The following is a 57,671-nucleotide window of genomic DNA, read 5'->3' as shown; positions in this document are numbered from 1 at the left end:
GAAGCAAATGCTATAACATATTTTAACATGTACCCTGTGGTAAGCAAAAATAAAACAAAACCATCGCCATTTTCAATAATATTAGTGTAATTTAAAATTTGTGATTGAACAAATAGAGGATAAAAGATATTGGCAAATCTTCTTGGACCAAGAATAGCCATTCCACCTATCATAGAAAATAGATTTACTGATATTACTATTGCAAGAGCAATGAAAATATATTTTTTGGAGTTTTCTTTACTTTCTATGTTTTTGAATATGGGTAAAAGTATAGAAAAAGAACTTAATGAACCTAGTTGCAATAATAATGATTTGTAAAACCCAGGTCTTGCATAGTTGGTATAAAATACTGGCTTTAAATAAGCAAGACTTCTGTAAGGTTGAAGTAATATAGTTAATAGAATAAAAGCAGATATTAAAAAAAAGGTTGAAATCACCACAAACACATTAAGAGATCCTTGTTTTCTAGTAATGATATAAAAAGCGCTTCCTAAAAAAAACATCAATATAAATGGTGTAGGAGTATTTACAAAAACATTAGTACTTATAGCATTAGAAGAAATTGCAGCACTTCCAACTAAGCTGATAAATATCATAATACCAAAAATAAAAATATATATAGAACCTAGAAATTTTCCTAAGGAATCATATACAACTGCTTTAAAATCTCTATTTGGTAGCTTGATGTATATGGTGCTTATGAAAAAAAACGTAAGTAAGAATATAGCTGAAGCAATAATGCTTCCTATCCAGCTGTCCATTCCCCCCTCTTTAACAAATATAGAAGGGTAAACTAGTAATGATATTGAGCAAGTACTCACTACAAAAAATATAAAGTGTTTTGAGGTCATTGTTGTAGTTTTATACATTTTTTCACCATCCTTCAGATTAAATTATGAGTATATTATTCTCAAAAAATATGAATATTAAACTATATGAGAGAAATAATATTTTAAGGTGATGATGTATGAATAATAATTTAGAAAATTTAAAAAACAGATTAAAAGATAGTTTCGATGTCAAGTATCGTGAGGTGCAGACACCATTAGGACCGGCTACTGTAGCATTTACAGATGATCTTTGTTCAACAGATATAATGAGTCAATACATAATAGCTCCACTTATAGAAAAAAATCCAGACATAAAAACACTAGATGACATAATAAAGAAAAGTCTTAAGATAAATAACGTAGGTTATAGTAAGGATTTAGAAGATTCTATTTTTCATGTCTTGTCTGGAGATGTTGCTATTTTCTTTGATAACTTTTCGGAAGTAATATATTGTGAGGCAAAAGGTTTCGTAAAAAGAGGTGTCGGTGAACCAAGCGTAGAGTCAGTATTAAAGGGCCCCAGAGAAGGTTTCACAGAATCCATAGTTGATAATGTAGCTTTAATTAGAAAAAAGGCTAAAAACAGTGAGCTAAAATTTGAAGTTGTTAAGTCTGGAGAAGAATCTCAAACAGCTTTATGTATGAGCTATATTCAAGGAACTGCACCAAAGAAGTTAGTGGATTCAATTAGAAAAAAGCTTAATGATATGGATTATAGGTTTATCTTGGATACTAATTATGTTGAAGATAAGATTAAAAATACTAGTAGCTTATTTGATACTGTAGGATATTCAGAGAAGCCAGATGAAGTAGTATCGAAGCTTATGGAAGGAAGAATAGCAATTATAGTAGATGGAACGCCATCTGTATTAACTGTACCTCATTTTTTTATGGAGACTTTTCAAGCTCCAGATGATTATTATTTAAATAGGAGATTTGCTAATTTTAGCAGGATTTTAAGATGGATAGGACTATTTTTAGCAATATTTTTACCGGCAGCTTATGTTGCTTTTATAACTTATCATTTTTCACTAATACCGTCATTATTTGTATTTAGACTTGCGGTTGCAAGAGCAGGAGTTCCGTTTCCAACATATATAGAAGTTATTTTAGTAATGCTTTTCTTTCAATTGATTAAAGAGGCAGGATTAAGGTTGCCCAAACCTATAGGCGCAGCTATGAGTATAGTATCAGGCTTGATATTAGGAGATACAGCTGTTAAGGCAGGAATAGCATCAACCATAACAATACTTGTAGTTGCAATAAGTACTTTAAGCTATTTCTTGATTCCTAAAATATATGGAGCAATCTCATATTGGTCAATGATAATGGTGGTTTTCTCAACAGCCCTAGGATTACCAGGGTTCTTCATGGGACAGATGGTTTTTTTAGCCCATATAGCTTCTTTGGAAACAGCAGAATATAATTACTTATATCCATTGGGAACCGTAGAGGAGCATAAGTTTAATGACATAATTTTCAGGGGTAAGTTAGATGAAATCTCATCCCCTATAATAAAAAGTCAGGGGGACAATAAATGAAAAGTAATAAATTCATAAAATCAGTATCATTGATAATAATTTTAAGCATATCTCTATCAGGATGTTTTAATTATAGGGATATAAACAAGGTTGTCTTTGCAACAGCGGCTTTGTTTGATGTGAATGAAAAAGGAAATATTGTGATATATTTAGATTGTATAACCCCTTATAGAAGTAAAAATGAAAGTTCTGAGAAGGGAAAGAGAGAATTATTTAAAGGTGAAGGAAGTTCAGTTTTGGAAGCAGCTCAGAAAATAAATATGGCTAGTAGCTATGAAGTTAATTTATCACAATGTAGATCGTATATTTTTACAGATAATGCTGCAAGACGAGGAATTAAGAATTATGTTGATGTAATGAATAGATCTCAGCAATACATAGTAAGACCTTATTTATTAGTTTATAAAGGTCAAGTACAGGATTTGTTTAGTAAGGCTTATGGTGAAGAAGAAAACATAGGCTTTTATATTGATGATATAGTTACCAAAACTAAGAACAATCCATCAGCTATAGGAACAACAATTAACGAGTATATAAGTAAATCAACTATGAATTATAAAGATATAGTTGTGGGTGAATTAGGAGTGAAAAGTGATCTAAATAAATCAAGGTTAGAACTTAATGGTGCAGCAGTATTTAGAGATGATACAATGGTGGCAGAGATGAATCCTGATGATATTGCAAATTATAAATATTTAAATGGAGTATCTAGTACAGGGGTTATAAAAGTTAAAAATCCTATGGATGAAAATAAAACTATAAGTCTTCAAATTATAAGTTCAAAAGCAGTTACAAACTTAAAGTACATTGATGGAAAATTTGAACTAAATAAAGATATTTGGATTAAGTGTAATGTTGGTGAAGTACAAGGAACATTTAATTCACTTGCAGAGATGAGTGATAAATTGAAATTAGAAGCAGAAACTTATCTAAATAAACAAGTATATGATACCTTTGAAAAGTATAAACTTAAAGGTGTAGATATTTTTGAGATAGATAAATTAGTAAAAGAAAAATATAAGTATGAAAAGTTTCCTAAAGACCCTATAATGATGACTCAACTTAAATGTAAGATCAATATTGAATTGGTGGGTACTGGAATAATTGAAGCTACATATTAGAAAAAACATCTGAATTTTTGTAATATAACTTGAATGAAAATATATTGTTAATTACAATTGGTTGGTGGTATAATTAAAACAAATGGTATAGAAATAGAAGAAGTTCTAATTATAGGAATTTATTGTAGTGAGATTAATAGAATGTTTAGTTTTATGCTTCATAAATTTGCAAATTTTGTGGTATAAAAATTTTTATGCAAGGTATAGCATTAGCATGGGGAGTTGTATATGGAAGATTACAAATTGCTTTACGAAGAAATGTTGCGCAAATTTACTCAATATAAAATTTCTGTGGAAAAAGAAATACAAAAGTTAAAACTTCAAAATTTGGAAGTGGAGCAAAAATTAAATAATATAAGCAATATAGTTGAAATTGGAAAGTATATTAACTCAAGTATATCTAGTGATAATCTAACATCTAGGATAAATGATATGATAGTTGGGATTTTTGGGGCTACATATTCCACAATATATCTTAATAAGGATGGGGAGATGGCTGTTAAAGTCACAAATTCTAATATATGCGAAAAACCTAGTAAGGAAATAGAATTATATATTAGATCTGGGCGAGAGTTTGTAATCAACTATGAGAGTGGAATTTACCCAAATGAAAGTGTAAAGAGTAACATACATTCTATAATGGGGACTCCTATATGCATTAGGAATGAATTAGTAGGGTATATAGTGGTTGAACATACTTTAATGGATTTTTTTGAAAAAGAAAACCTTAAGTTTATGGCGGGGATAGCTTCTCAAACAGCTATAGCTATAGAAAATGCAAACTTGTACGGAAAACTGCAGGAAGTAGCCATAAAGGATCCACTTTTATCTATTTACAATAGAAGGTATTTTTATAATTTTATTGAGTGTAGAATGAACTTAAATAAAAAGAGAAGATTTTCAATTGTTATGATAGATATTGATGATTTTAAAGTAGTAAACGATACTTATGGGCATCAATGTGGAGATGAAGTTTTAAGATTTGCAACAGAGATTATTAAGCAACATCTAAGTGAAACAGATATCTTAGCAAGATATGGTGGAGAAGAGATAATAATATATATAGAAGAATTTGAAAATGAAGACAGAGTGTTTGAGAGGATTGAGGGAATAAGACAGCACTTGTGTAGCGAGAGAGCAGGAAATTCGCAGGTTCCTATATATATAACTGCAAGTTTTGGAATAAGTTTCTATCCCAATGATGGAGACGAATTGGATGACGTTGTAGAAGTAGCAGATAAAATGTTATACAAGGTAAAGCAGAATAATAAAAATGGAGTTTTAAGTTCTGCAAAAGAGTGCGTTTTTTAAGAAATTTTGTTGCGTATAGAATTTCTTATGTTTGTCTAAATTTTACTATAATCTTGATAATATTTTGTTTTGCTTATATACTATAAGTATATTATGTGATTTTGTTACAACTTTATTTTGAAAAATCTTTTAGGTAAGAAATCAAAATACGATAGATTACATTTTAATTTATCGTATTTTGTTATAATAAATGAAGGGGTAATTTAAAAAAAATTTGGAGGGATTTTATATGGCTAACATATTAGATGAGCTTTTAGAACGTGGATACATAAAGCAGTTTACTCATGAAGACGAAACAAGAGAATTACTTGAGAAAGAAAAGGTTACATTTTATATAGGATTTGACCCTACTGCAGATTCTCTACATGTAGGGCATTTTATTGCAATGATGTTTATGGCACATATGCAAAAAGCAGGGCACAGACCAATCGCCTTACTTGGAGGCGGTACGGCTATGGTTGGTGATCCGAGCGGTAAAACTGATATGAGACAAATGTTAACAAAAGAACAAATTGAACATAATGTTTCTTGTATAAAGAAACAAATGGAAAGATTTATAGACTTTTCAGATGGCAAGGCATTATTATTAAATAATGCAGATTGGTTAATGAATCTTAATTATGTAGATTTTCTAAGAGATGTTGGAACTCATTTCTCTGTAAATAGAATGTTAACAGCTGAATGCTTCAAACAAAGACTTGAAAAAGGATTAAGCTTTTTAGAGTTTAATTATATGCTAATGCAAGGGTATGATTTCTATCATCTAAATCAAGAATTTAATTGTAAGATGGAGTTAGGTGGAGATGATCAGTGGTCAAACATGATAGCTGGTGTAGAACTTATAAGAAGAAAGGCTCAACAACCTGCCTTTGCCATGACTTGTACTTTGCTTACTAATAGTGAAGGTAAGAAAATGGGTAAGACAGTTAATGGAGCTCTTTGGCTAGATCCGGAGAAGACATCACCATATGAATTTTATCAGTATTGGAGAAACATAGCAGATGCAGATGTAGAAAAATGTTTAGCATTATTGACATTTTTACCAATGGATGAAGTAAGAAGACTTGGTTCATTAAAAGATGCTGCAATAAATGAAGCTAAAACTGTTCTTGCTTATGAAATTACTAAGCTTGTACATGGTGAAGAAGAAGCTACAAAGGCAAAATCAGCTGCAGAAGCATTATTTTCAGCAGGTAGTGATATGAGTAATGTGCCAACAGTAACAGTATCTAAAGATATGCTTAATAAGGCTATAGTAGATATTTTAGTAGAAACTAATATAATGACATCAAAGGCTGAAGCAAAGAGATTAGTTCAGCAAGGGGGATTGTCCATAAATGGAAATAAGGTGGATGATTTCAAGAGAGAATTAGTTGAAAGTGATTTTGAAGATGGAGTAGCACTTGTTAAAAGAGGCAAGAAGAACTATAACAAAATTGTTCTTGAATAGAAATTAACTAAGTTAACTTGAGAATTAAGAAGTTTCTTTGTAAGATTTTTTACAAATAATCATAATAAAAAAGTAGAAGTTTTTTAATTTCTACTTTTTTGCTATACTAAAGATAGTTAATTATAGTGGTGCAAATATATAAACATATAATTTTTGTAATGAAATATCAGCATTAATTACATATTTAAAGTTATTGGTTTATTATTAAGATTTTTATTAATAATTACGATAAATATAGTATGTTTAAAGTTCAAATAGACGTTATTATGAAAGGGGGGAGTATAATATGCCATCAATTTTGAATGTTAATAATTATAGTAATAATAATGATAGGAAGTTATCAAGTAAGCTAAGCTTTGATGTAGGTGAGAAATTCACTGGCAAAATAGTAAATATTGATGAAAAGGCTAAAGAAGTAACAGTTAGATTGTCAGATGGTTGGCAATTTACAGCAGAAATAAGTGAAGATATATCTAGATTGTCTGACTTGGTAGCTAAATTTCAAGTAGATGGTTTTCAAGATGGAAAACTGAAGCTTAAATTAGTGAGAAATGATGGAGAAGGTAAGAATCAAGGAGATGTATTTGAGGATTTCCTTAAAAGTCAGGGATTATCTAAAGATGATGTTGATATATTAAAAGAAATGCTTAGCCACGGTATGCAAGCCTCAAAAGAGGATATAGCTAAATTGAAAGGGATACTTAATTTTAAAGAAGACTTAACACAGAATCCCGAAACAGCTAATAAGTTTATTGAAAAGTATATTTCAAGTAAGCAGATTGATTCAAGTTCTCCAGAAGCGGTTAATATTAGAAATACCCTTTCGGAATTTTTTGATGAATTCAAGACGTTAACAGATAAAGAAGTATTTTTATTTTTAGAGTGTGATATTGATTTTAATGCTGAAAACATAAATGCTTTTAAAAATATAACTAAAAAAGATGGTGAATTGTTTAATAGCATATCGCAGTTTAAGGATGAGCTTAGTCAGATAGAACCAAAGACTATTGAAATGAATGAAGGGTTAACAAATCAAACAAATGAGTCAGGGAATGTTGAAAAGAATTCAGGAAAAAATGATAATGTTCAAAATGAAATGATAGAATCTTCTAATGAAAACATATCTAGAAGTGGTGAGGTTAATCTATATTCTGATAAAGCTGTTAAAGCTAGAGCATTAACTGATATATATAATGCTAACAAAGAAACTAAAATTAATATGATGGGACTGTTAAAAGCGATTGCAGCTAATGATTCTGATATATTGAAATATGTTGTTAGTGATGTGCTGCTAAATGATAAAACGTCGATGGACAAACCTGCTTTGAGTGATAAAATACAAAATAAGTTAGTTAATTTATCTGATAAGGAAATAATATTAAAGTTTAAACAAGAAGCAGCAGCAACTGGATCTAAAGTACAAGATATTAATAAAGGTAATTTACAGAAAGTATTAAGTGGTATTTTTCAGGAAGATATAAAATTAAATGATAAGCAGGCAGATAAGATTGAAAATGCTTTAAAGTATCTAGTCGATTCTAAGATTTTAGAAGATAAAGATCAAATAGATAGTAAGGCTAATAGTAATAATTCTAATGTGTCTGATAAAGAAAATTTAAATAATAAAAATATAAGCAGTGTAAATAATGATGAAGGTAAATCTTTGAATAATGAAGAAAACTTATTGCCTAACAAAAGCAGTAGTATTAATGATTCAAGACAAGCTACAAAGGATACTGCTAACTTAGAAAAAGAGCCTCAAAATGAGAAACAAGATGTAAATGCTGGCAATGAAAATGAAATTTCACAAGGTAGAGGGAAATCTGACATTGCTAATGATAAAAATGCTGTAAACAACACTAATAGTCAGGAAGGTAAAACTTTAAAGAATGAAGAAAGTTCACCAATGGCTGGAAGTGAAACTGATAAAAGTGATGATAGAACATTAAATAATAGTAATAAGAATATACACGAAGAGAATAATAAAAGTAATAATATTAATGATTCAAGGCAAACTACTAAGGATATTGGTAGTTTACAAAAAGAACTTGGAAGTGAGAAACAAGTGAATTTACAAAAAGCATCAATAATTCATAGCGAAATTACTTCTCAAGAAATAGTAAAGCAAGCAATTACTGATAAATCAGAAGAAATTAAATCAATTATAAAAGATGTAATTAAGAATATAAAAACTGATAATGAGCAGTTGACTAATAAAGTGTTTGAGATGGTGAAAGATAAGATAACTGAGTTTAAAGTTTATAATTCACTTAGTAATGAATATTACTATATGGATATACCAGTAAATTTAACTCAAGGGGACTATCCATGCAAACTTATTATAAAAGATAATAGAAAAGACGGAAAGAAGATTGACTCTACCAACTTGAAATTAGTAGTAAGTGTAAGAACAATCACAATAGGAGTAGTTGATGCTTATATTGGGGTGAAAAATAAACATCTTAATATTGACATGAAGTGTGAAGGCGAATTTGCAAAGATTTTGTCATTAGGAAAACAAAAATTAAGAAAAGATTTAAATGTACTTGGATACAGTGCAGATATTTCTGTATCAGAAAAGATAAAAGAAGCAACATTATCTAACTGCTCAGAATTCTTTAATGATACTACAATAGCTGTGTTGGATACTAAGGTATAATAAATCGTGTAAGGTGATAATATTATGAATCAAAGAAGAAAGGCAGCAGCCTTAAAATATGAAAAGAACTTTGAAGCACCGATTGTTACAGCAGCGGGTATGGGACAAATTGCAGAAAAAATAATTGCAAAAGCGCAGGAAAGTGATGTGCCAATAGTGTATAATAAAGAACTAACTGATTTATTATGCAACATTGATATTGGTGAAGAAATTCCTACAGAGATATATGAAGCTGTTGCCCACATAATAGCTTATGTTACTGATATAGATAAGTTTAATGGTGCTTCCAAATAAATTCATTTTTATTGATTTACACTGAGATATGTATTAAAATTAGGATTTATGGTTTATTTGTTAAAACATATATAGTTTAATAATAAAAATTAATTAGAAAGGTTAAGTAAATAATATGGCATTATATGCAATATCAGATCTTCATCTAGCGTTTAATAGTGATAAGCCTATGGATATATTTGGACAACATTGGTTTAAGCACGATGAGACTATTAGAGCAAATTGGCTTAATAAAATACAAGAGCAGGACACAGTATTGATTGCGGGAGATATTTCTTGGTCAATGAAGCAAGATGAAAGTAAGTTAGATTTAGACTGGATAAATTCTTTGCCAGGCAGAAAAATAATAAGCAAGGGTAATCATGATTACTGGTGGACCAGTATATCTAAACTTAATAGTTTATATGACAATACTAAGTTTATACAAAATAATTATTATAATTATGAGAACTGGGCAATATGTGGAACCAGAGGGTGGATATGCCCTGGGACATCTAATTTTACATCCCATGATGAAAAAGTTTATAAACGAGAATTAATCAGATTAACACTATCATTAGAAGCAGCAAAAAAAGCAGGTTATGAGAAATTTATATGTATGCTTCATTATCCTCCAACGAATGATAAGTTTGAAGAATCTGGATTTACAGAAATATTCAAAGAATTTGGCGTGAAGAAAGTGATCTACGGACATATACATGGTCCAGCATTAAATAAGTTAATGGATAGAGAGAGGGATGGCATACAGTATATTATGACAGCCTGCGACTATATTAAATTTGATCCTATAAAAATAGATTTATAAAATGGTAAATAGATGATATAAGTAAATCCTCAAGATAGATTACTAACAGAGTTAAATAATTAATTACATTTAATTCTATTAGTATAAAATATCTGAGGATCTTTTTCTTTTTATATAACTATTTTGTTTGTAGTACTATTTTAATGAAGCTTTTATTTCTTCAACTGAGTCAGTTAAGTTATCTAAGTATTTAGATTCTTCTTTTAATGTGCTAACTAATTTATCAGTTAAATTATTATGTTTTGTTACATTTTCAGTTGCTCTATCAAATGCTGTACCAAGGAGATTCTTCTTCTCAGAAGATGTCACTAAGTTAGTTATACATACTTCAATTTCATCACTTGCTTCACCAGTTGCTTTCTTTATGTTAACGAAAGTTGTTTTAGTTTCTGATATAGAAGAATGTTGAGAATTAATGGCTTCAGTGCCAGAATTCATAGCTTTTGAAGCATTTAATATATCAACTTTGATTTCATCCAATATTGAAGTTATGCTTTGAACAGCTTGTTTAGAATTTTCAGCTAGTTTTCTAACTTCACCAGCAACAACACTAAAACCTTTTCCAGCTTCACCAGCTCTAGCAGCTTCAATAGCAGCATTAAGTGCAAGTAGATTTGTTTGAGTTGCAATTTGGCTGATAGAGTCTGTTATCATATTTACAGATTCCAATTTTGAAACAAGGTCGTTAACTGTGGATGAAGAAACAGTAAATGCTTCTTTTAAATTTTCAAGAGAAGTGTCTAAAGTTTTTATTGTAGTAATACCGTTGTTAGCCAACTTATCTGTATCAAGAATCATAGAATGTACATTTGTTACATTTTCTGCTAGTAACTCCATTTCAGAATTAAGATCTGAAATGATTGATCCCACACCAGATAACCCGTCTATGCTAGAGTTAAAGTGGCTTGATAAGGTATTAGCTATATCACATGATTCTTTTATACAATCAGTAATTGAATTGGAGTTTGTATGTAAGTTATCTAAAGCTTCTGATACATCATTTGATGAAGAAGCAAAATAATTTACAGGTATCTCTGAATCTATTATAGTATTATCTACTGTTATATCATTTTTATGATTTTTGTTCTTTGCAAATAGTGACATTAAAATTCCCCCTCAATTTAATCATAAATATGATTAAATTATAACATAATATGTCGACGTATTATATATTATCACAAAAAAAATTATTATTTTTGTAAAGGTATATTAGGCGAATTGTGGTTATTGTCAGCAGCTTCTTTAGCCAAGTTTCTCATATTTCTTGCCATTTCTTTCACTCTAGCAGGAGCTATAGTACTTACTATTATGTTTCCTAACCAAAGCATAGATTTCTCATAATCGCCAGTTCTTCTATATAGTTCGCCTATTAGGTACATAAGAGAATGTTGGTCCATTCCGAATATTGGGAATGGTTCTGATTCATATGCTTCTAAAAATCCGTTTAATGCTTTTCCTAAAAATGATATCTCGTTTTTCTCATCTTCTAGTAGACGATACATCCAAGCTATTTTAAGTGAAATCATAGCCATTACACTATTTCTAGATTCAGATACAATTGCATTTACTAATGCCAATTTGTACCTTTGAATAGCTATTTTTTCATCAAATAATTCAGGAAAAGATTGGCCTTTCCAATTTATTGATATGTTTTTTTGAATCAGTTCTTTTTGGAAAGAACGTAATTTTTCAAAATTGCTTTTCATAGCTGCATAACCGCAACATGGGCATATCCAAACATCATAGAAATACGGATCAATTTTTGTATATCTAATAAAGAAATCAGAATCCTTTGATTGTATTCTGGGTCCATGTACCTTAACTACCTTAGTTGAAAAGTCAAATTCACATACAGGACAATGAACTTTTTTATCGTATAGTAAGTCGTTTATATCAACGTTTTTGTCATTTAGCATCACTATCTATGCCTCCTACGATTAAGGTAATATATGATTGAGTAAAATTAATTTATGTAAGTCCATAAATTAAATTATGGTAACTGTCTAATAAAGATGCTTTACTAAATTAATATTACTATATAATTTTGTTACAATAATATATTATATTAATATGAGAGAAAATAATAGGGTTAATTCAATTTTTTTATTGGTAAATATTATTTTTAATTCTATTTAAAATTTGATATAATCTTATTGTTAACTAGTTTATAATTAGTTAAATTATCAGTTGAATTGTATGTATGTTGAAATTTTATTTATAATTAATATCAAGTTTGCTAAATTAGTACTGATATTATTTGTATATATTAAATATTAAATATTAGTGATTGAATAGTATAAATATATAGGGAATAGGGTGATATAGTGGTCGTAGAATGGAAATCTTTTTTAACTCCATATCAACAGGCAGTGGAGGAGTTGAAAATTAAATTAAAGAGTATAAGAAAAGAATATAGAAGAAGAAATGAATACTCACCAATAGAGTTCGTAACAGGAAGAGTTAAAGAAGTATCTAGCATGCTAGAAAAGGCAAATAAATTCGGAATTCCAATAAATAGATTAGAGTATGAATTGGAGGATATTGCAGGGATAAGAGTTATGTGTCAGTTCGTTGATGATATTGAGACAGTTGTGCAACTTTTACGAAAGAGAACTGATATGCAAATTTTATATGAAAAAGATTATGTTACTAATGGAAAACCAAGTGGTTATAGAAGCTATCATATGATTATAAAATATCCTGTTAATATGGCTGAAGGCCAAAAAGAAATTCTAGCAGAATTCCAAATACGTACTCTATCAATGAATTTCTGGGCAACCATTGAGCATTCTTTAAATTATAAGTATAAACAAGAAATACCTAGTGAAATAAAAAATAAGTTAAGGAATGCAGCTGATGCAGCCTTTCAATTGGATGAAGGAATGCTTGAAATAAAAGAAGAAATAAAGGATGCTCAAAAGTTATTTGAAGTAAAGTCTGATGTTATATCAAATATAATGAATAATATCCTAACATTAAGTTCTTTAGGAAAAATAGCTGAAGCCTCTAGGTATCAACTATTATTAAATAAGCTTATTGAAGAGGGGGATGTGTGGGAGTTTAATAATCTTCTTCATTCTATTCAAAGAGATATTGAGAAATATGACAATTAATAATATGTAAATAAAAAATAGGCGGTCAAAATTAATTGACCACCTATTTTTATTGTGGGCTAATGTATCAGTGTTTAATAATTAGCTAAGAATTAATAGCGTAACTATTAATGACAACCACCGTGACAACCTGAACATCCGCCACCTTCAGGTTGAATTACAGGTCTTAATGATAATCCCATACCTTCATTTTCTTCAGTTGATAGGATTATAAAACCGCCGAACTCTTCTATAAGTTCTTTTTTAGCAATAAAATTAACGTCTGCTATAGTTTCAACTGCATCCTCATCAGTAGGGTCCTCAACAGTTATGTTGAATGCAGGACCACTACAACCAAAACCAGCTAAATTTATTCTTATATTAAATTTATCTATATTGTTTTCTGCTAAGAAGCTCTTAAACTCAGTAACAGCTTCTTCACTTATTGTCATAAACTTCATATGATTCACCTTCTTTTCAATTAATAATAGTTATCATTTAGATTATAAATCAATTAAAATAATTTAGCAATGGATATTATTTTACAACTACATTAACAAGTCTGCCTTTAATGACAATAACTTTAACTATATTTTTACCTTCAGTAGCTGCCTTAACATTAGCATCATCTAAAGCTGCAACTTTTATTTCATCTTCACTTAGATTAGATGCTACATTTATTTTAGCTCTTATTTTACCATTAATTTGTACTGCAATCTCAACTTCATCCTTAACTAATGCTGATGGGTTAAATGTTGGCCAAGATTCGTTAAAGATTGAGTAGGAATTTCCAAGTAAGCTCCATTGTTCTTCTGAGAAATGAGGAGCAAATGGTGCTAATAATCTCAAGAAATCATCAACAACTTCCTTTAAGAATGCTGTATTTAGATTTTCCTCTTGTAGATATTTGCTTAGAGCATTTGAGAATTCCATCATTCTTGCAATTGAAGTATTAAATTGCATTTTTTCTGTGTCTTCTGATACGCTCTTAATTGTATTGTGTCTCCAGTAGTTAAGTTCTTTTTCTTCTTTATCTATAGAAGTTTTAGCAGAACTATTAGAAGTAATAGCTTCTCTACAAGAATCTAGTGATCTTTCTATTCTCTCAATAAATCTAGCTACAGATTTAATTCCGTCATCACTCCAAGCTCCACCTTCAGTATAAGCGAAACCAAACATTAAATACATTCTAAACACATCTGAACCGTATTGTTCAATGTATTCATCAGGATTTATAGTATTTCCCTTTGATTTACTCATTTTTAATCCATCAGGTCCAAGAATCAATCCTTGGTGAGTTAATGATTTAAATGGTTCATCAAAGTTTAGATAGCCCATATCTCTTAAAGCCTTAGTTATAAATCTTGCATATAGTAGATGCATACATGCATGCTCTGGTCCACCAACATACTTATCAACTGGTAGCATTTCGTTTACGATAGCAGAATCGAAAGCTTTATCTGAATTTTTGTTATCAGTATATCTTAGGTAGTACCAAGATGAACAAACAAAGGTATCAAGGGTATCAGCTTCTCTTTTTGCTGGAGCACCACAATGAGGACAAGTAGTGTTTATAAAATCATCACATTTAGCAAGTGGAGATTTTCCATCTGGTGCAAACTCTACATCATAAGGTAGCTCTACTGGAAGATCCTTTTCAGGAACTGGAACTATACCACAATGTTCACAATGAACTACTGGAATAGGGGCTCCCCAATATCTTTGTCTTGAAACTAGCCAATCTCTTAATCTATAGTTAACCTTAGCAGTCCCTAATTCTTTGGAAGCAAGTTTCTCAACTATTTTTACCTTAGCATCTTCTGTTGTCAATCCATCAAATTCACCACTATTAACAAGAACTCCATATTCAGTGAATGGAAGAGGTTCTTCAGTACCTTTAGAAGAATTTATAACTCTTTCTATAGGTAAGTTGAATTTAGTAGCAAAAGCAAAATCTCTTTCATCATGAGCAGGAACAGCCATAACAGCACCAGTTCCATAAGTTGCAAGAACATAGTCAGCAACCCAAATAGGAACTTCCTTGCCGTTTATAGGGTTTATAGCATAAGAACCAGTGAAAGTACCGGTCTTTTCTCTTGAAGTTTGTTGTCTTTCTATATCAGATTGCTTTTTAGCTTCATTTTTATATGCTTCAACAGCGGATTTATTTTCAGGTGTTGTTAATTCATCTACCAATTTGTTTTCAGGAGCTAAAACCACATAGGTAACTCCATTTAAAGTATCAACTCTTGTTGTAAATACATCAAAGCTTAAATTTGAATCCTTGACCTTAAAAGTAACTTCAGCTCCAGTTGATTTTCCTATCCAGTGTTTTTGCATTGCTACAGTTTTTTCTGGCCAGTCAAGAGTATCTAACTTTTCAATTAGTTCATCAGCATATTCTGTTATTTTGAAGAACCATTGAGTTAAGTCTTTTTTTGTAACTTCAGAGCTACATCTTTCACAAGTACCATCAACAACTTGTTCATTTGCTAATACTGTATTACAAGAAGGACACCAGTTTACAGGAGCTTTTTTTCTATAAGCTAATCCTTTTTCATATAGCTTTAAGAATAGCCATTGTGTCCATTTGTAGTATTCTGGAGTACAAGTTATAACTTCATTTTCCCAGTTAAACATAGCACCCATAGCTCTTAATTGTTTTTCCATAGTTGCTATATTTTTTTCTGTAGAATCTTTAGGGTGGATACCTGTTTTTATTGCATAATTTTCTGCAGGTAAACCAAAGGCATCAAATCCCATAGGTTGGAATACATTATAGCCTTGCATTCTTTTCATTCTTGCCCAAGAGTCTACAAGTCCAAAGTTAAACCAATGTCCTGCGTGAAGATTTGCCCCTGATGGGTATGAGAACATTTCAAGTGTATATAATTTTTCTTTTGAAGAATTTTTATCAAACTTATAAAGTTCAGTTTCTTCCCATTTCTTTTGCCATTTAGTATCAATAGCTTTACTGTAATTTGACATTTATATTACCTCCTGTTTGTTATAATGCACAAAAAATTATGCATTTATTTTCAGATGCCTTATATAGTTTTGGATCAAGCGTAAAATCAAAAAAAAGCACTTCATCTCTAAATATAAGAGACGAAATGCTTATAATCCGTGGTACCACTCTTGTTAGGATAAATATTATATCCTCACTCAAAAACATAACGGGTTAAACCGTATCTACTTCTAATAGATAAGCTCCTAGGCAAGTTCATATTAATATAACGCTATTTTTCAGCAACCAATAGCTCTCTAAAAGTTACTTTTAATATTACTACTCCTAATCAAAGCAATACACATATTATTGATTTATTAATACTTATTATAATGATTTTGTATGGAAAGTCAACTAATTGAAGTAATGTGAAGAATATAGTATAATTAACTAAAAATTCAGATTAATCAGAATTATGTGCGTGCTTAGATATCGTATATTAATAGTAAGATTATTAAAACCCAAAAGTTCATATGTGGCTGTTCCATTAAAATGTTGGTGGACAACTTCTGAAATTTTGACAAAATTCTACCAACATTTAGATGGAATACTTCTATATCAAGTGAAACTTGATTCAGGTGGGGGGAATCACTGTTTCAATCTTAGATAGAATAGAAGACACTATAAAAATAAAAATTTTTATAAAATCTATTTACAAATAATAATTATTATTATATAATAAGAATTGTCAAGGGAATGACAAACAAATTTAGGAAAAACAAAAGAGTAATAAGATTAGAATATAAATAATTAGAATAAAAATTAAAGTAAATAAGAATTTGGAGGAGAAGAATTATGAAAAAATTTGTATGTACAGTATGTGGTTATATTTATGAAGGAGAGGCAGCACCAGAAGTGTGTCCAGTATGTGGAGTTGGAGCTGATAAGTTCAAAGAACAATCTTCAGAATTAGCATGGGCAGATGAACATGTAATAGGAGTAGCTAACGGAGTTGATCCAGAAGTTGTTGAAGGATTAAGAGCTAACTTTACAGGAGAATGTACTGAAGTTGGAATGTACCTAGCAATGTCAAGACAAGCTGATAGAGAAGGTTTCCCAGAAATAGCTGAAGCATATAAGAGAATAGCTTTTGAAGAAGCAGAGCATGCAGCTAAATTTGCTGAATTACTAGGTGAAGTTGTAGCAGCAGATACAAAGAAGAATTTACAAATGAGAGTTGATGCTGAATATGGTGCTTGTGATGGAAAGAAACAATTAGCAACATTAGCTAAGAAATTAAATTTAGATGCAATACATGACACAGTACATGAAATGTGCAAAGATGAAGCTAGACACGGAAAAGCTTTCAAAGGATTATTAGACAGATACTTTAAATAGGATTTTTCATAAAATACTAGTCTATAGAAATATAGACTAGTATTTTTTATTCTTTAGGAAATTATATATATTATGTTTAGTGAGTGAACTAATGCAGATGTTAAAAGTTCAAATGATTAGAGTGGTAAATTTAGTTTTCCAGTACAAAATATTAAGAATAGTGTAATAAAAAATTAAAAAAATAACCAGTGGTTAAAATTGTCACAGATATGCTATAATTTTAAGGTATATTTAATAAGGAGAAGAAATTTAAATTGAATAGTATGAATGAAAAGTTTCAAAAAGGATTTACTATTTTTGTTAATGTAGTGCTTAAGTATCTGTTTGTATTAATTATAGCTATAGCAGGAGAAAAATTAATTGGAGTAATTAAATACAGAGATAATTCGTTTTCTATTATGATGCTTATAGTAACTGTGATTTTGGGCCTTTTATTAGTCTATGCTATAAAAAAGCAAATTAATAAAAAGATAATATTAATAGCAATAATTATTTTAGGATTAGTTATAAGATTTATTTGGATTTTTTCCATTAATAGTAGACCAGTATCTGATTTTGGTCTTATGTATGAAGCTGGTCCTAAGATATTAGATGGAGATTTCTCTAAATTTAAAGGGATAAATTATTTTAGTAGATTTCCTCATTTGACAATAATGGTTTTATATTTTGCAGGAATGCAAAAAATATTTGGCTTAGGTGCTTTGATACCAATAAAGATTGTGAACGCAATCTGTTCCACTATAGATATATTTATAATGTATAAGATGGGAAGAGAAGTATTTGATGAGAAAAAGGCGATTTTCTTATCATTTCTTACAGCTGTCTATCCACCACTTATTGTTTATACAGCTGTGTTTTGCACAGAAAATATAGCTATAACATTTTTCTTAGGAAGCTTATATATTTTTATCTTGTGTGTGAAAAACAAAGTTGATAAAAAATGGTTTATTGTATCAGCAATATTATTGAGTATAGGTAATTTGTTTAGAATGGTTGGAATTGTTATGGTGATTGCCTATATTATATACATCGTAGTTTATATTAAAGATAAGATTTCTATAAAATTGAGGAATAGTGCATATATTGTTTTAGCATTTTTACTACCATTAATTATAGTAAGTACAAGCCTAAAGGCTATGAATGTAACTGAAAATAATCTATGGAGTGGAGCAGAACCTGGTATAACATCTATACTAAAGGGCACTAATGTACAAAGCAAAGGTGCTTGGAATAGGGGGGATGCATTATTCGTAGATGTTTACTTAGGTAACAAGAAAGCACTTCAACAAGCAACTAAAGAGAGGATTGAAAAACGATTTGCAACTTATCCTTTAAGTAAATGGGTTCAACATTATGTTGATAAATTTGCTTCACAGTGGTCAGTAGGGGATTTTTCAGGAAGTTTTTGGGCTCAATTAAAGGTACCAGCTCAGGAAGTGAAAATAGATATGAATAAAGATGGGGAGTTATATACCCAAGGATTTTTTGTAATATTATTAATTTGTACAATCTTGGGATTGTTTAACAAAAAACAGTATATTAAAAATAAAATTATAAATTTATTCTATATTATCTTTTGTGGATATGGATTGCTCTTTACAATAATAGAATCTCAGGCTAGATATGGTTTTATTATTTCATGGTTATTTATATTATTATCTATGACTGTAGTTATAGATAAAGAAAAAAAGGAAAGCATAGGATAGAGGTTACTTTATTGATATGCATAATAAAGGAAAAGAGGAGAAGGATGAAAAAGAATTTTGAAATTAGTTTTACTAAGTTTGTAATTTATAGCTTGAGATTTATTTTTTTCACTATAGCAATAGTTGCTGCAGGGCAACTAATAAATTACCTTAAGTTTAAGAACAGTATGTTAAGCGTTGCTCTAATAGCATTTTATATAATACTTGGTATAGGAGTTTATTATGGATTAAATAAGAAGGTTAAAACTACCACTATGCTTTTAGTATTAATTATATTAGGATTAATTCTTAGAATAGTTTGGTCATTTAGTGTGAACAGTATACCTGTATCAGATTTTAATACAGCATATAGATCAGCTGGAGATCTTTTGAAAGGTGACTTTTCTATGATGAAAGGAACAGCTTATTTTGGAAGATTTCCTCACCTAATTGGGTTAGTACTCTATTTTGCTTTTATAAGAAACATTTTTGGAGGAAGCTCTTTATTAGTACTGAAGATAATTAACATTTTATTTTCAACATCTACAATATTCTTAGTATATCTAATATGTAAAGAAATATTTAGTGATAAGAAAAGGGTCATTATAGGAACTTTTTTAGCGGCTGTTTTTCCAACTTCAATACTATACACTGCAGTATATTGTACTGAGAATATGGCAATTCCGTTTTATCTAGGGAGCATATACTATTTTTTTTTGGTAGTGAAAAACAAGAAAAAAGAAGAATACTTATTGTTATCAGGTTGTTTGCTATTAATTGGTCATCTTTGGAGATCAGTAGCACAAGTCATGATTGTTGCTTATTTACTTTATATAATAATATACTATCAAAAGAAAAATATATTAAAGTTTAAGGCGTGCATGTATATATGTATTTCCTTTATAATACCATTTGTAATTATAAGTAATACTTTTATTTGGACAGGTATGACTGACAGACCGCTTTGGAGTGGAAGTGAGCCTGGAATTACATCTGTGCTAAAAGGAAGCAATATTCCTACAGGTGGACGTTGGAATGATGAGGATGCTAAATTTATTGAAGCCAACTTAAAGAATGAAAAATTATTAGTAGAAGAATCTAAAAAGAAGATTATAGAAAGATATACTACTACTGCCCCATCAGATTTGGTATATTTTGTTTTTAGAAAAGTCACAATGCAATGGAAAGAAGGAGATTTTGGAGCAGCATTTTGGGCACAACTTCAAGTTCCTCAACAAGATGTAGGAATAGACGTAGCTAACAATGGAGTAGTATGGTATCAATTATTTCATTTAACTTTACTTATTTTAATTATAAGAGGGTTATTCAGAAAACAAGAGTATCTAGAAAAAAAATTAATTAACTTATTTTATATTATTTTTTGTGGATACGGACTTACATTTTTAATTTTAGAGTCACAAGAAAGATATGCATTTATAGTAAATTGGTTATTTATAATTTTACCATTAGCTGCTGTTAAAGGAGATGAAGCAAGTGTTGGAAGTAATTAAATTTGGATTAGTTGGAATATTGAATACAGGTATTACTATGGTAGTTTATAATATACTAATATTTTTTGGAGTAAATTATATAGTGGCTAATGCGATAGGGTATGTTGCCGGAGTAGCTAATAGCTATATATGGAACAAAAATTGGGTATTTAACGCTAAGGATAAAAAAGATAATTCTCTTATTTTTAAGTTTATTGTAGTTAATGTAATATCATTTGCAGTTAATTCTGGAGTTTTAATATTATGTGAAAATTATATTACTAAGAATAAGACTATAGCTCAACTACCAGCTATTATTATGGGAATGGCAGTAAACTATATTTTAAATAAAATATGGACATTTAAAAAATAAATAAGGGAGTTAGAATCTAATGATAAGAAAAATAGACTTAAAATTTAAATTAGCATGGGGTATGATGATTTTAGCATTTTTAAAGGATATACTATTTATATCCTTAATGTATTCCTCAAATGCTGATATACCAAAGGGAGTTACAGAAAGTAATTTTACAACTTTAGTGCAAATATTTATTATTCTAATAATTTTTGCACCAGGGTTATTTTTTAAGGAAAAGGGTAGAGATACATATTCAATAATAATACTTACCGTATTTTCTGCTTTCTTACTAATTGATTTATGGTGCTATAGAGGAACTTGGGACTTATATGGTTTAAAATACATTTTCTTTGACAATTTGTTTAATAAATTTCATAGAAGTTTGGTTAATCCATGTATGATTGATATTTTATTTGTTTTTGATTTGCCAATATTTTATTATATGTTTATTAAAAAGTATAAGTATAAGGGCAATACTATTTTTAGAGGAAGTAGTAGTTATGAAAAGTCAGCTTTAATTAGAATTATTAAAGGATCTGTTACTTTAGTTTTTAGTATTGCATTTATTCTCGTTGCACAATATTTAGTTCAGGTAAAAGACATATCAAAAGGAAAATATACTTTATTCACTGTATATTGGTCTCCACACTCTGCAATTAAGTCACTTGGACCAGTAGGGTACCATATAAATGAAATAAGCAGTACGTTGCAAAAGCTATCAAAAAAGGAAAATGCTACAGATATAGCTAAAGCAAAGCAGTGGATACAAGCTAATGCAGAAAACTTACCTGATAATGAATATTATTCTATGTTCAAAGGAAAAAATGTTGTATTTATTCAATTAGAGTCTTTTGAACAATTTATTTTAAATCAAAAGGTTTATGGACAAGAAATAACCCCTAATTTAAATAGGTTAATGAAGAATAGCTTGAATTTTAATAATATATATGAGCAAAACAATGCAGGAAATAGTATTGATTGTGATTTTTTGGTAAACTCTTCAGTTTTTACACTTGGTACTTCGATAACAGGTCTTACTCATGAAGAAGTTAAATTTGAAGGAGCTTTACCACGTATTTTAGAAAGAGCAGGTTACACTACTGCGACTGGGAAAGTTGAAAGAGGCTTGGATTGGAACTGGGGAGAAGTTCATGGTAATGGCTTTGGAGTTCAAAATCTTTGGGATGAAAAAGATTATATTATTGATGATTATGTAGGTTTTGGTCTTTCTGATAAGAGTGTTCTTAATCAATTTAGGAAAAAGATTGAAACTTTAAAACAACCATTTTCAGCTTTTACTGTAACATTAACAACACATGGTCCTTTTGATATGACTGATAACATGAAAGGATTGAAATTACCAAAGAATCTTGATGATAATATGTTAGGAAAGTATTTTCAAGGGGTGCATTATACTGATGAACAGTTAGGTCAATTTGTTAATGACTTAGACAAGGATGGTTTACTTGAAAACACAGTTATAGTTATGTATGGAGATCATGGTGGTGTTCATAAGTATTATAATGATCAAATTCAATCTATGAACTTAGAAGGAGATTGGTGGAGAAACTATGATCATAAAATTCCTTTTATGATATATTCAAAAGGACTTAAGAGCAAAACATTTGATTCACCAGGTGGACAAGCTGACTTTTATCCTACTCTTGCATATGTTCTAGGTCTTGATAAAAAACAATACCAACAATACGTAATGGGTAGAAGCCTTGTAAATACAAAAAGAACAGCAACTGTAATAGCAGGAAATCAAATAAAAGGAACTCCTAGCACCCAGGAAGAGAAAGAGCATTTATTAAATGCCTATGATGTTGGTAGAATAATTATAGAAAATAATATGTTTAAATAATATTACAGATATTGGAATAAATAGATAAAAATGATATAATTCTCTTGTGCATATTTTTTCACAACAAGGGGGAGGATTATATGTTTAAAGATAATAAAACAATAAAAAATATCCTAATGATGCTTTTATCTTATGGAATAGCGCAATTGCTAGTATTAACTATATATTTATTACTATGCAATGGTGTTGTAAGTGCTGTTGAAAAACAGATTAATATGATAACTGTAATCTCAGGGGTATTTTTTTTGTTTTGGTACTATGTTACATCAATTGATATGGAAGATTCAATTTTAGAAAGATTAAGTTTTAAGTATATAAGCAAAAAAAACATGTTACAAATAATTCTGCTTGCAATATGCCTTTCAACTTTTTTTGGGTCAATATCTAAAATAGTTTTTTATTTTAATGAAAAAGTAAACTATAAGTATATGTTTGGTATTTATAATATGAATAGTATATCTTTATTATCATTAATTATTTTTATTCCCATAATAGAAGAAATAATCTTTAGGGGATTTCTATGTTATGAGTTGAAAGCAAAATTTAACATAGAAGGTGTTTGCATAATTCAAGCTTTAATATTTGCAGTTATGCATGGTGGTACTATTTATTTTATATTCAATTTTGTTTTAGGATTAGTTTTAGGAGTTTTATATCATTGGACAAACTCTTTGCATGGAAATATTTTGTTTTATATCTTTTATGAATTTATGGGTACACTAGTATTACCTAATGTCAATTTTAGTATAGTGGGGATATTTATTTTTAATATTTTATCAGTGATTTTTAGTATTCTATTAGTAATGATACTTTATAAGGATCTTAGAGATAGATTAATAAAAGATTCAGCATGGAAAGTCTATTCATAGTTTGATAAATCAATAAAAATATGCAAAAGAAAAGTGTATTTAATTACGTAAGCCCATTATAAAAATTATATTGTCAGAAAAAATTTTATTTATACTATATAATTGTTAAATTATAAAGTATAATGAAATAAAATAAAAAATAAAGTTTATTAAGGCATATTAATTTATTTATTTTTAATATGTCTAAAGTGGGAGGAATAAAGATGAAAGGTGTAGTAACAGTAGTTGGCAAAGACAGAGTTGGAATTATTTATGAAGTTTCTAAAGTGTTAGCAGGGGAGAAAATTAACGTTTTAGATATAAGTCAAACTATATTAAATGGATATTTCACAATGATTATGATTACAGATTTAAGCTTATGTAATAAGTCTATTGAAGAAATAAGGGAAGAACTAAATAAACTTGGGGAAAGCATAGGAATGGAAGTTAGAATTCAGCATGAGGATATATTCAGTACTATGCATAATATTTAAGGGGGGTACATAAGACATGGCAACACAGAGAGAAATACTTGAAACAATTTCTATGATAAAAGAACAGAATTTAGATGTTAGAACCATAACTATGGGAATAAGCTTAATGGATTGTTCAAGTGATAACATGGATAGATTATGTGAAAAGATATATGATAAAATTACTCTTTCAGCAAAGGATTTAGTTAAGGTAGGAAATGATATACAATCACAGTATGGTATTCCTATAGTTAATAAAAGAATTTCAGTTACACCTATTTCGATAGTTGCTGCAGCGACTAAGGCAGACAATTATGTTAAGATAGCTGAAACCTTGGACAGAGCAGCTAAAAATGTTGGAGTTGATTTTTTAGGTGGTTTTTCTGCACTTGTACAAAAAGGCTTTACTGAGTCAGATTACACATTAATAAAGTCAATTCCAGAAGCATTGAGGGTTACAGATATAGTATGTTCATCAGTTAATGTAGGTTCAACTAAAACAGGAATAAACATGGATGCTGTTAAACTTATGGGGAAAGTGATAAAGGATACAGCTAGCATAACAAATGATGGATTTGGATGTGCAAAACTAGTAATATTCTGTAATTCAGTAGAAGATAATCCGTTTATGGCTGGTGCTTTTCATGGTGTTGGTGAAGCAGAAAAAATTATTAATGTAGGAGTATCAGGACCAGGAGTCGTAAAGAGAGCTCTAGAGAGTGTTAAAGGTGAAAGTTTTGAACAAGTAGCTGAAACAATTAAAAAGACAGCATTTAAAATTACAAGAGTAGGTCAATTAGTTGCAAAAGAAGCGTCAAGTAGATTAAATGTACCATTTGGTATTGTGGACTTATCTTTAGCACCAACTCCAGCAGTAGGAGATAGTGTTGCAAGGATACTAGAAGAAATAGGCCTTGAATCTTGTGGGGCTCCAGGAACAACTGCTGCGCTTGCAATGTTAAATGATGCTGTGAAAAAGGGTGGATTAATGGCTTCTTCATTTGTTGGTGGATTATCCGGAGCTTTCATTCCAGTATCAGAAGATGAAGGAATGATAGAAGCTGCTGCTAACGGAAGTTTAACTTTAGAGAAACTAGAGGCAATGACTTGTGTTTGTTCAGTTGGGCTTGATATGATTGCAGTACCAGGAAAAACAACTGCAGAAACTCTATCAGGAATTATAGCTGATGAAGCAGCTATCGGAATGATAAATCAAAAAACCACAGCAGTTAGAATTATACCAGTACCAAATAAGGATGTGGGTGATTATGTTGAATTTGGTGGATTGCTTGGAAGAGCACCTATAATTCGTGTAAATCAGAAGAGTTGCGTAGATTTCGTAAATAGGGGAGGAAGAATACCAGCTCCAGTTCACAGTATGAAAAACTAAATACTATAGAAATAAAATCCTTTAGTGTAATTTGCTAAAGGATTTTATTTCTATAGTTTGCAATTTAATGTATAATATAGAAAAAAATTAGTTATAATTATAGAGATAATTAGAAAATAAATTATTTAATAAAATGTTATAATTTATTCCATTTAAATGAAGATGGTTTTATAGTATAATGATAGAGTTACTTGTGAAAAGTTAGATGAAATCGTAAAAATTAAGAGGGTTAATCTTAGGAGGGAATAGATGAAAAAAGATAATAAACAAAAAAAACGTAAATTTAGACCAGCAGTTTTTTTTGCAGGACTATTTTATATAATAGTATTTTTATGTATAACAACACCGCTAGTTTTAATATATGGTCCTTATGAAAATACAAAGAAGACAATAGTTTCAACTGTTTTGGCTACAAGACATGCATATTTGATAAAAGATTTTTTATCTCAGTCAACTATAGATAGTATTCTTGGTAACACGAGTGAAGGAACAACTTCTGTAACTCAAGACATGAGTAAAGTAAAAATTAAATTTAATACAGGAAATGAAATTAATAGAATTAATATTAATACAGATAGATTTGACGGATATCTTTTAGAGATTAAAAATCCATTAAAAGTTAAGGTTTCTATGACAAAATACCTTGGTAAGATGGGACAAAAGACTAGTGAGATGGCATCTGATCATGATGCAGTTGCCGCTATTAATGGAGGAGCATTCGTAGATCGTTCTTCTGATGGAACAGAATATGCAGGTACAGGAGCAGTTCCAGGTGGTCTTGTAATATCAAATGGTCAGCTAATATATCCTAAAACAGGCTTAGATGAGAATGAGGTATTTAATGTTGCAGCTTTTAGTAAGGATGGTAAGCTTATTGTGGGTGATCATAGCTATGCTGACTTAAAGGCATTAAATGTTCAAGAAGCTATGTGTTTCAGAAAACCTAATGTAATAATTAATGGAGTTAGACAAATAAGAAACAAAATGGAAGAAGGTCTTAATCCTAGAACAGCTATAGGTCAAAAAGAAGACGGAACTGTTTTGTTTTTAGTTATAGATGGTCGAAAGTTAACCGCACCAGGAGCCAGTTTATATGATGTACAAGAGATATTGATGAGTAGAGGTGCTGTTAATGCAGCTGCTCTTGATGGAGGATACTCAAGCACAATGTATTATAAAGGGGATGTAATTAACTCTCCTAATGCATGGGATGGAGAAAGAAGCGTTGCTACAGCATTTTATGTTGAAGATTAGTTTCTTGCCTTAATTTAAGGATGGTGAAGTAATGAAAAATTTAAAAAGAATAATTGTCTGGTCACTTATAGCGATAATAATACAAAATGCTATTTTCTTATATGTAGAAAATGTATATTTATCTACAGACCTAAAAATTAAAGCTGAAAAAGTTGAAGACAGTAAAGATGTTAATGTGAAAGATATGGAAGTTTCTTTGAAATCAGGAATAGAAAATATACAGGTATCTTACAATGGAAGATTTGCTTCTTATATGAATAATGGAAAGCTTTGTGTACTAGATACTAAAACAAATGAAGAAAAATCACTTACTACATCTGAAAATTCAGATATAGTGTTTTATAAATGGCTGCATAATGATACAAATATGATAGCGATAAAAAAAGTGTTGGAAAATGGAGTGTACCATTTTGAACCTGTAGCTTTTGATGCTAAAAAGGGGCAAGAAAGAGAACTAACAGACTTCGATTTTAATAAATTGAAAATACCACTATACACAAGTAAAGATACAATAGATGACGTGGTTTTTTCTACTGCAACACATAGTATATATATAAAAATTAAGAAGAGTACAGGAAGGTATAATGTATATTATGCTAATGTTATGAATCAATTAAAGTTAGTAAAATCTAATAGAATTATTGGTAAAATAGCTGTACCTACTACAAGTACCAATGCGGTTATGGAAGAGTATGGTGGGGTAAGAATATTAAATCAGGAATATGGTTTGAAAATTCCAGGAGTACAGACACCTAAAATTTTAGGAACAGATAGTAATGACAATGTATACTTTGGAAATTATGTTGATGAAAAAATCACAAAGATATATTATGGAGTTATTTCAAATAAGGTGATTCAATGGAATGAATTAAATTTACCAACAGCTACAGCTGAAAAAAATATTTTAGTTGATTATTCTGGGAAAGTTTATATTAATGATGAATTGAAAGGCCAAGTTACAGAGCTAACTTCAAACAAAACAATTCAATATAAAGGTAAGTTATTACAAACTTATTCAAATGGAATAATTTCTACAGATAATAATAAGCTAATAAAAAATATATTGAAATAGTATATGCTTAATTTATAAAGGCCGTATGCAACTAAATATTTAGTTGCATACGGCCTTTATACATTGATTTCTATTTTCTTATTATATGTTATGTATATATAGTGACTTAAATGTGTGTAGAGCTGTTCCACCTTAATATTGGTAGAAAAATGTATAAAAGTGTCGATTTTTATACAGTTGTCCACCAACATTTTAATGGAATAGTTCTATAGGGGGTAAATCTAGCAATAATCCTATTGATACTAAATTTATGTTGCGAAATTTTTATACTATTTATAAAAATAAAAAATATATATTACTAATATTATTTTTTGGGAGAGATATGCATGGCTAATGGTGCAGAATGGATTGTCATGAAGGATAAGTATATTTGGGATTTTTATATAGACTATGAAGAAAAGTTAGTAGCTAATTTAATTTATCAAGACAACATAATAGAGGAAAAAATAATTGATATAGAAGTAGAAGAATTTAGTCTAGCTGAAGATTTAAATAAAAATATTTGTGGTGTTTATTTAAAAGAAAGTAAACTTTATTACTTTACATTTGATTATAAGAAGATATTTAAAAAAATACTTTATACTAGCAAAAAGTATATTGCAGAGCTAACAGTGGTAATACTAGGAGATGAAATAAATATACTATTTATAGAAAAAGTTAGATTAAGAAGTATATCGGGTAATATCATAAATTGTGTCTATACAAATGATAAAATGCAAGTATCATCAGTAGCTGAAATCAACTTGATATCACAAAACAATACACATTATCAGATAGAGAAATTAGGTGATAATTCTATAATGATGCTTTATCTAAATAAGAAATTGGATCAGATTAAAGTTAATGCGAATGTCTATAAAAAGAGACATTGGGATAATGATATCAATTTATATGAGATAAAAGGTAGCAGAATTGAGATTAGTTGTATGTATATAGATGATAGGATAATAATTTTAAATCTATCTAAATATATGGGCAAAAATATATTAGAATTAGTTGAAATAGAAGATGGAAAGAAAAGTTCATATACAAAAATATTTGAATCTAGTGGAAAAATATTTAATAGCTTTTTGATGAGGGGCAAAGATGAATTATGGATAATTTGGCAAGAGGGAGTTGAATTATTTGGAGCTAAATATGGTGATGATTTTAAATATATTTATGTAAAAGATTTATCTTTAGAATTGCAGGAAAATGAAGAAATTCAATTATACAACTGTATTAACATCAATACTAATCAATGTATGAAAGTTTTGGGTGGAGAAAGAGCGGAGTTTAACTTTATTTCTCCTAATATAATATTTAAAGAAAGTAATAGAATATCTTTAGATTATTCCTCAGAAGAAAAACAAGATAAATTTAATTATCAGCAAATAAAAGGGAAAATTGACAACATTAAAAATGAAAAGATTAAAATAGAACAAGTTCTTAAAAGTTTAGATGCTGATTTTAGAAAGGCAAGCGCTGGAAGTAAAGTTTTCCTAGGAAATAGTGATAAGGATGATGATAATTATAAAGATTTGAAGAAAGAATTGGAGAATGTAAAAAAGATAAATAATGATATTTTGAAAGGGTGGGTGTAACATTGGTACATACAAATGTTACAGTAGGAGCCTGCAGATAGATTTTGTACAATGTAAGCATATATAGATACCATATTAGTGGCAAACATCTAGAGACAGTAGATGGATTTGTGTAAAAGCACATTTATCTACTGTTCACTACCATCTCATAGAGGCTTGAAATATAGTGTTTATCTGATGTTTCTTTCTTTTAATATTTCATATATAGTTTTAGAATTTGTATCTTCCATGGTATAACCTAGTAAGTTTACAACTTCTTTTATCTCATCTTCATTACTAGATTCAATTTCTATATATGGGAAAGGACAAAAACTTTCATCATTTATGTCTATTTCAATTAGAGTATTTTTATATTTATAACTTTCTCTATATTTTTTTACAGATTGTACAAGAACAAGTCCTAAGGATTTAAATAAGTTAATAGCTTCTTTATCATCGCTAACTATAATTTCATTTTCCTCCATAACTTTATATCCATCTTGGCTTAGCATTTTTTTTGTTGTCATATAATATACCATAGTATTTGTAAGTGTATCTTCTACAATTCTTACTCGAGCATATCCTTTATTTTTTAGTAATCTTCCATCTTCAAAATCAAAAATATTGTTTATTTGATTTTCAGCTTTAACCTTAGGGGCATTAATTTTTTTCATTAGGTTTCTGATTTTTTCAACATCAATATCAAGGATCCTAGTTTCTAATTCTTTCATAGCTACACCTCATTTGGCAAAAATATTATTTATAAGTTTTTATAGGATATTAATACATTTAACTTGCTATAATTTTATGATATAATAAAAACGATTCAATTAAAAGGGTAGGAGGGTAATTTATGGACCATTTTTTAGAACAATTAGTAGGACCAAAAAGCAATACATTGTATAAGATAGCGAATATAGGATACGTGGTATTAATAGTATTAGGATTATTTTACGCTATACTTGCACCACTTATTTCCTTGTTTATGGTGTCATTGGGTGGTGTTTTATTCTTTTGTAAAAGATATTTATATGTTGAATATGAATATGTATTTACCAATGGAGATGTGGATATAGATGTTATATATCAACAAAATTCTAGAAAGAAAAAAATTCAATTCCAAGTAAAAGAAGTTATGTTATTTGCACCTTGCGATTCTCAGCAATATAAGGATTTTTCAAATAAACCACAAAAAGTAGTAAATGTAGTACCTAAAGGTAATACTGATAGAGTATATAGTGCTATAGTTAGCCAAGGAGCTAATAAGGTAGAAATTCGTATGGTTCCTTCTCAAGAATTTATGGAAGAAAGTTATAGATACAATCCAAGATCAGTAGTTAAATATTAGATTTTTCTTTTATGCAAACTAAAATTAATAGCTTAATATGCAAATCAATTTTTATCAGGACGGTGAGTAAATGGAATATGTAAATGATATTAATATAACCGAAGCAATTTTACATATACTTGACAATAATGCACAAGAACCAATTTTAAATGAGTATAAACTTGAATTAAATGAAGAAGTTTATAAATTCATTTATAGGCATATAGAAAGAGTATTTAAAGATGAGGAATTAAAATATGCTTACTTCAATCCTGAAAGAAATATTGTAAAAGAAGTTTCTCAAGAATATCTAGGTGGAACAAACAATGATTTTGTTGAAGTTTCAAAAGAAATAGCCAGACAACTGTTTGCAGTAATGAATGGTAATGGTAATATTCCTTCTTGTGATCTGATGGTTGCCTCAATATCAACAGATAAAGGTCCTATGTTGGGCATATTAAAGATGGATTATGTAAAGAATTTTACCCATAAAGTAGATTTTGTGCAGAACAAGATAGGAATTAATATTATAGAACAAGCAGCAGGTCTTCCAGCTTCAAGTCAAAGAATTCAAAAATGTGCTTTTATAAAACCTATAATGGATGGAGAGATTCACCTAATGGTAATGGATAAGCAAAAGAAGTCTCAGGGTGAAGATGAGTATGGCGCAAATTACTTTATAAATAACTTTTTAGGTTGTACTATTGTAAACAACGAAAGGGATATGACAAAGAATTTTGTAAAGGCTACAGAGACATGGACACGAAATAATTTTACTGATGATGCTGATAAGGCAGAAAAAGTTAGAACTGCTATAAAGACAAAATTAAAGAATGATGAAGTTGTTAAGTTAGAAGAGTTATCACAAGAACTTTTTCAAGAACAACCTCAGCATATTGCTGCATTTAATGATTTTATAAAAAGTCAAGGTGTAGAGGATGAGGTAACTGTAGATAAACAATGGATTGAGAAGAAGCTTAAGCGTGTTAGACTCAAGATAGATAAAGATATAGATTTGTATATTAATGAAGAAGCGTATCATGACTCTAATAGATTTGAGGTTCAGAGAAATGGAGACGGCAGTATAAATTTAGTAGTGAAGCATGTAATTAATTATGTAGAAAAATAATAATTATTACATATAAGTTAGCACCACCTAGTATTAATAAGATAGTAGGGGGTGCTAATTTAATTTAAAAAATATTTTTTATTGTAATGTCTTGCAATTCTTTAATGGCATCTGAGGTGTATTTAACTAGATGTACAGAAGCAAGAGACTCTGCATTATCTCTAACTTTTGTATATTGAGTTAGTTTTAATACTTCATTTGACAAGTTATTTATATCTGTATGATTTATGTAAACTGATATGGATAGAGAATGTTTTTCTACATTATCCTTTACATCTACAGCTAAAGAATAAGCCTTATCCCAATCCTTTTGATTTATAGCAGTTTCAATTTGAAGGCATTTTTCATTTATGTCATCACATATATTTATTAACATGTTATGTGAATAGAGTACAAAGATGAACATTAGTGAGAATAGAATTATAGAAGTAATGGTATTTTTCAAAAGGATCCCTCCTTTATATTTCCTTTACGGTTTGTTTCATAATAAAGTTTGCCATTAGAATTTATTAGTGCTATGTATAAATCACTAATTTCTTTTACTCCACTAGATTTTAGATACTTATGTAACCATTTCTCAGTTTGATTCAATTTTTTTAGTCCATTATGATTAATTTTTCCTTCCACCACTAAAATAATAGGAATGGTTTGCTCAGGGCTTGGCTGAAGCTTTAAATCTTTCTTTGTGACAGGAGAGTTAGCATCCTTTGGAAAGATCGATATTTTACCATTGTTTTCAAGTATTGCAAATTGAATATCTTGAACATTAAAATACCCAGATAATCTTATTGATTCCATAAGATCGTCTAAATTAATACGCTGATTTTTAAGAACCTTTGCGTTGATTTTTCCTTCTTCAATAAGTATACAAGGCTTACCATCTATTATTTTTCTGGCAAGAGGACTTTTTAATTGTACTTCAGATACAATTGTTTCTGAGATTAATAAAGTTATTATTGGGATAATGCCTAAAATTAATGGAAGCCTAGTGTCTTGCATTGGCAAAGAAGCAAGATCTGAAAGCATAATTGTAATTGCAAGTTCATAAGGTTGCAATTCTCCAATTTGTCTCTTACCCATTAATCTCATTACAAATACAACTAAGGTATATAAAATAATAGTTCTTATAATTACAATAAACAATGAAATCACCTCAAAAATAGATTTTACAGAAATCATTCAAAATATTCGCTAATATAACCTAAAATATATGAGCATAAAAGGTGTATAATAATACTGAGAACATAATGTAGGAGAGGATTTTATGATCAAAAATATAATAAGGCAAGGGAAAAAGGAAACTAAATTTTATAGTTGTTTAGATATAGAAAAAGATAAAAATGCAAATTCACCTATTTTAGCAAAATATAATAATAAATATTATGAGTTAGGTGAAATAATACCTGAGGATGGGGAAATAGAATTTGTAGGAAGTTCAGATAAGTTTGGTAATAGGGCATATGTTAGAGCTTTACAATTTGTTTTGATTAAAGCAACATTAGATTTATTTCCTCAATCAGCCATAGCTATTGAACACTCAATTAGTAAAGGCATGTTTGGTGAGATATATAAGGTGAAAGCTTTAGATGAAGATGATATAAACAAAATAAGATCTAGAATGCTAGAGATTATTGAAAAAGATATAATAATAAATAAAGTGAAAATAAAGAGGATTGAAGCAATCAACATATTTGAACAATACGGAATGAAAGATAAGGTTGCTCTTTTAAATGAAAGTAAAAAAGAATATGTTAGTTTGTATGAATTAGATGGAAGATATGATTATTTTTATGGGCAAATGGCTCACTCAACAGGAGTATTAAGAACTTTTGATTTAATTTACTATGAGCCAGGTTTTATATTAAGATATCCTGAAATAAAAAAAGAAGCTATGTTGCCAGAATTTGTAGAGCAAAAAAAGTTATTTTCAGTATTTTATGAAACAGGTAGATGGTTAAAAATCTTAGATGTAGCCCATGTATCATCATTAAACAACAAGATTAATTGTGAGGAACGTGGAGATTTAATAAGAGTAGCAGAAGCATTGCATGAGAAAAAAATAGCTAATATTGCAGATATGATTCATGAAAGAAAGGAAGTAAAGTTAGTACTGATAGCAGGACCTTCTTCATCAGGTAAAACAACTTTTGCAAATAGATTAGGAATACAGTTAAGAGTAAATGGATTGATTCCAATAGCAATATCTTTAGATAATTATTTTGTAAACAGGGAACAAACTCCGTTGGATGACGAAGGAAAGCCAGACTTTGAAAGTTTGAATGCCTTAGATTTAAAGTTATTTAACGATAATTTAAATTCGTTGCTTGCTGGAGAAGAAGTTGAAATTCCAACATATAATTTCATTTCTGGTCAAAGAGAATGGGATGGGAAGAAATTAAAACTACCTGCTAATGGGGTTATAGTAATTGAAGGTATACATGGATTAAATGATAAGCTGACTTCAGAAATTGAATCAAAGTTTAAGTTTAAAATATATATATCAGCATTAACTCAATTAAATATAGATAATCATAATAGAATATCTACTACAGATGTAAGAAAGATAAGGAGAATTGTTAGAGATTATCTTTCAAGAGGATATAGTGCAGAAGGTACTTTAGAAATGTGGGATTCTATAAAAAGAGGAGAAGAAAAGAATATTTTTGTGTACCAAGAAGAGGCTGATATAATGTTTAATTCAACCTTAGTGTATGAATTATGTGTATTAAAGAAATATGCATTGCAAGAGCTAAATAAGATAGATGTTAGTAGTGAACTTTATCAAGAAGCACGTAGGTTAATATCATTTTTAAATTTCTTTCAGGAGATAGATAAGGATTCTGTTCCGGAAAATTCTATTCTTAGAGAATTTATTGGTGGTAGCTGTTTTTATAAGTATTAATGTTTATGTTATGGTTTAAAAAATTGTATGAAATTTAGTGATAATTAGAGAAAATAAAAAACTGTTTAATCTCTTGTATTTATGGAATTAAACAGTTTTTTTGTTTGTATATCATATATATTTTTGTGATGTGTATAGAAGTATTCCACTTAAATGTTGGTAGAAAAATGTCGAATTTTTGTGACTTGTCCACCAACATTATTATGGAACAGTTCTATATGGGGTTGCATAATCAATTGTTAGTCTATTAATAGGTGAAGCCTATCTGACTTAATAGTATAATAAAAAGGTACTATGCTTAGGGATTATTTTAACTTAAAACAATCCCTATTTTTATAAAGAACACTAGACATCAATAGAGGCAATATAAAAGTACCTACTACTAAACTAATGTTGCCTGAATAGTTTAGTATACTTATGGTTATATTTGTAATGAATGCACAAACATAAAGTAATATACCTATAGGTCTTTTTAATAACATAAGTATGCAAGATAATATAAATCCCATATTAACTACTAAAGTTATTATTCCCATAGTAGGAGTAAGTAGTTTTAATGCGAGGATTGACAGTATTGTGCCTATAATTCCTGCAGAAAGTTGTAAACCAACAATTACAAAAAATGATATTGTAAGCTTATTTTTATTAAGGTTCTGTTGTGTCATTGAGGTTTCCTCCATCTAATTAGAATGTATGTATTTTTTTATTTATGGTTTATATAAAAATTATAGCATAATAAGTTTTATTCTACATTAATTTGTAAATATTATATATATATATAAACTTCATTTATTAATGTTTTGAAAGTAAATTTATGAAATTAATATTTTGAATGTTGACACTTTCAGTAGGATGGTTAAAATATAACTATTAGTTGTATTTTTATAAGTCATTTTGTAGATAAAAATCAGAAAAAGATTAGGATTTATTATAAAAGTATAGATGAAAAAACTTATTTTATATAATCATATAAAAGGTAGCGGAGGATTTTACAATGAACGAATATGGTATATTTGATATTATTGGTCCAATAATGATAGGACCATCTTCATCACATACTGCAGGAGCAGCAAGATTAGGAAAGGTAGCAAGAACTATAGCAGGCGGTAAAATTAATTCTGTAATATTTTTGTTGCATGGGTCTTTTGCGAAGACTTACAAGGGACATGGTACAGATAGGGCTTTAGTGGCTGGAATTTTAGGCATGGAACCAAGTGATCCAAAGTTAAGATATTCTTTGGAGATTGCTAAAGAAAATGGTCTTGAATTCGAGTTTAAGGCAGCAGACTTAGGAGATGTACATCCTAATACAGTTAAAATTGTTATGAAAACAGAAAAAGGTTATACGCAAATAGTAGGTTCATCAATAGGTGGAGGTAATGTTGAGGTATCAGAAGTAAATGGAGAAAAGGTTAAAATAACAGGAGCATATCCAACTTTAATAATTTCACATAGAGATGTGCCAGGAGCAGTATCTAAAGTTACTTCTATATTATATGCCAATAATATTAATATAGCGTTTATGAGTGTTACAAGAGCTCATAGAGGAAAGAATGCCACTATGGTATTCCAGTGTGATAACAATTTACCGGTACAAGCAATTGAAGCAATAAAAACTGTGGAATCAGTAGAAAATGTAATTTCTATAGATGTTGTTACGGAGGATAATTAATATGTCAGCGAAGAGTGGATTAGAGTTATTAGAGATATGCAATAAGGAAGGCATTTCATTAAGTGAATATGCTATTAGAGAAGAAGTTGAGAGAAGTAACAATTCAAAAGAAGAGATAATAAGCAAAATGAAAAAGACGCTAGATGTTATGAGAGAGTCAGCAAATGAAGGAAGAGAAAAGAAAGTTTATTCAGTAAGTGGTTTAATTGGGGGAGATGCTTACAAACTGAATAAGTACATAGAAGCTGGAAATACATTAACTGGACCTATAGTTAATAAGGCCATGGCAAGAGCTTTATCTTGCTCAGAAATGAATGCAGCTATGGGAAGAATAGTTGCTTGCCCAACTGCAGGTTCTTGTGGAATTCTTCCAGCAGTAATATTAACAGCAGGAGAAGCTCTAAACAAAACAGAGGAAGAGTTAATAAAGGCTCTTTTTGCTTCATCTGCAGTAGGTATGATAATTGCAAAGAATGCTACAGTTTCAGGGGCAGAAGGTGGATGTCAAGCTGAGTGTGGTTCTGCAGCAGCCATGGGAGCTGCAGCAGTTGTTGAAATGATGGGCGGCTCTGTAGAAATGAGTTTAGATGCAGCGGCTATAGTAATAAAAAATATATTAGGATTAGTTTGTGACCCTGTTGCTGGTCTTGTAGAAATTCCTTGCGCAAAAAGAAATTTTGCAGGGGCAGTATCAGCATTAACTACTGCTGATGTAGTTATGGCAGGTATAAAAAGCAAAATTCCATTTGATGATATGGTAGAAGCTATGTATAGAGTGGGCAAACAAATACCATCATGCTTGAGAGAAACTGCAGAAGGTGGAACAGCAACCACAGAAACAGGTTTAAAATTAAAGAAACAAGTTTTTGGAGATTAAGGCATCTGAAAATAAATAACAAGTCCAAATATGCGACGGATATTTGGACTTAGACAAGGAAACAGGTTCCGCAGATAGCAGAACTATCTAAGGGGTCTGTTGACGTAGTATAAGGTCAAATAGACTAGCAGATGGACTTATTTATTTTTTGAAGATGACTAAGAATATAGAAAGTAGGTAGAAACTTCTTATGGAAAAAATTCAACAGTTTTTAGATAAATATTTTGGCATAAGAGTATTGAGAAAAGAGCAAAAAATAATTGTTGATAATATTCTTTCTCATAAGGATGTATTCTGCTTACTACCAACAGGTGGAGGAAAATCTTTATGCTATCAGTTGACTGCATTGCTTATGGATGGTGTAACCATTGTTATTTCTCCTCTTATTTCATTAATGAAAGATCAAGTGGATTATTTAAAGAATATAGGTATTTCAGCAGAATATATAAATAGCACTCAAACTCCAGATGAAATAGATGACATTATGATAAAAGTGAAAAATGGTGATATAAAGCTTCTTTATATAGCACCAGAGAGACTAGATTATAATAAATTTGTAATAAAGTTTAACAATATTCATGTGAGTCAAGTGGCTATAGATGAGGCACACTGTGTATCTCAATGGGGACATGACTTCAGAAAAAGTTATAGAAATATATTACCTTTTATTAATTCCTTAGAAAATAGACCTATAGTAACAGCCTTTACAGCTACAGCTACAGAAGAAGTAAGAATTGATACTATTAAATTATTGGGACTTAATAATCCGTTTATAGTTTTTGGTGGATTTTATAGAAATAATCTGCAAATTAATGTTCATAAAGAAGAAGATAAACTAGAGTTTGTAAAAGATTATATTAGAGCTCATGAGGATGAATCGGGAATAATTTATTGTAGCTTACGAAAAGAAGTAGATATGCTATATGGAGTTCTATCAGATATAGGGTACAGTGTAAGCAAATATCACGGAGGCTTGAATGATGAACACAAAAATATAAACCAAGAAGATTTCTTGTTTGAGAGAAAAAATGTAATGATTGCAACAAATGCTTTTGGTATGGGAATTGATAAATCAAATATTAGGTATATAATACATTTGAGCATGCCTAAAAATATAGAGGAATACTATCAAGAAATAGGCAGGGGAGGAAGAGACGGAGCTTTTTGCAGGTGTCATTTACTATATAGTAGAGATGATATAAGGACAGCTGAATTTCTAATAAATACTTCTACCAAGATGGATAGGAGGGAAATAGAACTTAGAAAACTTCAAGCCATGGTAGAACTATGTGAGACAGAAGGATGTTATAATGAATATATACTAAATTATTTTGGTGACGCAGTTAAGAGAAAATACTGTGGTAATTGTAGTAACTGTGTAAATAGTGAAGGCTTAAAGGATTTAACATTAGAAGCGCAGAAGATTTTATCATGTATTTATAGAACAAAGGCTCAGTTTGGCATAAGTGTGATGACTGATGTACTTAGAGGCTTTAAGGGAACCAAAATACAGCAGTATAGATTAGATGAGATATCAACTTACGGAATCATGCGTGAATATACCAGTAAAGCGATTAAAGATATTATTAATATAATGTTAGAACAAGGTGTGGTTGATAGAAAAGAAGGTACCTATTCTATGCTAGTTTTAAACAAATTATCTTTGAAAGTTTTAAGAGGAGAAGAACAGGTTTTTGGCAAGTTAAGTGATAATACTGTTTGTGAAAATGAAGAATTATTCAAGAAATTGAGAATATATAGGAAGGATATTTCAAGACGAGATAAAGTTAAGCCATATATTGTGTTTAGTGATGCGGTTTTAATAGAAATATCCAACATGAAACCTAAAAACTTTGATGAATTAAGGTCTATAGGTGGAGTTGGAGATAAAAAGATTGAGAGATATGGAAAAGATGTTTTGGAAATAGTTAAGCAATTTGAAGAACAAGAAAAGAATTAGGCATCATCAAAAATATGATTAAGAGAAGTGTTAAGAGATTACACTTCTCTTAATTTGAGTTATATACTAGGTCATATTTTGAAACATTAAAAGAATATTTAAGGTTCCATAGCCCCATTGAGGATTTGGATATATGTCTCCACTTCTTTTTTCAGTCCCCCTTTCGAGGTAAGCTTTTAAAGTTACAGAGTACATAAAAGGATCATTATTGTCTACAATTCCCCATTGGAAAAGCATTGCACATGCTCCAGCAACTATAGCAGCAGCTACACTAGTACCATTAACTACAGCTGTAGTGTTATTAGGGGCTACAGTTAATGCATTTACTCCACCAGCTGCAACATCAATTTTGCTTACTGAATCATCAGCAAATCCCATGCCAGAGTAATTAGCTATATTATTGTTATTTTGATTATATGCTGCTACTGAAACTACATAGTTAGAGGTAGAAGGGTTGGTTATTGTTCCAAATGGGTCAGAAGGACTGAAGCTAGTTCCCCCAACAATTAGACCTTCTGGTGGTAACCAAGCATTATACCTGCCATCCAATATCAAATCACCAGTTAATCTGATTTTCCATACCCCAGGTTGTAAATCGTAAAATCTTAATCTAATTAATTCATCACCTGTGATTCCGTCAGGAACATAAAAATTGACTTTTAATTGAGTTTTCTCAAAAATGAAGGTATAGACTTCTAAGGTATTAATTAAGGCAGAAATAATACCACTACTTTCTCCAGATGGAGATATAACATCAAGTGACATAATATTAGGAGTATCTACCCAAACTTCAAGCCATAAAAAGTGTTGCTCAGGTGATATGTTTAGGTCTATGGAGCTTACATTACCAACAGCAGTTATGTTTCCAGATGTATGTCCACCAACGGAACGTTGATTACCTGTACCAGATACTACAGTAATTCCGCTATTTAAACAAATAAACTCAATAAATTGTTCTAGAAGCCCTATGCCTTTATGGTTACCAAAAGTACTGCCAAGTGGGAAATATATAACCATAGGTTTGGGACTAGATAATGAATACCGATATAGAAATTCGAATGCAGCCATAACTAATGTAATGTTATATACAGGAACTTTAGTATCAAATCTATCTTGATATGAACGATCTACTAATAGCTTTACTATAACAAAATTACAATCAGGAACTACTCCTCTTAAGTTTGGATTTTTACCAGTAGCGCCTATTAGTCCAGCCATATTAGTACCATGTCCTATTTCGTCTCTACTAGGTACTATATCATAGGCAGATTTTCCTTGTTTGGAAGCATTAATTGCTTCATTAATTTGTGCTTTGGTATACACAGTGCCAAAGGGTAGTGAAGTAGTGTGTGTTTCTTTAGGAGTTACGACAGTTTGGTCCCAAATGTAATCAATTCTAGTGTCTCCTTGCTCAGTCATAAATTCTTCACTTAAATAGTCAATTCCAGTATCAATAATTGCCACATCAACACCTCTACCAGTTAAATTTAAAGGAAGATTAAGTTGCAAAGATGTTGCTTGTGAAGCCTCTAAAGGTGAAATAGCTTGAAGAGTATACATTTCTGCAGGTTTTACATACACAATAGTTGAGAAAAATGGAGGAGTTACATTAATCTCAATATTTTTATTTTTATTTACAGAAACTATAGCATATCTGTCATTTATTATTGTTACAAAATAATCAGGATATTTTGATAGTTCTGCTTGTATATCTCCCTGATATTGAACTATATAACTAAAATAATTTATGTCGTTGAAAATATTATCTTGAATTGTATAACGATTATCCATTAGTAATCCTCCATAATGTTTAGTGGGATTCTTATAAATAAGTTATTAATACTATATTCAGTAAAGTTTTTAATATCACCCCTTGTATAGGATCTGCTAATAATATTGAAGGTTTCTAATAAATCTAGAAAACCATATCCAATATCTCTATTAGGAAATTTATAAATTGGGTTTCTAGATGCTCCATATTCTAAGTAGGATATAATCTTTTTCGAGAAAATAGCCTTGTCATTATTGTCAACTATTCCCCATTCTAGCAGAAGTGCACAAGCGCCAGCTACTATTGCAGTGGCTGCTGAACTTCCTGAAATTGTTGTAGGTGTTCCGCCTACAGAGGTTGTTATTATGTTTTGTCCTAAAACAGCTATATTTGGATTCACTATTCCATTTGCATTATATCCCTTCCCTGAATTAGGTAATATAAAGTTATTATCTCCTAGAGCAGTGACAGTGACAACATTAATGGCTGTGCCTGGAATTGTTAGAGTTTCAAAGGGATCAGGTTGAAGGAATTCTGTGTTTTCAGGTAGCGTGATTCTTGGAGAAAGCCAAATATCATATCTTCCAGAAACAATATAGTCTCCAATCAATTTAAATGTCCATATCCCAGGTTTAATTCTATCAAAATGTATGTGTATTAGTTCATGGCCAGTAAAATGTTCGGGGGTATAGTATTTTACAGTCATGGTAGTGTCTACATATACAAATTTTGAAGTATCAACTTTGTTAATTTTAGATTCAATAATCTTTGATTCTTCTCCTGTAGGAGAGACTACATTAAGTGAAGCTCTGTTAGGTCTTCTTAACCATATATTAACAATAAAATGTTCCATTTCAGCAGGAACTTTAAGTTCTATAGAATTAACGTCATGAACATTTCTTATGATTCCTGAAGCATGGCCTTGAGAACTACCCTCATTTCCAGTTCCAGCTACTAAAACTAAGCCTCTATAGCTGCCAAGGGAACTAAAGTATCTAGAGATTAAATTTGTTCCATCATGACTTCCTTCTGTAGTGCCAACACATAGACAGATAACCATTGGTTTTTGATATTTTAAAAAGGCTTGCCTCAAAAATTCTAAACCAGCTAAGATTTCTGAAGTGTTATAAACAGGAACAGGAGGTACTTTATTTTCGCGTAATGTTTTTTGATATGCAGCTGAAGGAAAAAGTTTAACTATTACAAAACTAGCATCTTGAGCAATGCCTTTGAATTTATTTGTAGCACCTCTAGCTCCTATGATGCCAGCTATTTCAGTTCCATGTCCCAATTCATCTTTAGATGGAACAATACTGTAAGGGTCTTGTTTATTTTTTTGAGCAGCAATGGCAGCATTGATTTGTTGGTTTGAATACACACTTCCCATATATACAGATTGATCTTCACTAATTATACTTTGATCCCAAATGCTCAATATTTTTGAAGTACCATCCTCACGAATGAATTCTTGGTTTAAATAATCTATACCAGTATCAACTAAACCTATTATTATATCAGTACCAGTCAAATCAAGATAAGGATTTATTTTGATTTTATTTATATTGTCTACATCAGCAGGCGCAGTATCTTCAAGAACAAACATAGCTCTAAAGTCCACAAAAATAATTGCAGGAACATCTTTTAAAAGTCTATCAAGATCATCTTCTGCTACAGCTATAACAGCAATAGTTTCAGTAATTATATCACCAACAGCATAGGAGACTTTGTCAATTTGCTCTTTTAAATTACCTCTATATTCAACTAGAAAGTTAGGTGTATTTTCACTATAAAATAATTTTCTTTTCTGTAATTGTATATTAATCATATGAAATCTCCTAATATCAGTGATTTATCAAGTGAAACTTGCTTAAGATGTAATGTATCCCTATTTGAAATTTAATATCAGATAAGTTATTACGTGAATTAATTGATTAATATAAAAAGAAGTTACCTAAGGCTATAAATAAGAAAAATATCAATACTATATGTATAATCATGAGATAATATCTGTGTAAGATATTATCTCATGATAAGTAACTATACATTTCAATTAAAATTAATTTTCATAAAAATAATAAGGCAAACTAACCCCTAAAAATTCATCGTATATAGATTCATAGTTGGGAGAAATAGTTGACCTAAGTTCTGCTATTTTTGACACTCCAACATAGACATCTGAAATTTTGTACCAGGTTGCATAATCTACTTGCCCTGTTACTGGTAGAGTAAATATTTGTTGAAATACTTTGACAGATTCTGCAGTCTTAGGCCCATAAGCTCCATCAACTGCTAACTTAGGAATTAATGGATAATTTTGTGATATACGATTTAAATAAGTTTGCATATCTCTTACAGGAATTCCTTTAGAACCTATAGTAAGTGTGTACCCAGGGTAAGATGAAGGAATTCCAGCCACTGATTTAGCAGTAACTAATTCTATGTTGTTGCCATAGTAGTTTGTTATTATTTGATATGGAGTTTTTCCCTCATCTCCTAGATATTTACTACCCCATTGACTTAGCCATCCAGGACAAGTTACAGATTTACCATCGCAATATTGGGTAAATAATGGCTGCTTGTTTCCAGGTCTTTTAACATAAGTTGAGAACATTTCATCAACTAAGGCACTTACATTATCAAAAATATTTCTACCATAGTTAAATGCTTGATCATAAGCAGTTGAATTAGTTATTTGATATGGTTTGCCCTTGCCTCTATACCATTCTGTAAAAACTCTATTGAGAGTAAAGGATACAACGCAAAAGATATTAGCTCTAATAGTATTTGTTGACCAGTTTGGGAATATTTCAGAACTAATTACGTTCTTTATATAATCCTTAAAATCTACAGTATAGTTTGGAGCAGAATCATCATTTGGGGAACCAGCATGTACAACTATTTGACCAGGAACCACTACTTCGCTCAAAACAACTCCACTAGTAGGAGGAGGTAATGGTTTTATGGGGTCTTCAGGGATTTTAGGTGGAAAAGTTCCAACTAATGTATTAGCTGGTATATCAATAACTTCTACCTGTCTAGTAGATTTAGTTTCTGTAAGATTACATACCTGATAAGCAGTGGAATTTGGATATACCTGACAACCATTTATTTTTATTGGACTGAAGCCCTCTCTTTCAACTGTAATATTGCATAGAGAGTATGGTTTTTGATCTGATGGATTTTGCGAATATTCTATTGGTGGTGTGTCTAATTCTATATCGTTAGTTAATCCAGCTGAGTTTGTTGTTAGTGCATAGGTTTTTTCGCCTGTGGTACTTCCATCTGCAGTTGTATTAGATACAGTTATTTTAGTGTTATCTATAGGGATGAAAGTTTTTTCTTTAAAAGTTTGTAGTTTTAACCTCCCTTTAGCCATAAACGTCTCCTTAGAAATTTATCTATTGATATTTTACGAATAAAAAATCACATTTATGAATATTCTTTATGAATATTTTTCTGCATGAAAAGATCTTTAATTATATCAAATTCTGTGTATTACTAAGTTTTATTTTAGTTAAAAAACGGATTTACAAATTCATTTTACATAAGAAGTATATCGAAGAATTCTCTATTGCCAATTTATTAGAATATTATGAACACTAATATAGTATGGGGGATTTATAGCATAATTTATCGCAAACAGAATATATTTTTACAAAGGGGTGAGTGTATGGATTTTAAAAAAGTAATTTTAAGTGATCGTGAAAATTCTAATAACGAAAAATTTCAAGGAACTTTTTTGGATTACCTTGAAGTGGTTAAGAAGAACCCTGATGTAGCTAAACTTGCGCATAAAAGAATGTATGATATTATAATCAATCAAGGCTATGAAATACTAAAACCAGAAGAGAATTATAGGATAAAAAAGATTTATGGTAATGAAACTATAAGAAGATATAATTTTTTCAAAGATAATTTTTTTGGAATTGATAAGATTATTATGAAATTAGTAAATTATCTACATTCTGCAGCTATGAAAGGGGAAGAAGCAAGACAAGTTTTATATTTAGTTGGACCAGTAGGGGCAGGAAAATCCTCCTTAGTTGAAGCATTAAAAAATGCCATAGAAAATGCAGAACCTATTTATACAATAAAGGGATGTCCGATGAATGAAGAACCTTTGCATTTGATTCCAAAGCATTTGAGAAAAGAATTTGAAGATATGCTTGGAGTACAGATTGAAGGAGATTTATGTCCAATTTGTAGATACAGGTTAATGCACGAGTATAATGGCAGGTATGAAGAAGTTCCTATAGAAAGAAAGAATTTTTCTATAAGATCAAGAAAAGGTATAGGAGTTGTTCCACCTGTTGATCCAAACAATCAAGATACTTCAGTGCTTACAGGCTCAATAGATATATCAAAAATGGATATGTATCCAGAGGATGACCCAAGAATATTTTCACTTAATGGAGCATTCAATGTAGGAAATAGAGGGATGGTTGAATTTATAGAGGTATTTAAAAATGATGTTGAATACCTTCACACTATTATTACAGCCACTCAGGAAAAATCAGTTCCATCACCAGGTAAGGGAGCAATGATATATTTTGATGGTATAATTGTTGCCCACTCTAATGAAGCAGAATGGAACAAATTTAAATCAGATCATACCAATGAAGCTATTCTAGATAGAATTGTAAAGATAGAAGTTCCTTATTGTTTAGAGCTAAATGAGGAGGAAAAAATTTATAACAAGATAATAAAGAAGAGTAATTTTAAGGCTCATATTGCTCCTCACACATTGGAAATAGCAGCTATGTTTGCAATAATTTCAAGGCTTTCACCTTCAAATAAGGTAGACTCTATCACAAAATTGAAGATATATAATGGTGAGGATATAGTTGAAAAGGGTACAACTAAGAAGGTAGATATAATGGAATTGAAGGAAGAGGCAGGTCCTTCAGAAGGAATGAAGGGTATATCTACAAGATTTATAATAAAGGCAATTGATAATGCACTATCAAATTCAGAGAATAATTGCATAAACCCATTGAGCGTAATGGAAAGTATTATAAAGTCAATAAAGGATTTAGATATTTCTCAAGAGGAAAAGAAAAAGTATCTTGCTATAGTTCAAGATACAATCAGAAAAGAATACAATAAGACTCTCGAGAAGGAAGTAACAAAGGCCTTTATTCATTCCTTCAGAGAGCAAGCTGAAAGTTTGTTTAATAATTATTTGGATAATGCAGAAGCGTATGTTAATAAGAGAAAATTAAAGGATGCATCAACAGGGGAACAACTAGTTGCTGATGAGGAATTTATGAGAAGTATAGAGGAACATATAGGTATATCAGAAAGCTCTGCAAAGGGATTCAGATCAGATGTAACCTCATATATGTTCTACATTGTTAGAAATGGCGGAAAGGTAGACTATAAGTCTTATGAGCCACTTAAAGAAGCTATTGAGAAGAAGTTAACAACTTCCGTTAAGGATATATCAAGAATTATTACAAAATCACGTATCAGAGATAAGGAGCAGGATGAAAAATACAACGCAATGGTTGAAGAAATGAAGAATAATGGATATTGTGATTATTGCTGTGATGTGATTTTGAAATACGCTGCCAACAACCTATGGAAGGATTGATAGCATGGCAATCTTTAGAAATCACGATGAGAATCAAGTTGAGCATGATAGGTCAATAGAAGATAGAAGAAGGCATAGGCAGTTAGTTGAAAAATCAATTAAAGATAATTTAGGAAATATACTCTCAGAAGAGAGCATAATTGGAGAATCTAAAAATAAAAAGTTTAAAATTCCTATTAGAGGAATTAAAGAATATCAATTTGTCTACGGAGGAGATGGTTCAGGAAATGTAAGTACTGGAACTGGAGAAGAAAAAAGGGGGGATAAGATAGGACAAGAGAAAATGTCCGGAAAAGATTCACAAGGTGCAGGCAATTCAGAAGGGGAGGAAATATATGAAACAGAAGTAACTCTAGAAGAGTTACTGGATTATATAGTTGAAGATTTGGATTTACCAAACCTAGATAGAAAAAAATATTCTGAGATTTTAGTTGAATCAAGCGGAAGAAAGAGGGGATATCAGAAGTACGGAATAAATCCTAGACTAGCAAAAAAGAAAACTGTTATTGCCAAGTTAAAGAGAAAGCAAGGTAGGAAGAGAGCTTTAAGAGAAAGAGGTATTTCAGAAGAAATTAACAGATTTCCATTTAAAGAAGAAGATTTAAGATATTATAGAGTTAAAATGAAGCCTAAAAGGGAGAGTAATGCCGTATTAATTTTTATTATGGATGTTTCAGGATCCATGGATAATAGTAAGAAGTTTTTAGCAAGATCATTTTTCTTTGTATTATCAAAATTTATTAGAAGGAAATATAATAATGTGGCTTTTGAATTTATATCTCACACAACTACAGCTAAAGTTGTAGATGAGTATGAATTTTTCCACAGGGGAGAATCTGGGGGAACCTATATATCTTCAGGTTTTGATAAGGCATTGGAGGTAATAGAGCAGAAGTATCCAAAGGAGATGTGGAACATTTACTCTTTCTACGCTTCAGATGGAGATAACTGGAGTGAGGATAATGAAAAAGCAGTAATAAGTGTACAAGAAATATGTAAAGTAAGTAATTTGGTATCCTATTGTGAGTTATTACCGTCAACCTACTCTACCACTATGTATTATAGATTTGAAAAAGAAATTAAAGAGAAGAACTTTGTGCCAATTAAAGTTAATGAGAAAAAGGATCTTTGGTATGCAATCAAGCACATTTTATCAAAAGAATTAAAGGAGTAAAGCATATGGGGTATAACGTTAGTGACTTAGAAAAATGGAATGAGAAAATTGAAGAGGCAGCAAAGGAGTATGGGTTAGATTATTATACACAGGAATTTGAGATTATAGGCTACAACGAAATGTTAAGCCATGAAGCATACACAGGAATGCCTTCAAGATACCCTCATTGGAGCTTCGGAAAGTCCTATGAAAAGAATAAAACCTTATATTCTTTAAACCTTACTGGCTTGCCTTATGAAATGGTTATTAACTCAGATCCGTGTATTGCATACCTAATGAGAGATAATACTTTATTGCTACAAATATTGACTATGGCACATGTATATGGACACAATGATTTCTTTAAAAATAATAGATTATTTGTTGAAGGAACAAGAGCTAAAAGTACAGTTGAGATGTTTAAGCTTGGCGCAGATACCATAAGAGGTTATATAAATGATCCAAGTATAGGGTACGAGGAAGTTGAAAGGGTAGTGGATGCAGCACATTCTATAAGATATCAGGTTTCTAGAGTGGCTGGAGAAAAAGATATTTCACAGGATGAAATAAGAGATGGATTGTTAAAAGAATATATGGAGAAATTGCAAAAAAGAGATGATTTAAATTTTAATGATCCTATAGAAAAACCAGATTTGACTAAGTTCCCATTGGAACCAGAAGATGACTTGATGAAATTTATTATAAAGTATGGACAGTTAGAAGAATGGGAGAAGAGCATATTAGAAATAGTCAGAAGGGAGATGTTGTATTTTATTCCTCAGATTGAAACTAAAATAATGAATGAGGGGTGGGCAAGTTATTCTCATTATAATATTTTGAAATCTTTAAACCTTAGTCAAGAGTTACATTTTGAATTCTTAAAACGTCATAATGATGTTATAGCCTCAATGCCAGGAAGACTTAATCCATATTATATAGGCTTTAAAATTTTTGAGTATTTAGACAAGAACTATGGAAAGGATAGAATCTTTCAGGTAAGAAAAATGGATAGAGATAATTCATTCTTAAGGAGGTATTTAACAGAAGATTTATGTAGAGAATTGAATTTGTTTGAATATGTAAAGAGTGGCCGTGACTATCTTGTAAGTGAAGTCTCAGATGAAAATGGATGGAAAAAAATAAGAGATTCCCTAGCTGATAGTACAGGTATTGGAACAATACCTTATATAAGAGTAAAAGATTTAAATTTAAAAACTTATACCTTAACACTAGAACATGTTTACAATGGCAGAACTTTAGATAGAATCTATGCCAGAGAAACACTAAAGAAATTATATGATTTATGGAAACACAAGATTAAACTTTTGACCAAGGACAAGGAAGGAAATGAGTTAACCTTTATTTGTGAAGGGAAAGATAAGATTACTATGTAACCAATTAACTTATCAGTAATATATTATATATGGTAATTAAATTAATTGAGAGGTTATAAGATGGAATTTAATAATAGTGAGACTTATAAGAATTTGCTAAAAACCTTTGCTGGGGAAGCAAGAGCCAGAGATATGTATAATTTTTTTGGAGAAATGGCTAGAGGAGAAGGTTATAATTACGTAGGGAAAATTTTTGATGACACAGCAGCAAATGAATACGCTCATGCAAGAGAGGTATTTAAAAGATACTTAAAAATGGTTGGAAGTACTGAAGAAAATTTAAAGTCAGCAGCTGCTGGAGAGGCTAATGAGTATGAAAATTTATATAAGGAATTCGAAGATACAGCTAGAAGTGAAGGCTTTGATAATATTGCAGATTTTTATGCTGACTTAAGAGAAGTTGAAGAATCTCATAATAAGAGATATAAAGCTTTATACAATCAGGTAAAGGAGGGAACTATATTTAAGGGAACTCCAAATAGTATGTGGAGATGTATGAACTGTGGCTATATTTATGAAGGAGCAGAAGCCCCTGAGTTTTGCCCTTTATGTAAGTTCCCAAGAAGTTACTTTGAACCATACACTCCAGAAACTAAGGAGGGAGAGCGATGAATTTAGTATATCCAGAAGAATATATTTACCCAGTAAATATGCGTGAAATCAGTAAATTTGATTTTGTAGATGAGAATGATGCTGAGGGAGATTATAGGTACAGAACATTTAGAAGTAATAGATATATTGATATATTTTCTGAAATAGATGAAGAGTATTCTAATAAGGCATCTGGAAATAAGTAAGGATTTCCGGTATTCTTTCAATATGATTTTACTTATTTTTTAAAGAAGCCTAAAACTCCATAAATTTGTCATTGTCTGATAGGAGGATTTACGTGGAAAGCTATAGAGAGTTGTTTGATGCTTATTTTATAGAAGTAAATAATATAGCAGACTTGCTAAGCAAATATGTAAACTCCTACAGACTTTTAATTGGAACTGCAGGGGAGTTAAATGGTATCGCCTTAGCTAGAAAAAAAGAAGTAAGAGCAGCCATAGATAGAGCGAATCAATTAGGTGAGATAATTGATGTATTATTAGATGCAATACAAAGTATAGAAATCTGTTATCTTAATTATATTATGTTAAAAGCAGATTTAATTGCAGTAAAAACCCAGAAGAATGTTATACTTACAGAGGTTGATAATGAATTGTTATTCCAGAATTCTTCTAAGAGGCCATTAGGAAATAATGATAGACGGGAATCTAGAAGAGAGGATCGAAATGAAGATGACGCTTCAGAAAATGATAATGACGATAATTTAGAGGAGATTGATACTGGATTTGATGATGAAGGTGATGAGACAGAATAAAGTATTTGCAAATAGATGATAAGTTTTAATATTGTGAAATATGATTATATTGATTTCCTGAAGAAGTATGAATTAAAAAAAATAAGAGCTGCTTAAAATAAAAATTAGATTTTATTTTAAGCAGCTTTATTTGTTATATCTTTTTTAAACTTACTTTACTTATCATCAAATAAGAAAATGCTATTATGAAAATTATAGGAATTATAATACTCATATGAGAGTGAGACTCTCTAATAGCTAGTTCTATAAGAGCTAGAACAGTTACAAAGCTACCAGCAATTGTTATTGGTATACCAGTAAATACTCCGTTAAAATCAGTTACATTATATCTAGCCAATCTAAATGCACCACATATAGGGAATAAAAGCACTAAACAATAACCTAATATTCCTACTGGGCCTAAAGTTTGAAAACTAAAAAGAATATATGTTAATATTGAAGGCGCTACTCCAAAAGAAACTAAGTCTGCTAGAGAATCTAATTGTTTCCCTATATCAGAGGAAACATCAAGGTATCTGGCAACTCTACCATCATATCTATCAACCAAAGCTGCTATAATTATAAATATACATGAAATAAGGAATTTTTTTTCAAAGGTACTTAAAATTGCAAGTACACCACAACCTAAGTTTATGAAGGTAAAAATGTTAGGTATACTACTCTTTTTCATTTAATCACTCCTATTATTATAAAATAGATATAAGTCCATACTTATAGGTATACCAAAAAAACAAGTAAAAATAAAGATATTTAAGAAAAACTTAAGGAAAGAATTGTTGGTTAGACAGATTTTTATCTCTGTGATAATATAAATATATATGTAGTGTGGAAAAAATACAAAAAAAGGGGATAAAGATATGAAAACGACATCTAATAATGAAATATTAGAATCTTTCAATAAAATGTTGCCGTATTTATCTGTTATGTTTGATGGAGAAGCATCTTTTGCAATAACAGATAAGAATAAATATTTATTAGTGCAAAACTGTGAAACTTTACAGCTACAGGCTAAGGCAGGGGATGTAGTTCCATCTGAAGGAGCAATTCATGATGCTATTGTAACAGGCAAAACACTTGTTAAAGATGTACCTAAGCAAGTATATGGTGTTCCTTTTAAATCATATGCTATTCCAGTTAAAGATGATAGTAATCAAGTAATTGGATGCATAGCAGTAGGTAAATCTGTTGAAAAGAGAAGTCAGGTATTGGAACTGTCACAAACTCTTTCAGCTGCTCTTGAACAAATTTCTGCCTCAGTTCAAAATTTAACTGCAGGAGTGCAGAATATAGTTGAGTCAAATCAAGAAATGCTTGATGAAGTAAAGGTTGCTTCAGATAATACAAAGGGTACAGATGATATCTTGAGTTTTATTCAAAATATTTCACATCAAACTAATCTACTTGGAATCAACGCAGCCATTGAAGCTGCTAGAGCAGGAGAGTTAGGTAGAGGATTTGGAGTGGTTGCAAAGGAAATAAGAAAGCTATCTAGTTCAAGTAGTGAGTCTGTTAAACAAGTTAATGAAGTGCTTAAGAAAATTGAAACTTCAGTTAATACTATTTCAACAAGAATAAATCAATCAAGTGTTATTTTTGAATCACAAGCTTCTGCGTTTGAAGAAATATCAGCTTCAATAGAAGAATTAAGTGCAAGTGCACATACTTTAGAGGAACTATCTAATAGATTATAATTTTTAAATAAATACCATAATCAATAATAAAATCAGTATTTATTTGATATAATAGAGTTATATAGGATGTAGGATAGAGGCAGGAGGTACTAATTTGAAAAAAGTAAAATTTATATATAATCCATATTCAGGAGAAAATGAAATTTTAGATAATTTGGACAAAGTGATAGAAATTCATCAAAGCTATGGATATACTGTTGTACCTTATAGAATAAGCAAAAATTGTCCAGTTAAAGAAGCTCTAGAAGATGTAGATAACAGCTTTGACTATATTTTAATAGCAGGTGGAGATGGTACTGTCGACTCAGTTGTGAATGCTATTAAGGCAAGAAACATAGATATACCAATAGGAATTTTGCCTGTAGGGACAGCAAATGATTTTGCTAAATTCATAGGAATACCACAAAACATAGGTGAAGCATGTGTACAAATTCTAGAAAATCCTGAAAGCCTTGTGGATATAGGAAAAATAAATGATAAATACTTTATCAATGTTGCCTCTACAGGTCTATTTACAGATATATCCCAAAAGACAGATGATGAGCTTAAAAATACCATAGGTAAGCTAGCTTATTACATAAAGGGGTTAGGGCAGTTGCCTAATTTTAGAAAACTAAAGGTAAAACTGACTTCTAAAGAAGAGATATTTGACGGAAAAATGTACCTAATGTTAGTGTTTAATGGACAAACAGCCGGCAATTTAAAACTAGCAACAAAGGCTGATGTTTGTGATGGAAAGTTAGATGTGATTGTATTTAAAGCATTAGCAGTATATGAATTACTGCCACTATTTATTAAGACGCTTAAGGGAGAGCATTTAGATGATCCTAATGTTCTTTATTTCAAAACTGATGATCTTTTAATTGAAAGCAGTGAAGATATTGCAGTAGATATAGATGGAGAAAAAGGACCGGCATTTCCATTAACCATTCAATGCATTAAAGATGGTTTGAAAATAAGAGGAATAAAGAAATAAGTAATAATTCATGAATTTAAGAGATATTCAACAATTGTGTGAATTAATGAGAAGACATGATTAAGAAATAAATAAAAATACACAAAATTTTATGACATATTAGTTGCCAAGGATTAATAATTATAAAATAAGAAACTTACTAAGCGAGGGTATTGGTATGAAGGTTATTTTATATTATTTTTTCTTGGCATTTACATTATTATTGAGTATAAATATGTTTTTATGTATTTCTTCTAAAACACCTAAAAAGATTAGAAATATAATTAGGTTTATGATGCTGATAATTATAGTCAGGTATATAGGACTACTATATGTAGGTATAACTGATTCTAATAACACAGTTTTAATGCTTAAGCCAATCAAAAATCTTAATATGATTTTTGTTCCAGGAATTTTGATGTTGGCAAACTATGTGTTTTTTAGAAACAACAAACAAAAGATTACTAGTGTTTATCCATTCTTAGGAATATTCATAGGCATATATGCAGTACTTCTTTGTTTCAGTAAGTATGCACTTTCTATAGGTAAGGATTTTGGATTTCTTTTAATTTCATCTAATGGTATCATGGAATATTTCGTATTCTGCGTAATTTTAGAATTTATCTTTCTTTTAATTTTATATAATATAGGAAAGCCTTATGTTAATAAGCTTGGATTGTTTACTGAGATAATTGCAATATCAGTTAATGTGGCAGAAGCTTTTATGTTCATATTTGGCAAAGGAATTTTTCCAGTGCCAGTATTGGGAGAGTTTCTAGCCTTATTAATTGTTTATTATATAAATCAAACCTTTGTAAGATAAGGCATCTTAAAGCACATAGCTTTATATTATGCTAGTCTATTATTCCTTATACTGCATCAATAGAACATTAGATAGCTAAAAATATCAGTTGTATATTTGGAGTTGTTATTTATTTTAAGATGCCTAAATAAAAAATAAGAGAACTGTATTAAAGGCAGAGATATCTTTGCTTTAATACAGTTCTTTTTATGATTGCTATAAGTTATTTTTTAATTTTTTAATTTTTATATTCTTAGATTTAGTAAATTACATTATTAGCTGATTTTATCCGATAGCTAGCATCCGTAACACTCCAACTTCTTTAAGTTGGAGATAACGGCTGCACGCTCCTGGATAAGTTCAACTAAGATTCAGATGGGGATACACCCCACCTGAATCAAGTTTCACTTGATGAGTATAGAAACAACTAATATATTTATTTATAGGCTAAGAGTTTAAGTTATTTACTTCTAGAATGTGATTTGCCATTCTTTGAAAAAGATCTGTTATTTGGTGCTTTATTATTGCTGACAGTGTTACCTTTTCTAGAAGAAGTATTTTTGTTACTAGTGTTGCTGCTAGAAGCATTATTTTTATTACCAGAGCTACTGGTGCCTCTGCTGTTGCTATTATTTACGTTATCAGTACTTTGCTTATTGTTTGCATTGTCATTGCCAAAGTTTTTTGACTTAGTTGATTTTCCGGATGACTTATGATTCATATTTCTTGGCGGATTCCAATCAATCAAGCATTTAGGTCCTTTACCAATTAAATCTTCTCTATTAGCCTTTATAAGAGCCTTCTTAACTAAGTTATAATTCTTTGGAACATTAAATTGCAACAAAGCTCTTTGCATATCTTTTTCTTCCTGAGTTTTAGGCGTATAAACTTCTTCACCTGTAAGTGGATTAACTCCAGTATAGTATATAGTAGTAGATAAACTACCAGGAGTTGGGTAGAAGTCCTGAACCTGCTCAGGTGTATATTTCATTTCCTTTATATATAGTGCAAGCTCAATAGCAGCATTTAAATCACTACCAGGATGTGAACTCATCAAATAAGGCACAAGGAATTGATTCATCCCAACCTGCTTATTTATTTGATGATATTTATTTACGAATTTATCGTAAACATCTCTGCCTGGTTTGCCCATTTGAGAAAGAACTCTATCACTTATATGCTCAGGAGCAACCTTCAATTGACCACTAATATGATGCTTACATAACTCTCTAAAGAATTCAGTATTCTTATCATGAATTAAATAATCATATCTAATACCACTTCTTACAAAGACTTTTTTAATCTTTGGTATGTTTCTAACTCTTCTCAAAACAGATAGATATTCAGTGTGATCAACAATTAAGTTTTTACAAGGGCCAGGGAACATACATTGCTTGTTCTTACAAGTACCATGCTCTATTTGCTTTGTACAAGCTCTATGTCTAAAATTTGCAGTAGGGCCACCCACATCATGAATATAACCTTTAAAATCATCAAAAGTAGTTAAGAGTTTAGCTTCATCCACAATAGAATCGCCAGTTCTGTTTTGAATAACTCTTCCTTGATGGAAGGTTAAAGCACAGAATGAACAAGAACCAAAGCATCCTCTATGGCTAGTTATAGAAAACTTAACCTCTTGAATTGCAGGGATTCCCCCTAAAGGTTCATATATAGGATGGTAAGCTCTTTTATAAGGAAGGTTATAAGTAAAATCCATTTCTTCCTCTGAAAGTGGCAGTTGAGGAGGATTTTGTACAAGATACCTATCCCCATGCTTTTGAATAAGTCCCTTACCTATAACAGGGTCTTGTTCATAAGATTCTAATCTATAACTATCACCATAAGCCTTTTTGCTTTCTTCAACGTCTTCAAAAGCAGGTAAGGTTACATAATTATTTATGGCAGATACATCCTTTGTAAGATAACAAGTACCTCTTACATCAGTCATATTCTTAACTGTCATACCATATTTAAATAAGTCAGCCACTTGAACAATAGTCTTTTCTCCCATACCATACATCAAAAGGTCAGCCTTTGAATCTACAAGGATACTTCTTCTAACTTTATTATCCCAGTAATCATAATGAGCAAATCTTCTAAGACTAGCCTCAATACCACCAATTAATATTGGCATATCTTTAAAAGCTTCACGAATTCTATTGCAATAAACTATAACTGCTCTGTCAGGTCTATGTCCAGATTTGCCGCCAGGGGAATATAAATCATCATGTCTTCTTCTCTTGGCTGCAGTATAATGGTTAACCATTGAGTCAATATTACCTGAATTCACAAGAAAGGCATACTTAGGTTTGCCAAGTCTCTTGAAATCCTCAGCATTATGCCAATCAGGTTGAGCAATGATTCCTACTGTGTAGCCATTGGCTTCTAAGGTTCTACCTATGATGGCAGTACCAAAGGATGGGTGATCCACATAAGCATCACCAGTAACTATTATAAAATCTAATTGATCAATATTTCTTTTCTTCAAGTCTTCCATGGAGATTGGTAAAAATTCTTTTGCTAATTTCATTTAATATACTCCTTTATCACTAAGAATCTTCAAAAGATAAGCAAGTTGTTATTCATTTTTAGATTCCTTAAGTACAATAAGATATGATAACACAACCACAGACAAAATTAAAGATAGTTCATAGTAGGGAAATATTTATATAAACCTATAAAAAAATAAACCTATAAAAGTTTAAATATATGTTTATATAAAAATATATAAATATTTATAGTGAAAATCAGCTTTGAGAGTGATTACGATGAAATAGATAAAAAACCTAATCCCGAAAGTATAAGAATGTAATCAATATGGAATTAATATATTAAAATACATAAATAGAAATATTTTCTCGAAATGCAAAATATATAATAGTAAGATTAAGGTAAACGATTAATTAATAAAAAAAGTATAAACGATTAAGCTTATAGGGAAGGTGATGGGGAATGTTAAAAAAAATATTTTTAGGAACAAAGTTTATTTTTGTTTGCATTGTAATAATGGTGTTTTTTAGTTTTACGATGATAATAAATATAACCAATATACAAGAAAGCTACAAGGAACATAGTAGCTCAGATACGAAAAATATGCTTTATCTTGGATTTACAGGTTCAAATGAAGCTAATCATATAGATTCTGATGGAGATGAAAAAGATGATAAAAGTAAAATGGTAAGTGCAAAAAAGGCATATATAGACTTTTTAAAGAATGTAAGGCAAAAGAAAGACATAATAATTAAAGTTAGTTGGGGAAATATGGGCTTTGTCAATAAAGATAATAATGTTGGATTATACTTTAATGGCAGATATGATTGCCCTTATCATATATTAAAAGGAAGATTTTTCACTAAAGAAGAAATGGATAGTAAGGATAAGAAGGTAGTTATAGGCAAGGATGTACTTAGTCAGACTATAAAAGAAGGAGATAAGACATATATTTTATGCGGACAAGATAAATATGAGGTTATTGGTGTAGTTGGAAAGGAAAAGATTTCTACCTTATATGACGATATAATCTTATGCAACTTAACTAATTTTGCTGAGGCAAAAGAAAGTATAGCAAATTTAGAATGGAAGATAGATAGTAACGTTTATGATATTTCTCAACTAAGAAATATTATATCAACCTA

The 57,671-nt window shown here is 30.1% G+C and carries 49 protein-coding genes and 1 other annotated feature (2 of these 50 only partly in view); of the genes, 35 read left to right on the top strand and 14 right to left on the bottom strand.

Annotated elements, in window-relative coordinates:
- A protein-coding gene (locus OCU47_RS15350) for a GerAB/ArcD/ProY family transporter (RefSeq protein ID WP_261830642.1) crosses the window boundary here: on the bottom strand, positions 1 to 851 show its 5' portion. 208 nt of this gene lie to the left of the window's left edge; 851 of the gene's 1,059 nt are visible here — the first part of the coding sequence; its start codon is at positions 849 to 851; its stop codon lies beyond the left edge, outside the window.
- Between the two features lie 116 nt (positions 852 to 967).
- Here OCU47_RS15350 and OCU47_RS15345 point away from each other — a divergent pair, with 116 nt between their 5' ends.
- The 7 genes from OCU47_RS15345 (at position 968) to OCU47_RS15315 (ending at position 10,011) form a co-directional block, all read left to right on the top strand.
- Positions 968 to 2,371, top strand: coding sequence for a spore germination protein (locus OCU47_RS15345; protein WP_261829484.1), 1,404 nt, complete (start codon positions 968 to 970; stop codon positions 2,369 to 2,371).
- The gene (locus tag OCU47_RS15340) at positions 2,368 to 3,492 is read left to right on the top strand and encodes a Ger(x)C family spore germination protein (RefSeq protein WP_261829483.1); all 1,125 of its coding nucleotides are present in this window, start codon (positions 2,368 to 2,370) and stop codon (positions 3,490 to 3,492) included. Before OCU47_RS15345 ends, OCU47_RS15340 begins: the two co-directional genes overlap by 4 nt.
- 228 nt (positions 3,493 to 3,720) lie before the next feature.
- Complete coding sequence (locus OCU47_RS15335; protein ID WP_261829482.1) at positions 3,721 to 4,803, top strand: sensor domain-containing diguanylate cyclase; 1,083 nt, start codon at positions 3,721 to 3,723, stop codon at positions 4,801 to 4,803.
- A gap of 229 nt (positions 4,804 to 5,032) precedes the next feature.
- Positions 5,033 to 6,253: a tyrosine--tRNA ligase gene (gene tyrS / locus OCU47_RS15330; protein ID WP_261829481.1), complete on the top strand. Its 1,221-nt coding sequence runs from the start codon at positions 5,033 to 5,035 to the stop codon at positions 6,251 to 6,253.
- A 286-nt stretch (positions 6,254 to 6,539) separates the two neighbouring features.
- Positions 6,540 to 8,912, top strand: coding sequence for a hypothetical protein (locus tag OCU47_RS15325; protein ID WP_261829480.1), 2,373 nt, complete (start codon positions 6,540 to 6,542; stop codon positions 8,910 to 8,912).
- Positions 8,913 to 8,936: 24 nt separating this feature from the next.
- A complete protein-coding gene (locus OCU47_RS15320; protein ID WP_261829479.1) occupies positions 8,937 to 9,206 on the top strand; it encodes an EscU/YscU/HrcU family type III secretion system export apparatus switch protein in 270 nt (89 codons plus the stop codon).
- Between the two features lie 115 nt (positions 9,207 to 9,321).
- Positions 9,322 to 10,011 (top strand): metallophosphoesterase, encoded by a 690-nt coding sequence (locus tag OCU47_RS15315; RefSeq protein WP_261829478.1) that lies wholly within the window; start codon positions 9,322 to 9,324, stop codon positions 10,009 to 10,011.
- A 135-nt stretch (positions 10,012 to 10,146) separates the two neighbouring features.
- On the opposite strand, the gene OCU47_RS15310 is transcribed toward OCU47_RS15315, so the two are convergent.
- Positions 10,147 to 11,115 (bottom strand): methyl-accepting chemotaxis protein, encoded by a 969-nt coding sequence (locus OCU47_RS15310; protein ID WP_261829477.1) that lies wholly within the window; start codon positions 11,113 to 11,115, stop codon positions 10,147 to 10,149.
- An 86-nt stretch (positions 11,116 to 11,201) separates the two neighbouring features.
- The gene (locus tag OCU47_RS15305; protein WP_261829476.1) at positions 11,202 to 11,927 is read right to left on the bottom strand and encodes a DUF2225 domain-containing protein; all 726 of its coding nucleotides are present in this window, start codon (positions 11,925 to 11,927) and stop codon (positions 11,202 to 11,204) included.
- A gap of 405 nt (positions 11,928 to 12,332) precedes the next feature.
- Here OCU47_RS15305 and yjbM point away from each other — a divergent pair, with 405 nt between their 5' ends.
- Complete coding sequence (yjbM, locus tag OCU47_RS15300) at positions 12,333 to 13,124, top strand: GTP diphosphokinase (protein WP_261830641.1); 792 nt, start codon at positions 12,333 to 12,335, stop codon at positions 13,122 to 13,124.
- Between the two features lie 107 nt (positions 13,125 to 13,231).
- Here yjbM and OCU47_RS15295 read toward each other — a convergent pair whose 3' ends face one another.
- Together OCU47_RS15295 and leuS are read right to left on the bottom strand one after the other, a co-directional pair.
- On the bottom strand, positions 13,232 to 13,564 hold the full coding sequence (locus OCU47_RS15295; protein WP_261829475.1) for a HesB-like protein: 333 nt from the start codon (positions 13,562 to 13,564) through the stop codon (positions 13,232 to 13,234).
- A gap of 76 nt (positions 13,565 to 13,640) precedes the next feature.
- Positions 13,641 to 16,091 (bottom strand): leucine--tRNA ligase, encoded by a 2,451-nt coding sequence (leuS, locus tag OCU47_RS15290; protein WP_261829474.1) that lies wholly within the window; start codon positions 16,089 to 16,091, stop codon positions 13,641 to 13,643.
- Positions 16,092 to 16,204: 113 nt separating this feature from the next.
- Positions 16,205 to 16,412: a binding site (T-box leader), on the bottom strand.
- Between the two features lie 493 nt (positions 16,413 to 16,905).
- Here leuS and OCU47_RS15285 point away from each other — a divergent pair.
- The 11 genes from OCU47_RS15285 to OCU47_RS15235 all read left to right on the top strand — a co-directional run bounded on the left by OCU47_RS15285 (position 16,906) and on the right by OCU47_RS15235 (position 29,465).
- Entirely contained in the window at positions 16,906 to 17,448 is a 543-nt protein-coding gene (locus tag OCU47_RS15285) for an NADH peroxidase (protein WP_261829473.1), read from the top strand.
- 263 nt (positions 17,449 to 17,711) lie between these two features.
- Complete coding sequence (locus tag OCU47_RS15280) at positions 17,712 to 19,154, top strand: glycosyltransferase family 39 protein (RefSeq protein ID WP_261830640.1); 1,443 nt, start codon at positions 17,712 to 17,714, stop codon at positions 19,152 to 19,154.
- 44 nt (positions 19,155 to 19,198) lie between these two features.
- Positions 19,199 to 20,644: a glycosyltransferase family 39 protein gene (locus tag OCU47_RS15275; RefSeq protein ID WP_261829472.1), complete on the top strand. Its 1,446-nt coding sequence runs from the start codon at positions 19,199 to 19,201 to the stop codon at positions 20,642 to 20,644.
- Positions 20,619 to 20,996, top strand: a complete 378-nt coding sequence (locus tag OCU47_RS15270) for a GtrA family protein (protein ID WP_376778041.1) — start codon at positions 20,619 to 20,621, stop codon at positions 20,994 to 20,996. Before OCU47_RS15275 ends, OCU47_RS15270 begins: the two co-directional genes overlap by 26 nt.
- Before the next feature lie 19 nt (positions 20,997 to 21,015).
- Positions 21,016 to 22,845 (top strand): LTA synthase family protein, encoded by a 1,830-nt coding sequence (locus OCU47_RS15265; protein WP_261829470.1) that lies wholly within the window; start codon positions 21,016 to 21,018, stop codon positions 22,843 to 22,845.
- An 80-nt stretch (positions 22,846 to 22,925) separates the two neighbouring features.
- Positions 22,926 to 23,714, top strand: coding sequence for a CPBP family intramembrane glutamic endopeptidase (locus tag OCU47_RS15260; protein ID WP_261829469.1), 789 nt, complete (start codon positions 22,926 to 22,928; stop codon positions 23,712 to 23,714).
- Positions 23,715 to 23,917: 203 nt separating this feature from the next.
- Complete coding sequence (locus tag OCU47_RS15255) at positions 23,918 to 24,187, top strand: ACT domain-containing protein (RefSeq protein WP_261829468.1); 270 nt, start codon at positions 23,918 to 23,920, stop codon at positions 24,185 to 24,187.
- 16 nt (positions 24,188 to 24,203) lie between these two features.
- Complete coding sequence (locus tag OCU47_RS15250; RefSeq protein ID WP_261829467.1) at positions 24,204 to 25,556, top strand: PFL family protein; 1,353 nt, start codon at positions 24,204 to 24,206, stop codon at positions 25,554 to 25,556.
- Between the two features lie 249 nt (positions 25,557 to 25,805).
- Positions 25,806 to 26,810 carry a phosphodiester glycosidase family protein gene (locus tag OCU47_RS15245; RefSeq protein WP_261829466.1) on the top strand — a complete coding sequence of 335 codons (1,005 nt, stop codon included), beginning with the start codon at positions 25,806 to 25,808 and terminating at the stop codon, positions 26,808 to 26,810.
- A gap of 31 nt (positions 26,811 to 26,841) precedes the next feature.
- Complete coding sequence (locus OCU47_RS15240; protein WP_261829465.1) at positions 26,842 to 27,882, top strand: hypothetical protein; 1,041 nt, start codon at positions 26,842 to 26,844, stop codon at positions 27,880 to 27,882.
- A 326-nt stretch (positions 27,883 to 28,208) separates the two neighbouring features.
- The gene (locus tag OCU47_RS15235; protein WP_261829464.1) at positions 28,209 to 29,465 is read left to right on the top strand and encodes a hypothetical protein; all 1,257 of its coding nucleotides are present in this window, start codon (positions 28,209 to 28,211) and stop codon (positions 29,463 to 29,465) included.
- Between the two features lie 170 nt (positions 29,466 to 29,635).
- On the opposite strand, the gene OCU47_RS15230 is transcribed toward OCU47_RS15235, so the two are convergent.
- The gene (locus OCU47_RS15230) at positions 29,636 to 30,175 is read right to left on the bottom strand and encodes a class IV adenylate cyclase (RefSeq protein WP_261829463.1); all 540 of its coding nucleotides are present in this window, start codon (positions 30,173 to 30,175) and stop codon (positions 29,636 to 29,638) included.
- 122 nt (positions 30,176 to 30,297) lie between these two features.
- On the opposite strand from OCU47_RS15230, the gene OCU47_RS15225 reads away from it, so the two are divergent.
- On the top strand, positions 30,298 to 30,792 hold the full coding sequence (locus OCU47_RS15225; protein ID WP_261829462.1) for a DUF6106 family protein: 495 nt from the start codon (positions 30,298 to 30,300) through the stop codon (positions 30,790 to 30,792).
- 70 nt (positions 30,793 to 30,862) lie between these two features.
- The gene (locus tag OCU47_RS15220) at positions 30,863 to 31,900 is read left to right on the top strand and encodes a nucleoid-associated protein (protein WP_261829461.1); all 1,038 of its coding nucleotides are present in this window, start codon (positions 30,863 to 30,865) and stop codon (positions 31,898 to 31,900) included.
- 64 nt (positions 31,901 to 31,964) lie between these two features.
- Here the strand turns inward: OCU47_RS15220 and OCU47_RS15215 are convergent, their stop codons facing one another.
- The gene (locus OCU47_RS15215) at positions 31,965 to 32,345 is read right to left on the bottom strand and encodes a DUF4363 family protein (RefSeq protein ID WP_261829460.1); all 381 of its coding nucleotides are present in this window, start codon (positions 32,343 to 32,345) and stop codon (positions 31,965 to 31,967) included.
- The gene (locus tag OCU47_RS15210; protein ID WP_261829459.1) at positions 32,342 to 33,043 is read right to left on the bottom strand and encodes a DUF421 domain-containing protein; all 702 of its coding nucleotides are present in this window, start codon (positions 33,041 to 33,043) and stop codon (positions 32,342 to 32,344) included. The genes OCU47_RS15215 and OCU47_RS15210 overlap by 4 nt, the downstream gene beginning before the upstream one ends.
- Before the next feature lie 121 nt (positions 33,044 to 33,164).
- Here OCU47_RS15210 and OCU47_RS15205 point away from each other — a divergent pair, with 121 nt between their 5' ends.
- Positions 33,165 to 34,802, top strand: a complete 1,638-nt coding sequence (locus tag OCU47_RS15205) for a nucleoside kinase (RefSeq protein ID WP_261829458.1) — start codon at positions 33,165 to 33,167, stop codon at positions 34,800 to 34,802.
- Between the two features lie 305 nt (positions 34,803 to 35,107).
- Here OCU47_RS15205 and OCU47_RS15200 read toward each other — a convergent pair whose 3' ends face one another.
- Positions 35,108 to 35,467, bottom strand: a complete 360-nt coding sequence (locus OCU47_RS15200) for a hypothetical protein (protein WP_261829457.1) — start codon at positions 35,465 to 35,467, stop codon at positions 35,108 to 35,110.
- A gap of 329 nt (positions 35,468 to 35,796) precedes the next feature.
- On the opposite strand from OCU47_RS15200, the gene sdaAB reads away from it, so the two are divergent.
- From sdaAB to recQ, 3 genes are all read left to right on the top strand, one after another.
- Positions 35,797 to 36,474 carry an L-serine ammonia-lyase, iron-sulfur-dependent subunit beta gene (gene sdaAB, locus OCU47_RS15195; protein ID WP_261829456.1) on the top strand — a complete coding sequence of 226 codons (678 nt, stop codon included), beginning with the start codon at positions 35,797 to 35,799 and terminating at the stop codon, positions 36,472 to 36,474.
- A 1-nt stretch (position 36,475) separates the two neighbouring features.
- On the top strand, positions 36,476 to 37,351 hold the full coding sequence (sdaAA, locus tag OCU47_RS15190) for an L-serine ammonia-lyase, iron-sulfur-dependent, subunit alpha (RefSeq protein ID WP_261829455.1): 876 nt from the start codon (positions 36,476 to 36,478) through the stop codon (positions 37,349 to 37,351).
- Between the two features lie 190 nt (positions 37,352 to 37,541).
- The gene (gene recQ / locus OCU47_RS15185; RefSeq protein WP_261829454.1) at positions 37,542 to 39,311 is read left to right on the top strand and encodes a DNA helicase RecQ; all 1,770 of its coding nucleotides are present in this window, start codon (positions 37,542 to 37,544) and stop codon (positions 39,309 to 39,311) included.
- A gap of 66 nt (positions 39,312 to 39,377) precedes the next feature.
- On the opposite strand, the gene OCU47_RS15180 is transcribed toward recQ, so the two are convergent.
- The 3 genes from OCU47_RS15180 to OCU47_RS15170 all read right to left on the bottom strand — a co-directional run bounded on the left by OCU47_RS15180 (position 39,378) and on the right by OCU47_RS15170 (position 44,458).
- Positions 39,378 to 41,102 carry a S8 family peptidase gene (locus tag OCU47_RS15180; protein ID WP_261829453.1) on the bottom strand — a complete coding sequence of 575 codons (1,725 nt, stop codon included), beginning with the start codon at positions 41,100 to 41,102 and terminating at the stop codon, positions 39,378 to 39,380.
- Positions 41,102 to 42,907: a S8 family peptidase gene (locus OCU47_RS15175; RefSeq protein WP_261829452.1), complete on the bottom strand. Its 1,806-nt coding sequence runs from the start codon at positions 42,905 to 42,907 to the stop codon at positions 41,102 to 41,104. Before OCU47_RS15175 ends, OCU47_RS15180 begins: the two co-directional genes overlap by 1 nt.
- Positions 42,908 to 43,138: 231 nt before the next feature.
- Positions 43,139 to 44,458 (bottom strand): peptidoglycan-binding protein, encoded by a 1,320-nt coding sequence (locus tag OCU47_RS15170; protein ID WP_261829451.1) that lies wholly within the window; start codon positions 44,456 to 44,458, stop codon positions 43,139 to 43,141.
- A gap of 294 nt (positions 44,459 to 44,752) precedes the next feature.
- On the opposite strand from OCU47_RS15170, the gene OCU47_RS15165 reads away from it, so the two are divergent.
- The 6 genes from OCU47_RS15165 to OCU47_RS15140 all read left to right on the top strand — a co-directional run bounded on the left by OCU47_RS15165 (position 44,753) and on the right by OCU47_RS15140 (position 50,588).
- Positions 44,753 to 46,675, top strand: coding sequence for a PrkA family serine protein kinase (locus OCU47_RS15165; RefSeq protein ID WP_261829450.1), 1,923 nt, complete (start codon positions 44,753 to 44,755; stop codon positions 46,673 to 46,675).
- Between the two features lie 4 nt (positions 46,676 to 46,679).
- On the top strand, positions 46,680 to 47,849 hold the full coding sequence (yhbH, locus tag OCU47_RS15160; RefSeq protein WP_261829449.1) for a sporulation protein YhbH: 1,170 nt from the start codon (positions 46,680 to 46,682) through the stop codon (positions 47,847 to 47,849).
- A gap of 5 nt (positions 47,850 to 47,854) precedes the next feature.
- The gene (locus tag OCU47_RS15155) at positions 47,855 to 49,222 is read left to right on the top strand and encodes a SpoVR family protein (protein WP_261829448.1); all 1,368 of its coding nucleotides are present in this window, start codon (positions 47,855 to 47,857) and stop codon (positions 49,220 to 49,222) included.
- Between the two features lie 60 nt (positions 49,223 to 49,282).
- Positions 49,283 to 49,834 carry a rubrerythrin family protein gene (locus tag OCU47_RS15150; protein WP_261829447.1) on the top strand — a complete coding sequence of 184 codons (552 nt, stop codon included), beginning with the start codon at positions 49,283 to 49,285 and terminating at the stop codon, positions 49,832 to 49,834.
- Positions 49,831 to 50,019, top strand: a complete 189-nt coding sequence (locus OCU47_RS15145; RefSeq protein ID WP_261829446.1) for a hypothetical protein — start codon at positions 49,831 to 49,833, stop codon at positions 50,017 to 50,019. The genes OCU47_RS15150 and OCU47_RS15145 overlap by 4 nt, the downstream gene beginning before the upstream one ends.
- A 92-nt stretch (positions 50,020 to 50,111) precedes the next feature.
- Positions 50,112 to 50,588 carry a hypothetical protein gene (locus OCU47_RS15140; RefSeq protein ID WP_261829445.1) on the top strand — a complete coding sequence of 159 codons (477 nt, stop codon included), beginning with the start codon at positions 50,112 to 50,114 and terminating at the stop codon, positions 50,586 to 50,588.
- A gap of 133 nt (positions 50,589 to 50,721) precedes the next feature.
- Here OCU47_RS15140 and pssA read toward each other — a convergent pair whose 3' ends face one another.
- Entirely contained in the window at positions 50,722 to 51,258 is a 537-nt protein-coding gene (pssA, locus tag OCU47_RS15135) for a CDP-diacylglycerol--serine O-phosphatidyltransferase (RefSeq protein WP_261829444.1), read from the bottom strand.
- A 187-nt stretch (positions 51,259 to 51,445) separates the two neighbouring features.
- Between pssA and OCU47_RS15130 the strand changes: the two genes are divergently transcribed.
- The 3 genes from OCU47_RS15130 to OCU47_RS15120 all read left to right on the top strand — a co-directional run bounded on the left by OCU47_RS15130 (position 51,446) and on the right by OCU47_RS15120 (position 54,057).
- Positions 51,446 to 52,279 (top strand): methyl-accepting chemotaxis protein, encoded by an 834-nt coding sequence (locus tag OCU47_RS15130; protein WP_261829443.1) that lies wholly within the window; start codon positions 51,446 to 51,448, stop codon positions 52,277 to 52,279.
- 94 nt (positions 52,280 to 52,373) lie between these two features.
- Positions 52,374 to 53,255, top strand: a complete 882-nt coding sequence (locus OCU47_RS15125) for a YegS/Rv2252/BmrU family lipid kinase (RefSeq protein WP_261829442.1) — start codon at positions 52,374 to 52,376, stop codon at positions 53,253 to 53,255.
- 157 nt (positions 53,256 to 53,412) lie between these two features.
- A complete protein-coding gene (locus tag OCU47_RS15120; protein ID WP_261829441.1) occupies positions 53,413 to 54,057 on the top strand; it encodes a hypothetical protein in 645 nt (214 codons plus the stop codon).
- Positions 54,058 to 54,496: 439 nt separating this feature from the next.
- Here the strand turns inward: OCU47_RS15120 and OCU47_RS15115 are convergent, their stop codons facing one another.
- Complete coding sequence (locus tag OCU47_RS15115) at positions 54,497 to 56,566, bottom strand: YgiQ family radical SAM protein (protein ID WP_261829440.1); 2,070 nt, start codon at positions 56,564 to 56,566, stop codon at positions 54,497 to 54,499.
- A 422-nt stretch (positions 56,567 to 56,988) separates the two neighbouring features.
- Between OCU47_RS15115 and OCU47_RS15110 the strand changes: the two genes are divergently transcribed.
- On the top strand, positions 56,989 to 57,671 hold the 5' portion of the coding sequence (locus OCU47_RS15110) for an ABC transporter permease (RefSeq protein WP_261829439.1). It continues 448 nt past the right edge of the window; only the first 683 of its 1,131 coding nucleotides appear in the window; it begins with the start codon at positions 56,989 to 56,991; its stop codon lies beyond the right edge, outside the window.

Origin of the sequence: Clostridium sp. TW13, from assembly GCF_024345225.1 — a bacterium.
In the GTDB taxonomy this organism is placed as follows: Bacteria; Bacillota; Clostridia; order Clostridiales; family Clostridiaceae; genus Inconstantimicrobium; species Inconstantimicrobium mannanitabidum.
This window is presented reverse-complemented; position numbering and strand designations above follow the sequence as displayed.

Coding starts and splice junctions, on each gene's coding strand:
- OCU47_RS15345 (WP_261829484.1), top strand. CDS start 968: ATGAATAATAATTTAGAAAATTTAAAAAACAGATTAAAAGATAGTTTC.
- sdaAB (WP_261829456.1), top strand. CDS start 35,797: ATGAACGAATATGGTATATTTGATATTATTGGTCCAATAATGATAGGA.
- OCU47_RS15145 (WP_261829446.1), top strand. CDS start 49,831: ATGAATTTAGTATATCCAGAAGAATATATTTACCCAGTAAATATGCGT.
- OCU47_RS15265 (WP_261829470.1), top strand. CDS start 21,016: ATGATAAGAAAAATAGACTTAAAATTTAAATTAGCATGGGGTATGATG.
- OCU47_RS15310 (WP_261829477.1), bottom strand. CDS start 11,115: ATGTCACTATTTGCAAAGAACAAAAATCATAAAAATGATATAACAGTA.
- OCU47_RS15250 (WP_261829467.1), top strand. CDS start 24,204: ATGGCAACACAGAGAGAAATACTTGAAACAATTTCTATGATAAAAGAA.
- OCU47_RS15165 (WP_261829450.1), top strand. CDS start 44,753: ATGGATTTTAAAAAAGTAATTTTAAGTGATCGTGAAAATTCTAATAAC.
- OCU47_RS15270 (WP_376778041.1), top strand. CDS start 20,619: ATGAAGCAAGTGTTGGAAGTAATTAAATTTGGATTAGTTGGAATATTG.
- OCU47_RS15295 (WP_261829475.1), bottom strand. CDS start 13,564: ATGAAGTTTATGACAATAAGTGAAGAAGCTGTTACTGAGTTTAAGAGC.
- OCU47_RS15260 (WP_261829469.1), top strand. CDS start 22,926: ATGTTTAAAGATAATAAAACAATAAAAAATATCCTAATGATGCTTTTA.
- OCU47_RS15120 (WP_261829441.1), top strand. CDS start 53,413: ATGAAGGTTATTTTATATTATTTTTTCTTGGCATTTACATTATTATTG.
- OCU47_RS15130 (WP_261829443.1), top strand. CDS start 51,446: ATGAAAACGACATCTAATAATGAAATATTAGAATCTTTCAATAAAATG.
- OCU47_RS15180 (WP_261829453.1), bottom strand. CDS start 41,102: ATGGATAATCGTTATACAATTCAAGATAATATTTTCAACGACATAAAT.
- recQ (WP_261829454.1), top strand. CDS start 37,542: ATGGAAAAAATTCAACAGTTTTTAGATAAATATTTTGGCATAAGAGTA.
- OCU47_RS15280 (WP_261830640.1), top strand. CDS start 17,712: ATGAATGAAAAGTTTCAAAAAGGATTTACTATTTTTGTTAATGTAGTG.
- yhbH (WP_261829449.1), top strand. CDS start 46,680: ATGGCAATCTTTAGAAATCACGATGAGAATCAAGTTGAGCATGATAGG.
- OCU47_RS15240 (WP_261829465.1), top strand. CDS start 26,842: ATGAAAAATTTAAAAAGAATAATTGTCTGGTCACTTATAGCGATAATA.
- OCU47_RS15170 (WP_261829451.1), bottom strand. CDS start 44,458: ATGGCTAAAGGGAGGTTAAAACTACAAACTTTTAAAGAAAAAACTTTC.
- leuS (WP_261829474.1), bottom strand. CDS start 16,091: ATGTCAAATTACAGTAAAGCTATTGATACTAAATGGCAAAAGAAATGG.
- OCU47_RS15305 (WP_261829476.1), bottom strand. CDS start 11,927: ATGCTAAATGACAAAAACGTTGATATAAACGACTTACTATACGATAAA.
- OCU47_RS15235 (WP_261829464.1), top strand. CDS start 28,209: ATGGCTAATGGTGCAGAATGGATTGTCATGAAGGATAAGTATATTTGG.
- OCU47_RS15150 (WP_261829447.1), top strand. CDS start 49,283: ATGGAATTTAATAATAGTGAGACTTATAAGAATTTGCTAAAAACCTTT.
- OCU47_RS15245 (WP_261829466.1), top strand. CDS start 25,806: ATGAAAAAAGATAATAAACAAAAAAAACGTAAATTTAGACCAGCAGTT.
- OCU47_RS15205 (WP_261829458.1), top strand. CDS start 33,165: ATGATCAAAAATATAATAAGGCAAGGGAAAAAGGAAACTAAATTTTAT.
- OCU47_RS15220 (WP_261829461.1), top strand. CDS start 30,863: ATGGAATATGTAAATGATATTAATATAACCGAAGCAATTTTACATATA.
- pssA (WP_261829444.1), bottom strand. CDS start 51,258: ATGAAAAAGAGTAGTATACCTAACATTTTTACCTTCATAAACTTAGGT.
- OCU47_RS15155 (WP_261829448.1), top strand. CDS start 47,855: ATGGGGTATAACGTTAGTGACTTAGAAAAATGGAATGAGAAAATTGAA.
- OCU47_RS15225 (WP_261829462.1), top strand. CDS start 30,298: ATGGACCATTTTTTAGAACAATTAGTAGGACCAAAAAGCAATACATTG.
- OCU47_RS15255 (WP_261829468.1), top strand. CDS start 23,918: ATGAAAGGTGTAGTAACAGTAGTTGGCAAAGACAGAGTTGGAATTATT.
- OCU47_RS15175 (WP_261829452.1), bottom strand. CDS start 42,907: ATGATTAATATACAATTACAGAAAAGAAAATTATTTTATAGTGAAAAT.
- OCU47_RS15275 (WP_261829472.1), top strand. CDS start 19,199: ATGAAAAAGAATTTTGAAATTAGTTTTACTAAGTTTGTAATTTATAGC.
- OCU47_RS15335 (WP_261829482.1), top strand. CDS start 3,721: ATGGAAGATTACAAATTGCTTTACGAAGAAATGTTGCGCAAATTTACT.
- OCU47_RS15315 (WP_261829478.1), top strand. CDS start 9,322: ATGGCATTATATGCAATATCAGATCTTCATCTAGCGTTTAATAGTGAT.
- tyrS (WP_261829481.1), top strand. CDS start 5,033: ATGGCTAACATATTAGATGAGCTTTTAGAACGTGGATACATAAAGCAG.
- OCU47_RS15320 (WP_261829479.1), top strand. CDS start 8,937: ATGAATCAAAGAAGAAAGGCAGCAGCCTTAAAATATGAAAAGAACTTT.
- OCU47_RS15200 (WP_261829457.1), bottom strand. CDS start 35,467: ATGACACAACAGAACCTTAATAAAAATAAGCTTACAATATCATTTTTT.
- OCU47_RS15230 (WP_261829463.1), bottom strand. CDS start 30,175: ATGAAAGAATTAGAAACTAGGATCCTTGATATTGATGTTGAAAAAATC.
- OCU47_RS15115 (WP_261829440.1), bottom strand. CDS start 56,566: ATGAAATTAGCAAAAGAATTTTTACCAATCTCCATGGAAGACTTGAAG.
- OCU47_RS15325 (WP_261829480.1), top strand. CDS start 6,540: ATGCCATCAATTTTGAATGTTAATAATTATAGTAATAATAATGATAGG.
- sdaAA (WP_261829455.1), top strand. CDS start 36,476: ATGTCAGCGAAGAGTGGATTAGAGTTATTAGAGATATGCAATAAGGAA.
- OCU47_RS15285 (WP_261829473.1), top strand. CDS start 16,906: ATGAAAAAATTTGTATGTACAGTATGTGGTTATATTTATGAAGGAGAG.
- OCU47_RS15340 (WP_261829483.1), top strand. CDS start 2,368: ATGAAAAGTAATAAATTCATAAAATCAGTATCATTGATAATAATTTTA.